General features: G+C 63.3%; 52 protein-coding genes and 1 tRNA gene (1 of these 53 only partly in view). 21 read left to right on the top strand and 32 right to left on the bottom strand.

From position 1 onward, the window contains the following. The 3 genes in view from AAF563_10845 to AAF563_10835 are tightly spaced (at most 31 nt apart) and all read right to left on the bottom strand, a layout consistent with a single transcriptional unit that may run on beyond the window. Positions 1–626, bottom strand: partial view of a glycosyltransferase gene (locus tag AAF563_10845; GenBank protein MEM7121765.1) — the 5' portion only. It extends 397 nt beyond the left edge of the window; the window shows 626 of its 1023 coding nt (coding positions 1–626); it begins with the start codon at positions 624–626; its stop codon lies off the left edge, out of view. Then, positions 626–1381 carry a glycosyltransferase family 2 protein gene (locus AAF563_10840; GenBank protein MEM7121764.1) on the bottom strand — a complete coding sequence of 252 codons (756 nt, stop codon included), beginning with the start codon at positions 1379–1381 and terminating at the stop codon, positions 626–628. The genes AAF563_10845 and AAF563_10840 overlap by 1 nt, the downstream gene beginning before the upstream one ends. A gap of 31 nt (positions 1382–1412) precedes the next feature. Continuing rightward, a complete protein-coding gene (locus AAF563_10835) occupies positions 1413–2438 on the bottom strand; it encodes a glycosyltransferase (protein MEM7121763.1) in 1026 nt (341 codons plus the stop codon). A 110-nt stretch (positions 2439–2548) separates the two neighbouring features. Here AAF563_10835 and AAF563_10830 point away from each other — a divergent pair, with 110 nt between their 5' ends. Beyond that, positions 2549–3442, top strand: coding sequence for a folate-binding protein (locus tag AAF563_10830; protein ID MEM7121762.1), 894 nt, complete (start codon positions 2549–2551; stop codon positions 3440–3442). 137 nt (positions 3443–3579) lie between these two features. Here AAF563_10830 and ppdK read toward each other — a convergent pair whose 3' ends face one another. From ppdK to AAF563_10800, 6 genes are all read right to left on the bottom strand, one after another. Beyond that, positions 3580–6231: a pyruvate, phosphate dikinase gene (gene ppdK, locus AAF563_10825; GenBank protein ID MEM7121761.1), complete on the bottom strand. Its 2652-nt coding sequence runs from the start codon at positions 6229–6231 to the stop codon at positions 3580–3582. Between the two features lie 4 nt (positions 6232–6235). Continuing rightward, positions 6236–8317, bottom strand: coding sequence for a glycine--tRNA ligase subunit beta (glyS, locus tag AAF563_10820; GenBank protein ID MEM7121760.1), 2082 nt, complete (start codon positions 8315–8317; stop codon positions 6236–6238). Continuing rightward, a complete protein-coding gene (locus tag AAF563_10815) occupies positions 8310–9203 on the bottom strand; it encodes a glycine--tRNA ligase subunit alpha (GenBank protein MEM7121759.1) in 894 nt (297 codons plus the stop codon). The genes glyS and AAF563_10815 overlap by 8 nt, the downstream gene beginning before the upstream one ends. 97 nt (positions 9204–9300) lie before the next feature. Further along, entirely contained in the window at positions 9301–9594 is a 294-nt protein-coding gene (locus tag AAF563_10810; protein MEM7121758.1) for a hypothetical protein, read from the bottom strand. A 73-nt stretch (positions 9595–9667) separates the two neighbouring features. Then, on the bottom strand, positions 9668–11206 hold the full coding sequence (locus AAF563_10805) for a caspase family protein (protein ID MEM7121757.1): 1539 nt from the start codon (positions 11204–11206) through the stop codon (positions 9668–9670). Next, positions 11203–11571, bottom strand: coding sequence for a hypothetical protein (locus AAF563_10800; protein MEM7121756.1), 369 nt, complete (start codon positions 11569–11571; stop codon positions 11203–11205). The genes AAF563_10805 and AAF563_10800 overlap by 4 nt, the downstream gene beginning before the upstream one ends. 195 nt (positions 11572–11766) lie before the next feature. On the opposite strand from AAF563_10800, the gene AAF563_10795 reads away from it, so the two are divergent. Further along, positions 11767–12237: a GNAT family N-acetyltransferase gene (locus tag AAF563_10795; protein MEM7121755.1), complete on the top strand. Its 471-nt coding sequence runs from the start codon at positions 11767–11769 to the stop codon at positions 12235–12237. Between the two features lie 2 nt (positions 12238–12239). Here the strand turns inward: AAF563_10795 and AAF563_10790 are convergent, their stop codons facing one another. Together AAF563_10790 and AAF563_10785 are read right to left on the bottom strand one after the other, a co-directional pair. Then, positions 12240–13004: an SDR family oxidoreductase gene (locus AAF563_10790; protein ID MEM7121754.1), complete on the bottom strand. Its 765-nt coding sequence runs from the start codon at positions 13002–13004 to the stop codon at positions 12240–12242. Positions 13005–13221: 217 nt separating this feature from the next. After that, positions 13222–14307 carry a prolyl oligopeptidase family serine peptidase gene (locus tag AAF563_10785; GenBank protein MEM7121753.1) on the bottom strand — a complete coding sequence of 362 codons (1086 nt, stop codon included), beginning with the start codon at positions 14305–14307 and terminating at the stop codon, positions 13222–13224. 97 nt (positions 14308–14404) lie between these two features. Here AAF563_10785 and AAF563_10780 point away from each other — a divergent pair, with 97 nt between their 5' ends. The 3 genes from AAF563_10780 (at position 14405) to gltS (ending at position 18260) form a co-directional block, all read left to right on the top strand. After that, positions 14405–15562 carry an extracellular solute-binding protein gene (locus AAF563_10780; protein ID MEM7121752.1) on the top strand — a complete coding sequence of 386 codons (1158 nt, stop codon included), beginning with the start codon at positions 14405–14407 and terminating at the stop codon, positions 15560–15562. A 188-nt stretch (positions 15563–15750) separates the two neighbouring features. Next, positions 15751–16920 carry an extracellular solute-binding protein gene (locus AAF563_10775; protein ID MEM7121751.1) on the top strand — a complete coding sequence of 390 codons (1170 nt, stop codon included), beginning with the start codon at positions 15751–15753 and terminating at the stop codon, positions 16918–16920. 131 nt (positions 16921–17051) lie between these two features. Beyond that, positions 17052–18260 carry a sodium/glutamate symporter gene (gltS, locus tag AAF563_10770; protein ID MEM7121750.1) on the top strand — a complete coding sequence of 403 codons (1209 nt, stop codon included), beginning with the start codon at positions 17052–17054 and terminating at the stop codon, positions 18258–18260. A 58-nt stretch (positions 18261–18318) separates the two neighbouring features. Here the strand turns inward: gltS and AAF563_10765 are convergent, their stop codons facing one another. The 4 genes from AAF563_10765 to AAF563_10750 form a co-directional block, all read right to left on the bottom strand. Continuing rightward, the gene (locus tag AAF563_10765) at positions 18319–19443 is read right to left on the bottom strand and encodes a mandelate racemase/muconate lactonizing enzyme family protein (protein ID MEM7121749.1); all 1125 of its coding nucleotides are present in this window, start codon (positions 19441–19443) and stop codon (positions 18319–18321) included. After that, positions 19427–20506: a Zn-dependent alcohol dehydrogenase gene (locus AAF563_10760; GenBank protein MEM7121748.1), complete on the bottom strand. Its 1080-nt coding sequence runs from the start codon at positions 20504–20506 to the stop codon at positions 19427–19429. The genes AAF563_10765 and AAF563_10760 overlap by 17 nt, the downstream gene beginning before the upstream one ends. 87 nt (positions 20507–20593) lie before the next feature. Further along, a complete protein-coding gene (locus tag AAF563_10755; protein ID MEM7121747.1) occupies positions 20594–22375 on the bottom strand; it encodes an adenylate/guanylate cyclase domain-containing protein in 1782 nt (593 codons plus the stop codon). A gap of 170 nt (positions 22376–22545) precedes the next feature. Next, positions 22546–23136 carry a TetR family transcriptional regulator gene (locus AAF563_10750; GenBank protein ID MEM7121746.1) on the bottom strand — a complete coding sequence of 197 codons (591 nt, stop codon included), beginning with the start codon at positions 23134–23136 and terminating at the stop codon, positions 22546–22548. Positions 23137–23257: 121 nt separating this feature from the next. On the opposite strand from AAF563_10750, the gene AAF563_10745 reads away from it, so the two are divergent. Continuing rightward, positions 23258–24259 carry an arginase family protein gene (locus tag AAF563_10745; GenBank protein MEM7121745.1) on the top strand — a complete coding sequence of 334 codons (1002 nt, stop codon included), beginning with the start codon at positions 23258–23260 and terminating at the stop codon, positions 24257–24259. A gap of 23 nt (positions 24260–24282) precedes the next feature. Here AAF563_10745 and sucD read toward each other — a convergent pair whose 3' ends face one another. The 6 genes from sucD to AAF563_10715 form a co-directional block, all read right to left on the bottom strand. Beyond that, positions 24283–25176 carry a succinate--CoA ligase subunit alpha gene (gene sucD / locus AAF563_10740; protein MEM7121744.1) on the bottom strand — a complete coding sequence of 298 codons (894 nt, stop codon included), beginning with the start codon at positions 25174–25176 and terminating at the stop codon, positions 24283–24285. 4 nt (positions 25177–25180) lie between these two features. After that, entirely contained in the window at positions 25181–26359 is a 1179-nt protein-coding gene (locus tag AAF563_10735) for a malate--CoA ligase subunit beta (protein MEM7121743.1), read from the bottom strand. Positions 26360–26411: 52 nt separating this feature from the next. Next, positions 26412–27602: an aminotransferase class V-fold PLP-dependent enzyme gene (locus AAF563_10730; GenBank protein ID MEM7121742.1), complete on the bottom strand. Its 1191-nt coding sequence runs from the start codon at positions 27600–27602 to the stop codon at positions 26412–26414. Between the two features lie 319 nt (positions 27603–27921). Next, positions 27922–28767, bottom strand: a complete 846-nt coding sequence (locus AAF563_10725; GenBank protein MEM7121741.1) for a S49 family peptidase — start codon at positions 28765–28767, stop codon at positions 27922–27924. 100 nt (positions 28768–28867) lie between these two features. Beyond that, complete coding sequence (locus tag AAF563_10720; protein MEM7121740.1) at positions 28868–29623, bottom strand: methyltransferase; 756 nt, start codon at positions 29621–29623, stop codon at positions 28868–28870. Beyond that, on the bottom strand, positions 29616–29843 hold the full coding sequence (locus AAF563_10715; GenBank protein MEM7121739.1) for a DUF2007 domain-containing protein: 228 nt from the start codon (positions 29841–29843) through the stop codon (positions 29616–29618). The genes AAF563_10720 and AAF563_10715 overlap by 8 nt, the downstream gene beginning before the upstream one ends. A gap of 158 nt (positions 29844–30001) precedes the next feature. Between AAF563_10715 and AAF563_10710 the strand changes: the two genes are divergently transcribed. Beyond that, positions 30002–31024 carry a polyprenyl synthetase family protein gene (locus AAF563_10710; protein MEM7121738.1) on the top strand — a complete coding sequence of 341 codons (1023 nt, stop codon included), beginning with the start codon at positions 30002–30004 and terminating at the stop codon, positions 31022–31024. A gap of 81 nt (positions 31025–31105) precedes the next feature. After that, positions 31106–31182: transfer RNA gene (locus tag AAF563_10705), tRNA-Pro, on the top strand. Between the two features lie 40 nt (positions 31183–31222). On the opposite strand, the gene AAF563_10700 is transcribed toward AAF563_10705, so the two are convergent. After that, on the bottom strand, positions 31223–32902 hold the full coding sequence (locus AAF563_10700; protein ID MEM7121737.1) for a hypothetical protein: 1680 nt from the start codon (positions 32900–32902) through the stop codon (positions 31223–31225). Further along, the gene (locus AAF563_10695; protein ID MEM7121736.1) at positions 32899–34203 is read right to left on the bottom strand and encodes a LamG-like jellyroll fold domain-containing protein; all 1305 of its coding nucleotides are present in this window, start codon (positions 34201–34203) and stop codon (positions 32899–32901) included. Before AAF563_10695 ends, AAF563_10700 begins: the two co-directional genes overlap by 4 nt. A 269-nt stretch (positions 34204–34472) precedes the next feature. Between AAF563_10695 and AAF563_10690 the strand changes: the two genes are divergently transcribed. Beyond that, positions 34473–34754, top strand: coding sequence for a hypothetical protein (locus AAF563_10690; GenBank protein ID MEM7121735.1), 282 nt, complete (start codon positions 34473–34475; stop codon positions 34752–34754). Here the strand turns inward: AAF563_10690 and AAF563_10685 are convergent. Beyond that, on the bottom strand, positions 34712–36019 hold the full coding sequence (locus AAF563_10685; GenBank protein ID MEM7121734.1) for an isoprenylcysteine carboxylmethyltransferase family protein: 1308 nt from the start codon (positions 36017–36019) through the stop codon (positions 34712–34714). The two genes, AAF563_10690 and AAF563_10685, sit on opposite strands and share 43 nt — an antisense overlap. A 715-nt stretch (positions 36020–36734) precedes the next feature. On the opposite strand from AAF563_10685, the gene AAF563_10680 reads away from it, so the two are divergent. Continuing rightward, a complete protein-coding gene (locus tag AAF563_10680) occupies positions 36735–37655 on the top strand; it encodes a LysR family transcriptional regulator (protein ID MEM7121733.1) in 921 nt (306 codons plus the stop codon). 11 nt (positions 37656–37666) lie between these two features. On the opposite strand, the gene AAF563_10675 is transcribed toward AAF563_10680, so the two are convergent. Continuing rightward, positions 37667–39115, bottom strand: coding sequence for an amidohydrolase family protein (locus tag AAF563_10675; GenBank protein ID MEM7121732.1), 1449 nt, complete (start codon positions 39113–39115; stop codon positions 37667–37669). A 178-nt stretch (positions 39116–39293) separates the two neighbouring features. Here AAF563_10675 and AAF563_10670 point away from each other — a divergent pair, with 178 nt between their 5' ends. Both AAF563_10670 and AAF563_10665 read left to right on the top strand, forming a co-directional pair. Next, positions 39294–40430, top strand: a complete 1137-nt coding sequence (locus AAF563_10670) for an extracellular solute-binding protein (protein ID MEM7121731.1) — start codon at positions 39294–39296, stop codon at positions 40428–40430. Positions 40431–40449: 19 nt separating this feature from the next. Beyond that, positions 40450–40842, top strand: a complete 393-nt coding sequence (locus tag AAF563_10665; GenBank protein MEM7121730.1) for a GFA family protein — start codon at positions 40450–40452, stop codon at positions 40840–40842. A gap of 182 nt (positions 40843–41024) precedes the next feature. On the opposite strand, the gene AAF563_10660 is transcribed toward AAF563_10665, so the two are convergent. Further along, positions 41025–42149, bottom strand: coding sequence for an extracellular solute-binding protein (locus AAF563_10660; protein MEM7121729.1), 1125 nt, complete (start codon positions 42147–42149; stop codon positions 41025–41027). 126 nt (positions 42150–42275) lie between these two features. Here AAF563_10660 and AAF563_10655 point away from each other — a divergent pair, with 126 nt between their 5' ends. From AAF563_10655 to AAF563_10640, 4 genes are all read left to right on the top strand, one after another. Continuing rightward, entirely contained in the window at positions 42276–43094 is an 819-nt protein-coding gene (locus AAF563_10655) for a helix-turn-helix transcriptional regulator (GenBank protein MEM7121728.1), read from the top strand. 86 nt (positions 43095–43180) lie between these two features. Further along, positions 43181–44494, top strand: coding sequence for an aspartate aminotransferase family protein (locus AAF563_10650; GenBank protein MEM7121727.1), 1314 nt, complete (start codon positions 43181–43183; stop codon positions 44492–44494). Positions 44495–44753: 259 nt separating this feature from the next. Further along, positions 44754–45698, top strand: a complete 945-nt coding sequence (locus AAF563_10645; GenBank protein ID MEM7121726.1) for a DUF3179 domain-containing protein — start codon at positions 44754–44756, stop codon at positions 45696–45698. A gap of 93 nt (positions 45699–45791) precedes the next feature. Then, positions 45792–46658 carry a phytanoyl-CoA dioxygenase family protein gene (locus AAF563_10640; protein ID MEM7121725.1) on the top strand — a complete coding sequence of 289 codons (867 nt, stop codon included), beginning with the start codon at positions 45792–45794 and terminating at the stop codon, positions 46656–46658. Positions 46659–46679: 21 nt separating this feature from the next. On the opposite strand, the gene AAF563_10635 is transcribed toward AAF563_10640, so the two are convergent. Further along, positions 46680–47609, bottom strand: coding sequence for a helix-turn-helix domain-containing protein (locus AAF563_10635; GenBank protein MEM7121724.1), 930 nt, complete (start codon positions 47607–47609; stop codon positions 46680–46682). 101 nt (positions 47610–47710) lie between these two features. Between AAF563_10635 and AAF563_10630 the strand changes: the two genes are divergently transcribed. Together AAF563_10630 and AAF563_10625 are read left to right on the top strand one after the other, a co-directional pair. Further along, positions 47711–48916, top strand: a complete 1206-nt coding sequence (locus AAF563_10630) for a TauD/TfdA family dioxygenase (GenBank protein ID MEM7121723.1) — start codon at positions 47711–47713, stop codon at positions 48914–48916. Further along, complete coding sequence (locus AAF563_10625; GenBank protein MEM7121722.1) at positions 48913–49680, top strand: class II aldolase/adducin family protein; 768 nt, start codon at positions 48913–48915, stop codon at positions 49678–49680. The genes AAF563_10630 and AAF563_10625 overlap by 4 nt, the downstream gene beginning before the upstream one ends. An 18-nt stretch (positions 49681–49698) precedes the next feature. Here AAF563_10625 and AAF563_10620 read toward each other — a convergent pair whose 3' ends face one another. Then, positions 49699–50463, bottom strand: a complete 765-nt coding sequence (locus tag AAF563_10620) for a TIGR01458 family HAD-type hydrolase (protein MEM7121721.1) — start codon at positions 50461–50463, stop codon at positions 49699–49701. Positions 50464–50472: 9 nt separating this feature from the next. Continuing rightward, complete coding sequence (locus tag AAF563_10615; GenBank protein ID MEM7121720.1) at positions 50473–51612, bottom strand: FIST C-terminal domain-containing protein; 1140 nt, start codon at positions 51610–51612, stop codon at positions 50473–50475. A 134-nt stretch (positions 51613–51746) separates the two neighbouring features. On the opposite strand from AAF563_10615, the gene AAF563_10610 reads away from it, so the two are divergent. The 3 genes from AAF563_10610 to AAF563_10600 all read left to right on the top strand — a co-directional run bounded on the left by AAF563_10610 (position 51747) and on the right by AAF563_10600 (position 55306). Next, on the top strand, positions 51747–52367 hold the full coding sequence (locus AAF563_10610) for a hypothetical protein (GenBank protein ID MEM7121719.1): 621 nt from the start codon (positions 51747–51749) through the stop codon (positions 52365–52367). Then, positions 52364–54031 carry an adenylate/guanylate cyclase domain-containing protein gene (locus AAF563_10605; GenBank protein MEM7121718.1) on the top strand — a complete coding sequence of 556 codons (1668 nt, stop codon included), beginning with the start codon at positions 52364–52366 and terminating at the stop codon, positions 54029–54031. Before AAF563_10610 ends, AAF563_10605 begins: the two co-directional genes overlap by 4 nt. 84 nt (positions 54032–54115) lie before the next feature. After that, a complete protein-coding gene (locus tag AAF563_10600; GenBank protein MEM7121717.1) occupies positions 54116–55306 on the top strand; it encodes an SPOR domain-containing protein in 1191 nt (396 codons plus the stop codon). 25 nt (positions 55307–55331) lie between these two features. Here the strand turns inward: AAF563_10600 and AAF563_10595 are convergent, their stop codons facing one another. From AAF563_10595 to AAF563_10585, 3 genes are all read right to left on the bottom strand, one after another. After that, entirely contained in the window at positions 55332–55718 is a 387-nt protein-coding gene (locus tag AAF563_10595) for a c-type cytochrome (GenBank protein MEM7121716.1), read from the bottom strand. A gap of 86 nt (positions 55719–55804) precedes the next feature. Further along, on the bottom strand, positions 55805–56293 hold the full coding sequence (locus tag AAF563_10590) for a rhodanese-like domain-containing protein (GenBank protein MEM7121715.1): 489 nt from the start codon (positions 56291–56293) through the stop codon (positions 55805–55807). 111 nt (positions 56294–56404) lie between these two features. Continuing rightward, positions 56405–57234: hypothetical protein (locus tag AAF563_10585; protein ID MEM7121714.1), on the bottom strand; the 830-nt coding region annotated here is incomplete at its 5' end.

The raw sequence follows: 57234 nt of genomic DNA, 5'->3' as shown, positions 1-57234 counted from the left end.
AGACGAGTCTGAAGCGGACCACTGCCGGCCAGCCAAAGCATGGCATCCGGCACCTCGGCCATGGCTTCAATCAGCACGTCGAATGCCTTGTTAGGGTGCAGCCGGCCCATGGCGAGCACGACTTTCATGTCGTCGGGGGTGCGCATCGACTCCTTGTCGATGGGAGGCTGCTCGTCGGCATCGACGAAGTTGGGCAGATAGTGGGTGCGCTCGGCGGGCCAGCCCTGACCGATCAGGTAATCGCAGATGCCTCGCGTGTTGCCGATCAGATGGTCGCAGCGCCGGTAGTACTTGAGATCATAGAAGCCGCCGAGCCGCGCCAGATGCACATAGGACCCGCGCGGGCACAGCGTGGTCGCCCGATTCATCCAGGTCAGCACGGCATCGGGCGCAAACTCTTTGACCGCGCGGCCATAGGCGAAACGCGTCGAGAGGTCGAACGGCCCGCCGAAACGCAGGCCCACGGTTTCGACCCCGGCGAGGTTCAGGGTTTCCTGACGCACGTCGTGGCGGCGGATGATCGCGCGCTGCTCAAGGCCGGCATCGGCCAGGCCGGGCACCAGGCGCATGAAGAATGCCTCGGCGCCGCCGACCTCCGCACCCGCCATCGCCTGCACAAGACGCATCAATCGCGCTCCAACCGCGCCTTCAAGTGCGAGATCAGCGGATAGAGCCCGGCGAACGTGGCGTTCAGGAAACCGTAGCCGCCCTCCCGGTATCCCTGGCGCGCGATGTAGCATTTGAAGAAACGCGAGTAGAAACGACGGACGTTGCCGGCAAGCGTGCCGATGTCGCCGCTCGCTCTCAGGTCTTGCGCGCGGGCGGTGGTGTAGCGGTCGAGCCGCTGGATCATGTCGGAGATGTTGCGGTCGACATAATGATCCATGCGCTCTTTCAGCCAGCGCTTCTCCCCCGTCAGAACAAGCGAGGGATGTATGCGGTCGTCGCCCCAACGTTTGGCGCCCGGCGAAAACAGACGCACCGCCGCGCTGACGCCCCACGATCCGCCCCAGCCATAACGCACGCGCCGCTCGCCGATATAATTGTCGAACGGCACGAGGAAATGGGCGGGCGCGGTGGCAGTCTGGATGACCGACGTGATCTCCTGGGCAAGCGCCGACGTCACGCGTTCGTCCGCATCGACTTCCAGGATCCAGTCACCGGCCGCGGCGTCCAGGCCGGTGTTGCGGCGCGGCCCTTCGATCTCCCACGCGCCTTCGATCACGTGATCGGTGTGGCGCCGTGCGATCGACGCCGAATCATCGGTGCTGCGATCCAGCACGACGACGATCTCGTCACAGAAGTCGAGGCAGGCAAGGCAGGCCTCAAGTTGGGCCTCTTCGTTGCGCGCCACCACAACGGCGCTCAGGCGAACGCTCACCGGATGAACGCTGCTGCGGCTGGTTGGCGCATCACGCCGCCATCGCCTCGATCTCGGCGGCGGCATCGTCCCAGGTGCGGCCGCGTTGCATCTGAATGGCGTCCTTGCTGCGCCCGCGATAGACGATGTCTTCCTTCAGGCACAGCACAGCGCAATTGACGAAGGCCTCATCGTCAGGTGTCAGAAAACCGCTGCGCCCATCGGTGATGCGTTCCTGGGCAGCACCCAGCCGGCGCGCAACACCGGGCAGGCCGGCGGCCTGGGATTCCGCAAGCGTCGAGGCGTAGACCTCGCGTTCCGCACCGGGATAGAGATGCACGCGGGCGCGGCGATAGACTTCCGCCATGTCGTGGTCGGCAAGCGGGCGCATCACCTTGACGCCCTGATCCGCGGCCGCCAGCGCCTGATCCAGCAGCGGCCGCAGAGACGGGTCCATGGTGCGATCCTGGCTGCCGGCATAGAGCGAACCGGAATAGATGTGCAGCTCCGAACCCTTGATCAACGGCTCTATCTTCGCGGTCCAGCGGTCGATCAGCCAGTCAAGGTCCATGCGCGGATGGGTCGTGACAATCGCGCGTGACGGCCAGTATCCGGCCGGCGCCTCGGATTCGAGGTAGGCCGGCGCCACGCCCGGCAGCACGACCTTGGCGCGCTCGTCCGGACCGTCCCAGGTCGCGCGATGGGTTGCGCCCATGAACAGTAATGGGGTCGCCGGGTGCCGCTCCATGGCCGCAGCCGCGTCGGCGCGCTTCAGGATGCTGGCGGGTGTCACCAACCACAGCATGCGGTGGCGCGCCGCGACCGTATCCAGAAGTTCGGCGTGGCGCAGTGCGATCAGCAGGTCGGCGGTCTCCGGCAGACCGTCATCGATCGGCCGCCAGGCGACGTCCGCACAGGTTATGGCCTGCTCGCACCGGTTATAGACGGTGACCGCGTGCCCCCTGCGCGCCAGCGCCTCGGCCAGATAGACCAGCCCCTTCTCCGGCCCGCCCAGCGGATCGTTGCGCGGGGTATAGCCGTCAAAGGCAAAGGAATCGTCGATAAGAACCACATCCATGGCGCGGTTTATAGGGTTTGCTGGCGCCTAAGTCCAAGGCCGACAAAACGTTGACTTGTCACGGCCGCCCTGGCCGACCACCTTATGGGTCGACACGGAGAGGGATGTCGATGACCGCTATCAAGACGATTGCACTGCCCGGGCGCGGCGTGCTGGGCGTGACCGGTCCGGAGGCCACCGCCTTCCTGCAGGGACTGATCACCAACGACATCGAGCTGGTGAACCCGGCGCGCGCCATCTATGCGGCGCTGCTGACACCCCAGGGCAAGTTCCTGTTCGATTTCCTGATCGCCGACGACGGCGACGGCGGCTATCTGCTGGAGACCGACAAAGAGCGCCTGGCCGATCTCGCCAAGCGCCTGACCTTCTACAAGCTCCGCAGCAAGGTCGAGATTTCCGACTTGAGCGACGCCTTGAGCGTTTCCGCCCTGACCGGCGACGGCGCGGCGGCGCGCGCCAAGCTGAATGCCGGTGCCGGCAATGCCTGGCGCTGGGGCACCTCGATGATCTATGTCGACCCGCGCCTTGCCGCGCTGGGTGTGCGCATGATCCATCCGGCGGGTGAAACGCCGGCCATCGTTGGCGACGCCGCCGGCACGGTCGATGACTACGAAGCGCTGCGCCTGGAGCTCGGCGTACCGGAAGCCGGGCGCGACGTGCTGATCGACAAGTCGTTCATCCTGGAAAGCAATTTCGAAGAGCTGAACGCCGTCGATTTCAGCAAGGGTTGTTACGTCGGCCAGGAGTTGACCGCACGCACCAAACACCGGGGCAAGATCCGCAAGCGCCTGTTCCGCATCGATGTCGACGGCGACCTGCCGCCCGCCGGCACGCCAATCATGGCCGGCAAGGCGGAGATCGGCGAAGTTCGATCAGGCAATGGCCGTACCGGCATCGCACTCATCCGCACCGACCGCCTGGACGAAGCCCGCGACAAGGGTGACGACTTGATCGCCGACGGCGTGCCGCTGACACCGGTCAAACCGGACTGGGTGAGTTTTTAGCCCATACGCACCACCACCCCCCTCACCCTTCCCTTTCCCCCAAAGGGGCGAGGGAACGTGGCAGTGACCCTTTTCCCCCCGCCCGCTTGCGGGAGAGGGAGGGACCCGACGCGACGCATTGGGAGGGTAAGGGTCCTTCAGCCCGCCTTCACCGCTGCCTGCGCCGCTGCCAGACGCGCGATGGGCACGCGGAAGGGCGAGCAGGAGACGTAGTCGAGGCCGATCTCCTGACAGAAGGTGATCGAGGCGGGGTCGCCGCCGTGTTCGCCGCAGATGCCGAGCTTCAGATCGGCCCGCGAGGCGCGGCCGCGTTCGGTCGCGATTTCGACCAGCTCGCCGACGCCCTCGCGGTCGATGCTGACAAAGGGATCGATCTCGAAGATCCCCTCGTGCTGATAACGATCCAGGAAGCGGCCTGAATCGTCGCGGCTGATGCCAAACGTCGTCTGGGTGAGATCGTTGGTGCCGAAGCTGAAGAACTCGGCGGTCTCGGCGATCTCGCTGGCACGCAGCGCCGCGCGCGGCAGTTCGATCATGGTGCCGGTGACGTAGCGTGGATCACCGCCGGTCTCCTGGCGCACCGCCTCGGCCACGTCATCGATACGCTGCTTCAGGATATCCAGTTCCTGGCGGGTCGCGACCAGCGGTATCATGATCTCCAGCAGCACCGCTTTGCCCGCTTGTTTCTCCGCCTCGACCGCAGCCTCGAAGATGGCGCGCGCCTGCATCTCATAGATCTCCGGATAGGAGATGCCGAGGCGGCAGCCGCGATGGCCGAGCATGGGATTGAGTTCACGCAACGAACCCGCGCGAATGCGCACGTGCTCGACATCAGCGTCCATATGACTGGCCAGTTCCTCAAGCTCCTGCTGGCTGGTCGGCAGGAATTCGTGGAGCGGCGGATCGAGCAGACGGATCGTGATCGGCAGGCCGGCCATGATGTGGAACAGTTCGACGAAATCGGCGCGCTGCATCGGCAAAATGCGGTCGAGCGGCGCGCGCCGACCGGCCTCGTCCTCGGCCATGATCATCTCGCGCATGGCGATGATGCGGTCGCTGTCGAAGAACATGTGCTCGGTGCGGCAGAGACCAATGCCCTCGGCGCCGAACTCGCGCGCCTTCTTGGCGTCATCCGGTGTCTCGGCATTGGCGCGCACCTTCAGCGAGCGCAGTTCGTCGGCCCAGGTCATCAGCGTCGCGAACTCCGGCGACAGTTCCGGCTCGATGGTCGGGATCTCGCCCTGGATGACCTCGCCGGTCGAGCCGTCGATGGTGATGGTGTCGCCGCGTTTGACCGTGACGTCGCCGATGCTGAACTGGCCGCCGTCGACATCGACACGGATATGACCGGCGCCGGTCACGCAAGGACGTCCCATGCCCCGGGCGACCAAGGCCGCGTGGCTGGTCTGGCCGCCGTGCTTGGTCAGGATACCGCGCGCGGCGTGCATGCCGTGAATGTCCTCAGGACTGGTTTCCGGCCTGACCAGGATGACCGCCTTGCCGTCGCCGCTCATGGCCTGGGCCTCGTCCGCGGTAAAGACGGCGATGCCGGAGGCGGCGCCGGGGGAGCCCGGCAGTCCCCTAGCGATCACCTTGCGCGGCGCGCGCGGATCGGGGACCGGATGCAGCAGGCGGTCAAGGTCCTTCGGGTCGATCCGCATCAAGGCACCGGCCTTGTCGATCAAGCCTTCGGCGACCATGTCGGTGGCGATCCTCAGCGCCGCCTGGATGCCGCGTTTGCCGCCCCGCGTCTGCAGCATCCACAGCTTGTCTTTTTCGATCGTGAACTCGACGTCCTGCATGTCGCGATAGTGACGTTCCAGCAGATCCTGGATGCGCATGAGTTCGTCGAAAGCCTTGGGCATCAGTTCCTGCATCGACGTGCCGTCGGGCTCGTTCAGCCTGCCGATGGGATGCGGCGTTCTGAGGCCGGCGACCACGTCCTCGCCCTGCGCGTTGACCAGGAACTCGCCGAACACCGCCTTGGCGCCGGTATCCGGGTTGCGTGTGAAGGCGACGCCGGTAGCGCAATCCTCGCCCATGTTACCGAACACCATCGCCTGCACATTGACGGCGGTACCCAGGTCTTCGGCAATATCGTGGATTGCGCGGTAGTCGATGGCGCGCTGGTTCATCCAGCTGTCGAACACCGCGTGGATCGCGCCCCAAAGCTGCTCGCCAGGGGCTTGCGGGAAATCCCTGCCCAGCGTTTCCTTGACCAGCGTGCGGTAACGCCCGACGAGATCCTTCAGCGCCTCGGCCGGAAGTGCGGCGTCCTCGAACACCCCCTCCTCGTCCTTGACGTCATCGAGGATCTCCTCGAAATCGCCGTGGGACATGCCCAGGACGACGTTGCCATACATCTGGATGAAACGGCGGTAGCTGTCATAGGCGAACCGCGCGTCACCGCTTTCGGCCGCCAGGCCTTCGACCGTGTCGTCGTTAAGGCCCAGGTTCAGCACCGTATCCATCATACCGGGCATGGAGACCGGCGCGCCTGAACGCACGGAGACCAGCAGCGGTTTTGCCGCATCGCCCAGCTTGCGGCCGACCTGGCTCTCGACAACGGCCAGGGCGGCGGCGACTTCGGCCTCGACGCCGTCGGGCAGGCTGCGCTCTTTCTCGAAGAACGCGATGCTGGCTTCGGTGGTGATGGTGAAGCCGGGCGGCACCGGCAAACCCAGGCTGGCCATCTCCGCCAGGTTGGCGCCCTTGCCGCCCAGCAGGTTCTTCATGCTGGCATCACCGTCAGCCTTGCCGTCTCCGAAGCCGTAAACCCACGCGGTCATGCCGTTAACCTTCGATCCTGGAGAAGTCGGCCACGCGGTCCAGCGCATGGCGGATACCCGATAGCAGACGCAGGCGGTTTTCGCGCAAGCCCGCGTCGTCGCAGTTGACGGTCACCTCGTCAAAAAACGCATCGACCGGCGCGCGAAGACCGGAGAGCGCCGCCATGGCATCGGCGAAACGTTCCTCGCCGAGCGCGGCCTCGGCGTGGTTCGCTGCCTCGGCTAGCCCGGCAACGACGGCCATCTCTTCGTCGGCCTGAAGCGCACCGGCGTCGACATCGCCATCATAAACGACCCCGTCTTTCTTTTCCTCGATCTTCACGATGTTGCCGGCGCGGCGATAGGCGGTCAGCAGGTTGGCGCCGTCCTCGCTCGACAAGAACGCGCTCAGCGCCTCGACCTTGGCCAGCAGGCGCACCAGGTCATCCTCGCCGCTTTCGGCGAAGACCGCGTCGATCAGGTCGTGACGCACGCCCTCGCCGCGCAGATGCACCTTCAGTCGGTCGGCGATAAAAGTGAGCAGCTCGGCGACGACGTCGTCCTTCGAGCGTTTGTCGTCGTTGGCCATCGGCCAGGGATAGGCGTCGCCCGCAGCATGAAAAGCCGCGGCAAGCGGCAGGCGCAGGTTGTTCTCGACGATCAGGCGGATGATGCCGAGCGCGCCGCGGCGAAGCGCATATGGGTCCTTCGAGCCCGTCGGCTTTTCGTTCATGGCGAAGAAACCGACAAGCGTATCGATCTTGTCCGCCAACGCGACGGCGACACTTTCCGGCGCGCTGGGGCAGGCATCGCCGGGCCCCTGAGGCGCGTAGTGTTCGGCGATGGCGGTGGCGACGGCGCCATCTTCACCATCATGGCGAGCATAGTACGAGCCCATCAAGCCCTGCAGATCCGGGAACTCGCCGACCATCTCGGTGGTCAGGTCAACCTTGGCGAGGTTGGCGGCGCGTGCTGCCTTTTCGGCATCGCAGCCGGGAATCGATTCGGCCAGTCGGCGCGCGAGCTTGATAAGGCGCGTTGTCTTATCGGCGACGGTGCCGAGCTTGGCGTGAAACACGACGGCACTCAGATCGTCAATGCGATCGGCAAGTGACCGCTTGCGGTCCTGATCCCAGAAGTGCCGGGCATCGGCCAGGCGCGCGTTCAACACGCGCTCGTTGCCGCCGGTGATCGTCTTGCCTTCATCGAGGCCCGGGGCATTGGCGGCGAAGATGAAACGCGGCGCCAGCTTGCCGTCCTTGTCGCGCACCGGCAGGTAGCGCTGGTGTGAGGTCATGGAACTGACCAGCACCTCTGGCGGTACCTCCATGAAGGCGTCGGTGAACGAACCCATCAACACGACCGGCCACTCAACCAACCCGGCGATCTCGTCGAACAAACCCTTCGGCGCATCAACAGCGAGCCCGGCATCCGTCGCCAGGCGCGCCGCGCCCTCTTCGATCAAGCCGCGCCGCTCGCCGCCGTCCAGCACGACCTTGGCGTCGCGCAGCTTCTTTTCGTAATCCGCAAACCCCGTCACCGATATCGCGCCGGGCGCCAGGAAACGATGACCCTCGGTTTCGTTGCCGGAGGTGACAGGGCCATAGGCGAAGGGCACGACCACGCCATCGAACAGCGCGGTGATGCGGTGCATGGGCCTGACCCAGCGTTCGTCGTGATCGCCCCAGCGCATGGACTTGGGCCACGGCAGCGCGACCATGGCGGCGGGCAGGATTTCAGCCAGCACCTCGCCGGTCACGCGGCCCACGCGCTCGATCACGGCGAACCAGCAGGGACCCTTGTCGGTATCGCGTTCGACCAGGTCGCCGACGGCGAGGCCGGCGGAACGGGCAAAACCCTCGACCGCCTTGTCCGGCGCGCCCACTTTCGGGCCCTTGCGCTCCTCCTTCAGATCCGGCTGGTTCTGGGCCAAACCGTCGATCACCAGGGTCAGGCGGCGCGGCGTCGCGAAGTGACGGGCGGGCTCGTGCTCCAGCCGCGCCTCGCCGAGCGCCTTCGTCACAAGCTCCGCCAGATCAGCCGCGGCGCGCTGCTGCATGCGCGCGGGGATCTCCTCGGAGAAGATTTCGAACAGCAGCTCAGCCATCGGCGGCCTCGTCCAGATGGCCACGGCTGGTCAGCCATTCGGTGGCGCAGGCGCGGCTCAGCGCCCGCACCCGGCCGATATAGGCCGCGCGTTCGGTGACCGAGATGACACCGCGCGCGTCCAGCAGGTTGAAGGTGTGACTCGCCTTGATGCACTGGTCATAGGCGGGCAGCGGCAGGTGCGCTTCGACCAGCGCGTGACATGCCTTCTCCGCGTCTTCGAAGTGGCGGGTTAGGGTCTCGGTATCCGCATGCTCGAAGTTGAAGGCGGAGAACTCGCGCTCGGCCTGCAGATAGACGTCGCCATAGCTGACGCCAGCGCCGTTCCAGTCGAGGTCGTAGACGTTGTCGACGCCCTGCAGATACATGGCGAGCCGCTCCAGGCCATAGGTCGCCTCACCCGGCACCGGGCGGCAGTCATAGCCGCCAACCTGTTGGAAATAGGTAAACTGGGTGACCTCCATGCCGTCACACCACACTTCCCAGCCAAGCCCCCAGGCACCCAGCGTCGGGCTTTCCCAGTCGTCCTCGACAAAGCGGATGTCATGCGCCAGGGGATCGATGCCGATCGCCTTCAGGCTGTCCAGATAGATATCCTGGAAGTTGTCCGGCGACGGCTTCATCAGGACCTGGAACTGGTAATAGTGCTGCAGCCGGTTCGGGTTCTCACCATAACGCCCGTCGGTCGGCCGCCTGGACGGCTGGACGTAGGCGACGTTCCAGGGTTCCGGCCCCAGGCTGCGCAGGGTCGTCGCCCAGTGGAAGGTGCCGGCGCCGACCTCCATGTCATAGGGCTGCAGGATGACGCAGCCCTGCCCAGCCCAGAACTCCTGGAGCCGCAGAATGAGCTGTTGGAACGGGAGGGCGGACCCGTTGGGCGCGGTCATCTCGAACCGTCTCCGTGAATGTCGTGGGGCATGTCCGCGTGCGGTTCGCCCGGCCGGCTGAAATCGCGGCGCAACTTAGGAGTCAGGGGGGATCGGGTCAAGCGGTGGGCGGATAGGGGCAGTCAGCCTTGCCGCATCCCTTGGCGCCTGCCGCCGGCACGTAATCGCCGCACTGGCGGCACGCCGCCATCTCGACCTGACCTGCCGTCCTCCCGGCACCGCCTTGCGGCTGCCCACGACCTCTGAACCGGTCGCGCCAGGACACGCGCGCCCGTCTGCTCTGCCGCTCCTCGGCCTTGCGTTTCTTGTCCATGTTGCTGACCAGCCGGAAGCCGATCCACAACGCGGCAATGATAATCGCGAAGACAACGATCTTCTGGATCGAGAACATGGCAGGCACTTAAGGGGCGCGTCGGCGGTGGTCAAGGACTGAAGCGCTCGCCGCACGGTTCCGCTGCAGCGGTTCAGGCCATCGCCTTGGGCCGTATTTTGGTCCACCAGTAGCAGAGGTAAGCGCCGCTTGCCGCCGCCACCAGTCCAAAGCCGATCAAATAGTGAGGGACCTCTCCACCGGCCGCGGCGGTCACCCAGATCAGACCCGCGACTTGCGCCGACCACCCAAGCCAGTGAATAGCGAGACTGGCAATCGATTGCTTGAAGCGACGCCAGATCCACAGACCAATCCCAAGCGCTATGCCGACGATCGAAAACAGACCGATAGCCAACGGATCATCGGGGCCATCAAGGGCAAGCATGATCACCATCATCAACAACAGGGTCATCCCAGCCCAGATCCCGAGCGCCATGACGAGTTCACGTGTCGCCTGATTGCGTGGGGTCGCAGGGTGCGATGCCGTTGCGGCAGCCTGAACCGGGCTCTCTTGCTCTGACTCTGCCGCCATCGGGGGCGTCGGCCACAACTCCTGCTTGGTTCGCGTCTCCGTCGTGTCGGTTCGGGGTTTCGGGACCTCGGGTTTGGACGCTTCTGACTGCGCGGCGGTTGACGGTGCCTCAGTCTGCGGCTCGGCGGGCGCTGCCGGCGGCGCCTGCTTCACCTTCAGCCACTGGTCGATGAACTCGCCGGTGCTGATGTCCTTGTCCAGCAGGTCGTCCAGAAGGTCGCTGTAGTCCCGCGCCTCGCCGTTCAGTTCCTGACGGCCGAGAGACGTTACCTCAAGCGCCTTGGCGAGGATGCTGTCGGGCATCAGGCCCTTGCTGGCGAGTTCGAACAGCCGTTCGCGAACCTGGGCCCGCCTCTCTTCCCAGGGCGCGGTGCCGCTCTTGGCAATGATGAGCTCGCCGCGCACGTTCAGATCCCATTTCATCGGTTCCTGATGGCTCTCGTTCAACACCTGATCGTGCACGTAGGTGTAGAGCTCGTTCATGGTGACATAGCCGTCGCCGTCCTGGTCGGCAGCGCCGCCCCTGATGCCCTCGATCAGATGTTTGGTGAAGATGCCGTAGGTGTCTTCTTCCTTCTCCTTGGCGACCTGGATGGCGGTCGAGGCGGTCATGATGAAGGTGCCGCGACCGTGCGCTGCGAGATTGAGCTGATCGTCGATGCCGCTTCTGAAGAACGCTTCGCCGACCGCGCCGCTGTAACAACAATCCAGGATCAGGGCCGTCTTGGTTGATGGCGACACGTCGATGAAGTTGCGGATGCTCTGGACCGGCACCGAGGTCGACTCCAGGTCGGCGATCTCGGTATCGGTCGTGGCCAGATGCAGCCGGCCGGCGCCATCCAGCTTGCCGTGTCCGGAGAAGTAGATGAGAACCAGGTCTTCCTTGCCGACCTTCTTCAGGGTCTGATTGATACGACGCAGAACCTCGTAGTGCGGCCTGTCCTTCAAGACCTGGACATCGGTAAACCCGCCAAACGCATCAGACGACAGAACCTCGTTCAGGCCATCGACATCGTTTGCCGGGCAAGCCAGGTCCAGCAACGTGTCATCGTGGGGAAAGACGCTGCTGCCGACCAGGACGGCATAGCGTTGGCCGGTCATGGTTTGTCGAAGAACGCCCGCGCGAACTCGACCGTCTTGTCCATTTGATCGGTGCTCATGTTGGTCTGGTCGATGACCAGCTCCTCACCGTCGGCCCGCTTGAACGTCATGGTCAGTGACTTGTTGCGCTCGACATAGGACTTGATGACCTGAAACATCGCCACCGCCGCGCCGCTGGTCATGAAGGTCAGCAACAGGGTGTGGAGGATAGCCGGGTCGCCCTTGGAACCCGGCTCGGGCTGCGCCTCGGGGATCGCCGCGCCGACATCGGTTTCGCGGTTGATCGTCGTCGACAGCTCCCGCGTCAGGCTCTGGAGGTCGTCCTCTGCCAGACTGTCACAGGAAATTGCTACCGTTGCGTCCATGGCCACCCCCTACCCCGGGTTTTCGGCCGCGCTCACGCCTCAGATCCAGACCAACACGCCAAGCTCGCTCGGTCTTCAGCGCCACAGTATACGCCAACTCGCCGATCGAGGCATCATGGCGCCTCACGATGCCGGCCCGCCGCTGATCCGCAAGACCAGAGGCGCCTTTCAACACCGTTATGAAGGGATGGAACAATGCAGGACGACCGCCGCGTCATTGCCATCGCAGACGACCGCGAAGCCATTGGCCGGCGCATCCTGGCCGACCTGCCGGATTGGTTCGGCATTCCCGAGGCGACCGAGAACTACATCAAGGCCGCTGGGCGATTGCCGATGCTGGGTTGGCGCGACGGCAACGGCGACGTCGCCGGGTTTGTCTCGCTCGACCGGACCAGCGAAGCGACGGTGGACATGCATGTGATCGGTGTCCTGGCGAGCCATCACCGGCAGGGCGTGGGCAGCGCCCTGGTCGATGCCGCCGCCGACTGGGCGCGCGGCCAAGGCGCCTCGCTGCTCGCCGTTAAGACGCTGGGCGCCAGCTATGACGACCCGTTCTACGAGCGCACCAGGCTGTTCTATCAAGCCATGGGTTTCCTGCCGGTCGAGGAGTTCAAGACGCTGTGGGGCCCCGATAACCCGTGCCTGCTGATGATCAAGCCGCTCTAACCTTAGGTTCGCGTAATCGAGACACCGCCATCGACCGGGATTGACGCGCCGGTGACAAAGCTCGATGCGTCGGAGGCCAAGTGCAGCACCGTCTGCGCGATCTCCTCGGGTGCTGCCGTGCGTTTGAGCGCGTGCAGGTTCTCCACGAAAGCCCGGACCTCCGGCGTGTTGGCGACCGAGCGGCCCATCGGCGTATCGGTACCGCCGGGCAGGACCGCGTTGACCCGGATCCCCTGGCCGCCGTGTTCGGCTGCCAGCACCTTGGTCAACCCGACAAGCCCCGCCTTGCTGGCCGCGTATGCCGCCATCCCCGGCATGCCGACGGTGTGTCCGACAAAGGTCGAATTGAAGATCAGCGATCCGCTGCCGCGTTCGATCATCGCCGGAATCTGATGCTTGGCGCCCAAAAAGGCGCCGGTCAGATTGGTGTCCAACGTATCGCGCCAGCCGGACAGCGACAGGTCCGCCACATCGCCCATCTCGCCAAGGGTCCCCGCGTTGTTGAAGGCGATATCCAGGCCCCCGAACCGGTCGATCGCCACCGCCACCAAAGCCTTGGCAAGCGCCTCGTCCGTAATGTCGCCGGCGAGCGCCACGGCCTCTCCGCCATCTGCCTCGATCTGCTTGACCAGACTGTCCAGCGCGTCCTGGCGCCGACCGGTCACGACGACCTGCGCGCCCTCGCGGGCAAACAGCCAGGCCGACGCCCAGCCGATGCCAGAACTGGCGCCCGTAACAATCGCCACCTTGCCGTCAAGGACACCCATGCCACCTACCTCCTGATGCTGCTGGAAATGCGAAACTGCGTTGCCGGCAACAGATGAAGAGGCGGCGGAACCATCGCCACCCGGATCTTGCTGAGCGCGAGGTCAATTGGATGAAGATAAGAGACTAAATTAAACTAAAACATTACGTTAGACACATAATCTAATGTTGTTTCTAGGATGCTTTTCGTGTGTCCTGGATGAGTTGATACCGTGGAGCCTAGAGCCATCGCTCCAGAAAACGCCGGACATCGGGCCCCCAGATATGCGGCCCGTTGCGCTCGAAGACATGGCCCTCGTCCTGGGTCAGGCCCCAGGCCGGGAACACCTTCTCTTCGGTTGTGATACCGGCGGCCCGGGCGGCGGCGGCCAGTTCAACCGTGGGGCGCGTCGAATAGTCGGTCGCCGCCTGGATGAAGAAGATCGGACAGGCGACTTTTTCGACCGCCGCCAGCATGGTTTGGCGCAGGCCCGGCGTGTGCTCCCAGTTGATCGCCGCGCCGGCGAACTCGACCGCGCAGCGAAACCGGTTGGTTTTTGCGGCCGCCAACAGCGTCGTCGTGCCGCCGAAGCTGCTCCCCATCACGCCAATATGATCGCTGCGTGTGATGTCGAGGCTGCAGACGTGATCGAGGGCGGCGAGCACGTCGTCGCTTTCACGATCAAGGCGCGGCGCCAGCTGCGCGTCGTATTCGGGGGTTGCGAATTCGGCCGTTACCTCCTCAAGCCACCCCGGACCCGGTGAATTGCCGTAGCCCGCGCGGTGCGGCAGGAAGGAAGCGATCCCCCACTGCATCAAGAGCGCCGCCGTGCCGGGCCGGCAGATATCGTCGGTCCCCTGATGGATCTGGCTGCCGTGGTTGGTGATCACACAGGGGAACGGGCCCGGCCCCGGCGGACGATAGAAATAGCCTTTCAACAGCAGGCCGCGGCTCGAAAAACTGTGTTCTTCCGGGACGATAGGCCAATCACTCAGAGCCGTCGGTTGCATGGCAGACGGCGTCACCGGCTCGTCGTCATCGCGTTCGAACAGCCGTTCGAACCGGTCGACCAGCCCGGCCATTCGTTGACGGACAGCGGCGAACTCGGGACTGGCGTCCCGCCGGTCGAGATCATCCTGGTGTGTCGCCTGGTCGGGAAATGCACACCACCAGGCAACGTCGGGGCCATCGCCACCATCGCGAAGCTGGATCACGCCCGGCGCCAAGCCCATCGCGACGCGCACGCGGCTCGCCTCGCGACGGGTCGCCAAGACCTCACCGACCAAGCCGGATTTTGCGTAGTAGTGTGTTCGCTCAACAATCATAAGGTGAGTCGACCTCTACAGCGTACAGCGTTACGATCCCGCAGGGACTCGGGTTACAACAAACGACCCCCAATCGTCAGCAAAGGAGAGCCATCCTATGGGATACGTCAACGACATGCTCGAAAAGCGCCGCGAGTTTCTCGCGGGCAAAATAGACCGGCGTCAGTTTAACCAAGCCCTGGCCGCCGTTGGTCTGACGACCACGGCCTTCCCCATGCACGCGGCGATGGCGCAAAGCGGCGATCACCCGACGGTCTTCACCTGGTCGGGCTACGAGGAAGAGGCCTTTGTCGCGAGCTATGTCAACCTGCACGGCACGGCACCCGACTTCTCGTTCTTCGCCGACGAAGAAGAGGCTTACGCCAAACTGCGCTCGGGCTTTCCAGCCGATGTGATCATGCCGTGCACCTATAAGGTTCCGCCATGGTACCGGGCCGGCTTGCTCGCGCCGATCGATACGTCAAGGCTGACACACTGGAACGACATTGTGCCGAGCCTGAAGAACATCCCAGGGACCGTGTTCGACGATCAGCACTACTTCGTGCCACAGGACTTCGGTTTCACCGCCATCACGTTCCGTCATGACCTTGCACCGGAGTATCTGGAGCCAGAGAACGCAAGCTGGGGGTTCCTGTGGGACGCCAACTATTCCGGTCGTCTGTCGATGATCGACAGCCTGATTGACGGCGTCGCGGTCGCATCAATCTATGGCGGGTTCAACCCGTTTGACATGAACGAGCTTGAGATTGAAGAGACCAAGAAGCTCCTCCAGGAACAGTTGCCGCTGCTGCGCTACTACGCGGGCGGTATGTCAGATGTTGAGCAGTCCTTGGCGGCGGGCGAGCTGGTTGCGTCGGCAACGTGGAATGGCTCGCGGATCCGCCTGCTCGAGCAAGGCGTACCCGTGACGTTCATGAAGCCTGACCAGCCGGCGCTGAACGGCAACCCACAGGGTCCGATGACCTGGGTCTGTGGCATCTGTCTGTCGGCAACGATGGATCCGTCGCTCGAGCAGCAAGCTTATGACGTCATGGACGCCTACATGTCGCCGGAAGCCGGCTTCTACGAAGTCACCGAGTGGGCCGCCGGCCACGCCAACAACAACGTCTACGAGATGATCGACGAAGAACTGCTGCTTGGTTATGGCCTGGCCAAGAACCCGGATGAGGTGCTGTCGAAGGGCATCTTCCAAGAAGAGATGAAGCAGGAAGCCCGGCTTCAGGAAATGTTCGAAGAGGTCAAGGCCGGCATGTAACCATACGCCGCATTGTCCACACGGGGCGCCGGGGCCTGAGGTCCCGGCGCCTTTCTTTTGCCACCCTCGTGCGTCTTCTTTATGGCTACTTGTTGACCTTGATCTCCCCAGGCGCAATGATCCGGCCTGAGGGGATCGGTTTGCACTAACGAATCCAGCGCGAAACTGCGCTAAAGGGAGACGAATTAATGAAAAATCTTGATGTCAACCGCATCTGTGACGGCATTCGCGAAGGCAAGATGTCGCGTCGCGAAATCCACACAGTGCTTGGTGCCGTTGGCTTCGGCCTGGCTGTTGTGCCGCTCACCAAGGGTGCACAGGCCGAAGAGATTGCCGCCGCAAGTTGTGGTGACGGTCATCCGATGACCTTTACTTGGTCCGGTTACGACGAAGTCCATTTCCACCAACAGTACATCGACAGCCACGGCTGCGCTTCGAATTTCACCTTTTGGGGTGATGAGGAAGAGGCTTTCGCCAAGATGCGCGCGGGCTTCGAGCCTGACGTCATGGCGCCGTGCACCTATGAGCTGAATCGCTGGTTCAATGCCGGCCTCTTGGCACCGATCAACACGGACATGCTGTCGAACTGGGATCAGATCATCCCGGCACTGAAGGAAGTGGATGGTTCGATCCAGGGCGGCAACCGCGTGTTCGTGCCGATGGATTGGGGCCAAACCTCTGTCACGTTCCGCACCGATCTGGCACCGGAGTATGTCGACGTCGAGAACCACACCTGGGGCATCCTGTGGGATCCCAAGTATGCCGGTCGCCTGTCGATGATCGACAGCTTGATCGACGGTGTCGCCGTTGCATCGATCTATGCCGGCCTCGAGGACCCGTACGACCTCTCGGACCCCGCCGACATGGAAACGACGGCCAATCTGTTGCGCGAACAGCTTCCGTTGTTGCGCTACTATTCCAACACCATGTCGGACGTCGAGCAGTCGCTGGCCTCCGGCGAGCTGGTTGCCGCGGCAACGTGGAACAGTTCGATCGTCGCGCTGCGCGGCCAGGGCCTGCCGGTCATGTTCATGCAGCCGAAGGAAGGCGCCATGACGTGGGTCTGCGGTCTGGTCCGCCACCCGTCCAACGACGGCAGAGGCGAGGAGCAGGTCGAGAAGGCACATCAGATTCTCGACTCCTATCTCAGTGCCGATGCCGGTGCGTGGGAGATCATCAACTACGGTTACGGTCACGCCAACCTCGGCGCCTACGACATGGTGAGCGAGGAAGAGCTAGCCGAGCGTGGTCTGTCGAAGAATCCGAGCGACCTCTTGGAAACCGGTATCTTCCAGGTCGAGATGACGCCTCAGCAGGACATCCAAACCATGTTCGAGGAAGTCAAAGCCGGCATGTAAGCCGACTCGGTTTTCTCAATGCTGTTCACGGGCCGGGGTGGCGACACCCCGGCCCTTTTGTTTTGCGCTGGGTGCTGTAAGACACGGGGCTTGAGAACCTTGCTGATTGTCGTCGTGAAAAGGGGGCCGCGGTGGCTGACGCCCAAACATTGCACGTTGACGACTTCGTCGCGCTGACCATCGGTATCATCGTCTACTTCGTCGGCGTGCTGCTGACCCGGCGCATCGCGTTCCTGCGCAGCTTCAACATCCCCGAGCCGGTCACCGGTGGTCTGATTGCCGCCTGCGTGACCTATGCGGTCTTCGCGATCTTCGATCTGTCGATCGAGTTCAGCCTGTCGAACCGTGACGAACTGCTTGTCTACTTCTTCACGGCGATCGGGTTGAACGCGCGGTTCTCCGATCTCCTGCGCGGTGGGCGCGCGCTCGCCATTCTGCTGGTTCTAACGATCGGTTACATCGTCATCCAGAATCTTGTCGGCCTCGCCGGTGTGACGATCTTCAGTTTGCCGGAACCGATCGCGGTGCTCGCCGGATCGGCATCGCTGATCGGCGGTCACGGCACGGCGATCGCCTGGGCACCGGACATTGCCGAGCGCTACGGCATCGACAACGCGATGGAGATTGGCATCGCTTGCGCCACCTTCGGTCTGATCCTGGCGAGCCTGATCGGCGGCCCCCTGGCCAAGATCCTGATCGACCGCAACAACCTGAAGGCCGACCCGGACGCCGCCAACATTGTCGGCATCGCCTATGACACCGATGGCGGACGGACGATCAATCACATCTCCATCATGGCCGCGTTGCTGGCGCTGAACGTCGCCATCATTATCGGTTATCTGATCAACGCCGAGCTGGAAGAGCGCGGCTTCAAGCTGCCGCTCTTCGTGACCTGCCTGCTGGTCGCGATCTTGATGTCCAACACGGTGACCTACCTGCTGCCGAAGATGCCGTGGCCGGCGCGGACACGAGCACTCGCCCTGATCTCCGACTATTCGCTGAACATCTTTCTGGCGATGTCGCTCATGAGCATGCAGCTTTGGACCCTCGCCGGTCTGGCTGGTCCCTTGCTCGGCATCATGGTTCTGCAGGCCGTGGTGGTCATGCTGTTCGTGCTGTTTGTCTTGTTCCGCTGCATGGGCAGCAACTATGAAGCCGCTGTGCTGGGTGCGGGCTTCGGCGGCTTTGCCCTGGGCGCGACGCCGACAGCGGTGGCCAACATGACGGCGGTGACGAAGGAAAACGGCCCCGCGCCCAACGCCTTCATTATCCTGCCCTTGGTCGCCGCCTTCTTTGTCGACTTGGCGAATGCCGTCATCATTCGCAGTTTCTTGAGCTAGAGCGGATTCACCCGTCCCGTCGGAATCGCGAAGCGACCCTGTCAAAACAGGATCTGACCTAGGCGGCCTCGCTCACCTGGTAAGCCGCCCTATCGAGCCAGTCGGGACTGATCGTGACACCCCAGCCAGGGCCGTCCGGGATTTGCACCTTGCCGTCCTCGGCGACAAGCGCCGGGCGAAAGAGATCAGTTTGCCAGGGGTAGTATTCCTCGTCCGGCTCGATCGAAAACTCGACGTAAGGGCCGGCGTTGGCGATGGCACCCATCATGTGCAGCGAGAATACCGTGACCATAGAGAGATTGGCCGAGTGCGGCGTGCACGGCAGACCGGCCGCCTCTGCCATGCGTGCGACCTCTAGGGTCCGGGTCAAGCCGCCGATGTAGCAGACATCCGGCTGCACCACGTCGACGACACCGCTGTCAATCATGTAGCGCCATACCGGCAGGTAGTTGTCCTGCTCGCCGCCGGTGACGTCCAGATCAAGCGTCTCCTTCACCTCGCGCGTCCAGTCGATCTCCCAGTACGGACACGGCTCCTCAAAGTGAACCACACCGTTGTCCTGCAACATGTGACCGACCTCGATCGCCTTGTTGGGCGAGTAACAGCTGTTGCCGTCGACCAGCAGGCGCATGTCGTCGCCCAACGCCTCGCGCACGGCCGGCACGACCGCCTCGGTCCGACCCGGCCACTCATCGTGATCACGACCGCATTCGCGCCCGACCCGGAACTTTACGGCCGTGTAGCCGTGGGTATCACATAGGCGCTTGAGCCGGTCTGCCTCGTCCTCAGGCGTAATGTCGCGTCGCATGCTGGAGCCGTAGACGGGAAACGGCCTGGGCGTGCCGCCCAACAGTTCGCACACGCTCTTGCCCTGACGTTTGCCGCGTAGATCCCATAAGGCCGTATCCAGCCCGCCCAATGCACGGCAGATGTAGGAGCCCGGATACTTGTGCTCGCGCTCTGGGATCAGCTGGCTCAGGCCCTCGATGTCTTCGGCATCATGACCCAGTGCATGGGGCGCCACCTGGCGGTGCATCACCAGCGCGGCGATATCCGAATGGTAGGTTGAGATCTGGCCCCAGCCCTCGGCGCCATCATCGGCAGTGACGCGGACAAAGCTGACGAACTCGGTCGAGAATGTCTCGACCTTGGCGATGGCCGGCGCGTCAGAAGATGATGACATTGCGCAGCGCCTCGCCACGTCTGACCGAGGCGACCGCCTCATTGATCTGATCGAGGGGATAGCGTCCCGAAATCAGCTCATCGAGCTTGAGCTGGCCTTTCCGGTAAAGCGCGACCAGCTTGGGAATATCCACGGCCAGGCGGGTCGAGCCCATCTTGCTGCCCAGGATCGTTTGGGAATTGTTGGCGATATCGCCGACTTCGATTTCCGCCATCTCGCCGTTGGCAGGCATGCCGACGATGACCAGCGTGCCGCCCTTGCGCATCAGGCCGACGGCCTGCTCCGCTGCCTTCGTCGACCCGACGGTGACGAAGACATAGTCGGCACCGCGGCCTTCCGTCAGTTGTTTGACGGCGCCGACGACATCGTTGCTCTTGGCGTTGATGCCGTGGGTCGCGCCGAACGTCTTCGCAGCGTCGATCTTCGCATCGTCGAGGTCCATGGCGATAACCGGATAGGCGCCTGAGATGGCCGCCCCCTGTACGCTGTTCAGACCGACGCCGCCGGTACCAATCACGACAACGCTGGCGCCCTGCGGCACATTCGCCGTGTTGACGACCGCGCCAAGCCCGGTGATGACACCGCACGACAGCAACGACGCGCTATCAAGCGGTACGTCGTCGGGGATTGACGCGACCTGCGAGCGATCGACAACGACCTCCTCGGCGAATGCGCCGGTGCGCAGGCCCTGCGCCAGCGGCTGGTTGTCGCCATCGGTCAGGGGGCCGTGTCGGTCCAACGGGAACTCGGTGTCGCAGATATGCCGGTCGCCCTGGGCGCAGTGATAGCAATGGCCGCAAGAGCGGATCAGTGTCACCAGCACACGGTCGCCCGGCTTCAGGTCATCGACGCCCGTCCCGATGGTCTCGACAATGCCGGACGCCTCATGGCCATAGACCGCGGGCAGCGCCCCGCCCCAACCGCCATCCATGAAAATGATGTCGCTGTGGCAGATCGCGCAAGCGGCAAGCTTGACGTGGACCTCACCCGGCCCCGGCGGTTCAAGCGTGACCTCTTCAATGACAAGGGGCGCACCAAACTCACGACAGACTGCGGCCTTCATGGCGACTCTCCGGGCAGAAAACGGCGGCACAATCTAGCGGTTTCGTCGCCTGACGCATCACCAAACTGCATGCCCGGCCGCATAAAATCAGGTGTCCAACCGGTAGACCTCGATACTGGCCGTACGGCCCTTCACTTCGTGGTGGCCAATGGGATGAGCGGCGGCCGAACCGTCCAGAGCGCGCCAGGTTGCATCGCTGATCAAAACGACGGTATCGCTGTCACGTTCGCCATCGAAGAGCTTGCCCAGTTGCTCCAGCCGATGGCAGGTGTTCACGGTGTCGCCGACGATAGTGTAGTTGACCCGGTCGGGTGCACCGATATTGCCGACAACAACCGAGCCGGTGTGCAGGCCGATGCGCAGGTGAACGGCCTGCTCGCCCCGGGCCTCGCGATCGATGTTCAAACGGCCGATCGCCTCGGCGATGGCCGTGGCCGCACGGCAAGCCCGCATGGCGTGGTCGGGCTGGTGCTCGGGCGCACCCCAAAAGGCCATGACGGCATCGCCGATGTACTTGTCGACCGTGCCGCCTTCAGCCTCGACGCAAGTCGTGATGAGGGCGAAGTGTTCGTTCAAGAATGTTGCAGTTTCGGCCGCCGGCAGGCTCTCGGCGAAGGGCGTGAACCCGACAATGTCCGTGAACATCACGGTGACGTCGCGCTCTTCGGATACGAAGTCGCGGTCCTCAATCATCAGGCGGTGCACCAGTTTGCGCGGCACATAGTTCTCAAACCAACGCAAGCCGGTCAGCATCAAGTTGAACGCGCCGTTGGCTTCATCCAACTCGCGCATACGGCTTCGCGCGAGCGGGTCCACCTTGTCGAACTCAAGCGCGCCGATGTGCTGCGCCGAGATAGCGAGGCGATGGACGGGGTCGGCAATGCGATGTCCAATGTAGAATGCGGCCGCCACGCCCAGGGCCAAAACAAGCAGGCCCGCGATGATAGCCATGTTCAATCGCTCGAACTCGTCCTCGAAATCACTGCCGCGGTAGTAGCTGCCCAAAAGCCACGAAATCGACCCAAACGTATCGATGCGGTGATAGACGTAGAACCACTCCTCGCCGTCAATCTCAATCATGTGCGACAGGACGCCCGTACCCGAAATGTCCTCGGCCGGAAGGGTCGGCTCGCCCCAGATAACGGCAAGTATGGGATCATCGACCTCATCGATCAGGGGCACCGGCTTATCCGGCGACAGGCCTCGCTCGATCGCGGCGACATCATCGGCTAGCGACGGGTGCGCCACGACCATGTTGTCGCCCTGGAGAATGAAAACGCGGTGCCCGAAGTCGTCTTCCAGTTCCGCGGACAGACGGGAGAGTTTCTGAATCGAGACGCCAACACCCAGTACGCCGATGACCTCACCATTGACGATGACGGGCCGGCGGATGGTTTGAACCGCGATCTCCAAGCCCGGCGACCAGACGACATTGCCCCAGCCGCCACCTTGCATGCTGTCGATGTCGTCGGTCAGCGCGTCGATATCCGGCCCGCCGACATACTCATCACTGATCCAGTAGGCGCCCCCGCCGACACGTCCGACACCCCGAAGCCTGCCGCCGGTATCGACAAAGATGATGCCGTCGACCTGGGGTGTCGCGGCCAGCGCACCGGTCAGAACGTTTTCCATCTGCTGATCGTCATTGGGGTCAAGGCGCCCCGCCACAATCAGATCGTTGATAAAGTCGAGCTGATCTTCGGCCGGGATCAGATGCTCTTCAAGCCGCGCCTCGACCGTGTCGATTGCGAAGACGGCCTGGTCCTGGAGTAGATCAATGGTCGACTGGATCCCGCTCCAAATACTGATCACCAGAACGCTGGCGGCCGCCAGCAGCACAAGCGTGCCCAGGCAGAGCCCCAGCAGCATCGCAATGGGAATGCGCCAAGGCTTGCGCCTGTGCCCGGGCGCCGACCCAGCGTCAATCCGATCTGAAGATGTGCTTGCCGCCATAGACCCTTCGTTTGCGCCGCCCCGGCGCAAACGTCAAGTCCGGCGCGGGACCCCGGCGCGCCACGTGCACGGAACCGACCATCCGGTCAACGCATTTCGATGCCCTTGATCGCGATATCAATCAGCTCAAGCCGCCGTCCAGGTGGGAATCGTCGCGGCCGTGCGATGACGCACGAGTAGATGCCATCAGCGGCCGCGACAAGGCTGTCTGTGGCATCACGCAAGCTCAGGCCCAGTACCAGTGAACCGTCTGCAGCCGCGCTTTCAATCCGGGCTTGCACGATCCTCTCAAAGCGCCGGTACATCCGCCGCGACCGCTCACCCATGGCGCCGCTCTTCGGCGCCGCGGCCAACCGCAGGAAAAACACGCTGCCCGACACCGCATCGGCGAAAAGACACAAGCGCTGAAGTGTGCGGCGCAAGGCATCACGCCCGTCAACGGCATCCACGGCAACCGCCGACAGATCGTCGAACAGCCGGCAGTCCTGGAGGTCCAGCGCATGGGCGATAAGCGCCTCACGGTCGCCGAAGTAGTGGGTCAGAAGTCCGGTCGTCGAACCCAGCTCGGCGGCGATCTTGCGCATCGTCACCTGCTCCAGCCCATCACGCGCCATGACCGTGAGCACAGCCTCGGCAATCTGCGCTTTTTGCGCTTCATGATCGACATACCTGGGCATGGCACTTCGTAACAAAACAGTTGTTGCGTAACAAGCGTTTTGTTACGAATCAGCGTCACCCTAGCCAGTGGCTGAGCGGCGTGTCGTACGACGTCGCGCGTCATCGAAGAGGAACCGAAGCATGACCGACTTTGATATTGCGAAGGCAAAAAAGGAGATGGAGGCCTGGTACTGGTGGGGCATCCAGACATTCTTCAAATGCCCGTGGAACGAAGACCCCAATGACTGCGACATCGCTTTGATCGGCGTCCCGCACAGTTCCGGCAATGGCTCGACCGAGCGCGACCAGCACCTGGGCCCGCGCGCCGTGCGCAACGTCTCTGGTTGGCACCGGCGTGGCCATCAGGCCTTCGGCATGGTGCCGTGGGAGGTCTGCCGCGTCCACGATCTGGGCGACGTGCCGCTGCCCCAGGCCATGGTCAACGACATCAGCGTCGAACACATCGAGGCCTATTACAAGACCGTCGACGAAGCGGGCGCCCGCCCCGTCTCGATCGGCGGCGACCACGCGATCACCGGACCGATCCTGAAGGCCCTTGCCGGCGCCAACGCCAAGACGACCGGTGGCCAAAAAGCCGCTCTGCTACACTTTGACGCCCACCGCGACGACTACATGCATATCCCGCACTGGCTCGGCAACATCCGCTCGGCGGCCCACTGGGCGGCCTACACGGTTGTCGAGGAGCATGTCGATCCGTCGAAGAGCATTCAGGTCGGCATGCGCGGCAACCCGATCAAACCGCGTCCGGACATCTATGAGAGCAAACTCGGCTATCAGCTGTTACCGGCCGAGGACTTTCATAAGATCGGTGTTGAGGAGACGATCAAGATCATTCGCGAGCGGGTCGGGGACGCGCCGCTCTACATCACCTTCGACCTGGACGTGCTGGACGCCACGGAAGCACCGGGCGTCGCCAACCTGGAGCCGGTCCATCGCGGCATGCGCGGCTGGCAGATCGTCGAGATATTCCATGGGCTGCGCGGCATGAACATCATCGGCGCCGACATTGTCTGCCTGATCCCGTCGAAGGACACCGCGGCCAAGATCACGTCGATGACGGCGATGGTCCTGATGTTCGAGATGATCGCGCTGATCGCCGACCGCATCCAGACGACGCGGTAGGCGATTCAGCAAAAGGGGTCTGGTTACGCCGCTTTCTCGGCCAACACCTTGGCAACGGTCGAGCCGAGCTCGGCCGGGCTTGGCGCAACGGCGATACCGGCCTCCTTCAGGATCTCAACCTTTTCGGCAGCACTTTCGCCAAACGCCGAGATGATCGCGCCGGCATGGCCCATCTTGCGGCCCTTGGGCGCGGTCAGGCCGGCGACATAGGCGACCACCGGCTTCGACATGTTCTCCTTGGCGAACTGGGCGGCCTCGGCTTCCTGGGGACCGCCGATCTCGCCGATCATCATGACCGCCGTCGTCTCCGGGTCCTGCTCGAACAGCTCCAGGATGTCGCGGAACGAGCTGCCGTTGATCGGATCGCCGCCGATGCCGACGCTGGTCGTGATGCCGATACCGAGCTCCTGCATCTGGGACGCCGCTTCATAGCCCAGCGTGCCCGACCGGCCGACGATGCCGATATTGCCCTGGGCATAGATGTGGCCGGGCATGATGCCCATCATCGCCTTGCCGGGACTGATGACACCCGCACAGTTGGGTCCGATCAGGCGCATGCGCTTTTCGTAGCGGTAGCGGCGCATGTAGCGCTTCACATGCATCATGTCCTGGGCCGGGATGCCGTCGGTGATCGAGACGCAGAAGCTGATCCCGGCGTCGGCGGCCTCCATGATCGAATCGGCGGCAAACGGCGGCGGCACCAGAACCAGGCTCGCCTGGGCGCCGGTCTCGCGCACCGCGTCCTTGACCGTGTTGAAGACCGGCTTGCCCAGATGGGTCGTGCCGCCCTTGCCCGGGGTCACGCCACCGACCACGTTGGTGCCGTAGTCGATGGCTTCCTGGGCGTGGAAGGTACCGGTCTTGCCGGTGAAACCCTGGACGATAACCGGTGTTGTTTCGTCGAGAAGAATGCTCATCTGATCACCCCTTCCCTGTCGCTTGCCGCCACGCGGCGACCGCCTTATCGGCGGCATCGGCCAGCGTATCGGCGGTGATGATGTCCAGACCGCTGTCATCCAGGATCTTGCGGCCCTGCTCCACGTTCGTGCCCGCCAGGCGCACAACCAGCGGCACGTCGATCTTGGTCGTCGTCACCGCCTGCACGACGCCTTCGGCGACCCAGTCGCACCGGTTGATGCCGGCGAAGATGTTGACCAGGATCGCCTCGACCCCATCGTCGGAGAGCACCAGATTGAACGCCTTGGTGACCCGCTCCGGCGACGCACCGCCGCCGATATCCAGGAAGTTCGCGGGCTCGCCGCCGGCATGCTTGATCATGTCCATGGTCGCCATGGCAAGACCGGCACCGTTGATGATGCAGCCGATATTGCCATCCAGGCCGACATAGCTGAGACCGCGGTCGGCGGCATCGCGCTCGCGAATGTCCTCCTGCGACTTGTCACGCAGTTCCGACACGTTGGGACGGCGGAACAGCGCGTTGTCGTCGAACGTCATCTTGGCGTCGAGTGCCAGCAGATGGCCGTCGACAGTGACGACCAGCGGGTTGATCTCCACCATGGTCGCGTCGAGGTCGGTGAAGGCGCGGTAGCAGCCCTGCAGGATCTGTGTCATCTGCGCGACCTGTGCTGTGTCAAGGCCCAGACCGAACGCCATTTCGCGCGCCTGGAAGGCTTCCATGCCGATCGCCGGATCGACGCTTGCGCGGATGATCGACTCTGGCTTTTCCTCGGCGATCTCCTCGATCTCCATGCCACCGGCGGCCGAGGCCACGACCATGATGCGCTCGGACTTGCGGTCGAGCACGAGACCCAAATAGATCTCGCGGTCGAACGGCGTCGCCTCCTCGACATAAAGCCGGTGGATCAGCTTGCCGCGCGGACCGGTCTGGATCGTCTCCAGCCGCTTGCCGAGCAGCGCGTCGGCGGCGTCCCACACCTCGTGCTGGTCGCCGCACATCAGAACGCCGCCGGCCTTGCCGCGCGCGCCACTGTGGATCTGGGCCTTGACGACCCAGCGCTCGCCGCCAAGTTCCTGCGAACGATAGGCTGCCTGTTCAGGGCTATAGGCGAGCCCGCCTCGCGGCACGGGCACACCGAAGTCGGCCAAGAGTTCCTTGGCCTGGTACTCGTGAATGTCCATCTGTCCCCTCCCCGGACCCGCCTCATGGGCGGGCGATGTTTAACCGGGCTTTCTACTCGGCAGCCTGCGCAAGCGCCTCGCTACCTTCCCGGTACCACGATTGGGCGGCGGCGACACCCGATCCCAATTCTACGGCGATACCCGCATCGCGCATCGCCATTTCAGCACCGGCAAGCGCACTGATCAGCATCAGTTCGGTGACGCTGCCCAGGTGGCCGATGCGAAACACCTTGCCCGAAAGCTGCGCCAGGCCAGTGCCCAACGACAGACCGTAACGGTGGTAGGCGCCTGAGATGACCGCCGTCGCATCCGCGCCATCGGGCACGCGGATGGCGCTGACCGTGTCGGAGCGCCACTGCGGTCCGGCCGAAACCAGTTCCATATCCCACGCGGCAACCGCGCGGCGCACACCTTCGGCCATGCGATAGTGGCGGGCAAAGACGTTGTCGAGCCCTTCCTCCAGCAGCAGGTCAAGCGAGGCGCGCAGACCGCGCATCAAGCCGACGGCCGGCGTATAGGGGAAGAAGCCGCTGCGGTTGAGCTTCAGCATGTCTTGGAAATCGAAATAGCAACGCGGAAGCTTCGCCGACTTGGTGGCTTCCAGACCGCGCTGGCTGACGGCGATCAGCGCCAGACCGGGCGGCAGCATGAAGCCCTTCTGCGAACCGCTGACCGCGCAGTCGACGCCCCATTCGTCCATGCGGAAATCGATGCTGGCGATCGAGCTGACGCCGTCGACGAACAGCAGGGCCGGATGGCCGGTGTCGTCCAGCACGCGGCGCACGCCGGCAATATCGCTGGTGACACCGGTCGCCGTCTCGTTGTGGCAGGCGAGCACCGCTTTGATCTCGTGCCCCTTGTCGGCGGCCAGGATCTCCGCGAACTGATCAAGCGGCACGCCTTCGCCCCACGGCACGTCGGCAAGGACGACCTCGAGCCCCAGACGCTCGCACATCTCCGCCCACAGCATCGAGAACTGACCGAAGCGGCTGGTCAGCACCTTGTCGCCGGGCGACAGCATGTTGGTCAGAGCGGCTTCCCAGCCGCCGGTGCCGGATGCCGGAAAGATCAACGCTTCGCCGGTCTCTGTCTTGAAGACCCGCTTCAGGTCGGCGAACAGCGGCAGCGTGAAGTCGGGGAAGTCGGGCGCCCGCTGGTCCTCCATCGGGACATCCAGCGCGCGGCGCACGGCTTCGGGAAGATTGGTCGGGCCCGGAATGAAAATCGGGTTCTGGGTCGGCATGGCCAGCACTCCCATTGCGAGTCGTCAAGAGAATCGCCCTATAACGACGCGCGAGCCTTCCTACTAGGCAAACCAATTTACAAGTAGGAAACAGTCAAGAACGGGCGTCTTTTCGTACAAAACAGGCCAGTTTCATGACGATCTGGGCCGAAAACCGCACTTCCTGGATGACGAGATCAATCGCCTAGACCAAAAAAACGAATCGGATTCGTTTTGGAACCAATTTAGACCGAACGTTAGGACGGTCATTGGCGTCACGGTCGTTTTGCCTTGTTCCGGAAGCTGGACGAACGATCGGGATGATCGCAGATGGTCGACGTCAGAGCCCGTAGCGGTTCCACGCCAGACGCTGTTCGGTCTCGTCGGCAAGCGCCTCGGCGAAGCCCTCGCCGACCTTGCCCGCGCCAAGCCCCAGCCGGGAAAGCAGCGGTCGGGAGACGTGCACAGCCTTGAACTTCACCTTGTCGCCGAATTTCTCGCGCATGACGGTGCGCACGTCACCGATGCCGTCGACCAGGCCGAGGTCGAGGCTTCGTTGGCCGGACCAAAACGCGCCGCTGAAGAGTTCGTCGTCGTCACCCTTCAGGCGGCCGCCGCGACGGTTGCGTACGTGTTGTTTGAAGATCTCGTGCAGTTCGTCCTGCAGATCGCGCAACCGCGTCACGTCGTCCGGGTCTTCGGGACGAAACGGATCAAGCATGCTCTTGCGCGTGCCGGCCGTGTGCAGCCGGCGCTCGACGCCGAGCTTGGCTATGGCATCGACAAATCCGAAACCGGAATAGATGACACCGATCGAACCGACAATGGAACTTGGCTGGGCATAGATCTCATCGCCCGCGCAGGCGAGCCAGTAGCCGCCCGATGCCGCAACGTCCTCGCAAAAGGCGTAGACCGGCAGTTTCTTTTCGTCCGCCAGCGCGCGGATGCGGTCATGCACCAGGGCCGATTGCGTCGGCGAGCCGCCCGGCGAGTTGATGACGAGGGCGACCGCCTTGGCGCGCGCTACGCCGAACGCCTGCTCGATTGCGCTCGCATGGCTTTCAATGGAGATTCCCTTGCCCCTGCGCCCGCGCGGCGCGATGACGCCGTCCAACCGCAGCACGGCGATCTGCGGGCGCCGGCGCAGAAACTTGGGGAGCGGGATAAGCGAAAACAGCTTCTTCATACCAAAACCGGCCTCTCAGTTTCGATCCTAAGAGATGGGATCGCGCCCCGGCGACTCAAGGCCCGGCGACTCAACGCCATGCGACACCAGTCGATGCGAATCAGGGCCAGGCAAGCGCCTTGCCATCACGCAGGACGGTTTCCGCGACTTTGGAGAAGCCACCGCCGCGATCATGCATGACGAGCCCCGGCAGCAGACGAAGCGGTGCGTTGACGCCCTTGCGCGCGCGCACCAGAACCCGGCGCGCCGGCTTGTCGTCTTCAGCGTTTGACCAAAGCGGAAAGATCGCGATGTCACCGGCCGGCCCCGACAACACGTCAAGCAGGTCGTCCAGGCGGTCGGCGCGATGCACGACGGTCAGCGTCCCACGCGGTCGCAGCCGGTCGAGCGCGAAACCCAGCCAGGTCGCCAGGTCAACGCTTTCGACGGTCGCCCGGTCACGCGCCGTATCGTCCTTGCGACGGGCCCGCCCGATTGGCAGATAGGGCGGGTTCGTCATGACGTGATCGAACGGCCCGTCGAGCGCCGGCGATGTCGTGAAGGGCAACGTGTCGGCCACGATATCGACGCGCACTTCGACCTCGTTCAACGCGGCGTTGGTGGCGGCGAGCGCCGCCAGCGCCTTGTCGGCTTCCAGGCCCGTCACGCGGCAGCCTTCGACCCGCGCGGTCAGACAGAACGTCGCCGCGCCGGTACCGCAGCCCATGTCCAGAATATGATCGACCGGCCCGGCGCGCACGGCCGCGGCCAACAAGACCGCATCGGACGTCGCGCGCAGGCCGCCAGCGGGTTGGCGCAAGACAACCCGGCCATCCAGCAGCGTATCGCGCGTCGCCTCGGTCACCGCTTCAGCCACCCGGTCTATCGGGCACGTCCAGGCCCGCGTCGCGCAGGATCGCGCGGGCCTCGTCAAGATCCTCGTCAAGCACGACCAAACGCCGCTGAATGGCCAGAACACTGCCCTCCAGGCTGCTTGTATGGGCATCGAACACGTCAAACGCGATCTCCGCCTCCTTCAAAAGCGCGCTGGCGAAGGAGATCTGGACGGGGTCGTTGGTGCGTAACAGTTCTTTCAAGGGTGTCGGTCTCTCAAACCAGTGAAACGGTTCTGCTTGGGCCGCGCTTGAAGGGAGTGCTAAAGTGGTAGATGAGGCAGCCGCTTTTGGATGCTGTCGATTGGGGGCCGCCGGGTCAAGCCGGCGGTCTTATGCGTGATTCAACGGGAGACCACGGTTTGAGCCTTGCCGTCAACGTCGCCGGGCAGAACGCCAGCGCCGCTCGACAGTCCTATGAACTGTTGCGCGAGCTGGTCGCCGACGACTTGAACCTGGTCAATCAGGTGATCGTCGAGCACATGCAAAGCCCGGTCACCTTGATCCCGCAATTGGCCGGCCACCTGGTCGCGTCGGGCGGCAAACGCCTGCGTCCGATCCTGACGCTGACCACGGCGCGCATGTGTGGTTATGGCGGACGCCGCCATATCGACCTCGCGGCTTGTGTCGAGTTCATCCATACCGCGACCTTGTTGCATGACGATGTTGTCGACGACAGCGCGCTTCGCCGCGGCAGCGCGACGGCGAATGCGGTGTGGGGCAACAAGCCGAGCGTGCTTGTCGGCGACTTCCTGTTCTCCCGCGCCTTCCAGTTGATGGTCGCCGACGGGTCACTGGAGGTCTTGAAGATCCTCTCCGATGCGTCGGCCGTGATCGCCGAGGGCGAGGTCAACCAGCTGATGACCGCCAACAACATCGCGACCGACGAGGCCGCTTACATGGACGTCATCGGCGCGAAGACCGCCGCGCTGTTCGCCGCGGCCAGCGAGATCGGCGCCGTGGTCGCCGACGAACCGGACGCCAACCAGGCTGCACTCAGAACCTACGGCATGTCGCTCGGCATCGCCTTCCAGCTTGTCGACGACGTGCTCGACTATTCCGCACGCGAGGCGGATCTGGGCAAGACGGTGGGCGACGACTTCCGCGACGGCAAGATCACGCTCCCCGTCGTCTACGCCATCGCCCGCGGTAACGAAGCCGAACGCGCGTTCTGGAAACGCACCCTGGAAGACGAAGAACAGCAGGACGGCGACCTCGACCAGGCGATGATGCTGATGCAACGCCACAACGCCTTAGCCGACGCCATGGCGCGCGCCAGGGAACACGGCGCCCGCGCCACCGAAGCCCTCGCCGGCTTCCCCCAGAACCCCTACCGCGACGCGCTTCTCGAACTCGTCGCGTTCTGCGTCGACCGCGAGTTCTAGGCCCTCCGGCATTCGCCGGAGCCACCCTTTTCACACCTGTTGCGGGCCAAAGGCCTTGGCGCTATAAGCCCGGCTCTGGTTCGGAGTGTAGCTCAGCCTGGTAGAGCACCGTCTTCGGGAGGCGGGGGCCGGAGGTTCGAATCCTCCCACTCCGACCACTATCGTTCCCCGCCCCTCATCATCGCCGATTGACCACCCTCATTCGATCAGGGGGACAAGGCCCTCGACCATCTTTTCGCGGAAGTTGGGGTAGAAGACGCCACGGCGCGCATCGAACGGGTCATCGGTGCAGTCGACGCCCCAGCGGCCTTCGAAGCCGTTGGTCAAAGGATCAAGAGCGTAAGGCCACCAGGCTTGGTCGGCTTGCAGTATGTCGGCCAACTCGGCGGCATCACGGTCCGCGTCGGGGACGTCCTGCCGCCAGAACCGCACATTGTCGCTCGCGGGCATCACCCCGTCCGGCGCGATCACGACCGTACCCTCATCGTCGGGGCCGAGCGGCACGCTGTCGCTCGCATCGTGCCCGGGTAGGTCCGTCGATGCGCCGGACCCGGGAATGACCTCGGATTCGTCGCTGCCGGCTTCCAAGGCTGTACTCAAGGCAGCAGCCAGAGGGCCTAAAGTGAGCCATTTCATGATCGACGTTAGCGACGCCCATTTCCGTAGGTCGCCGTCATCTTGCGGCGGCGCGTCGTCGGGTGACACCGTCGGCAGCGGAAAGCCGGCGGCGCCGACATTGAGTGGCCAGACACCGTCGTCCCCCGCTGAGTCATAAAAGTTGTGGGTGCCGCCGGCGACATAGACCACGGGGTGCTTGCCGATCGCTTCAAAGCTCATGCTCGAACGCATGAACTGGCGCGTGCGCGTGGTCTGGCCGTTGCCCAGTTCGACTTCAAATCGCAGGCTGCGCAGCCGGCGGCCAAAACCGACGACAAAAGGTTCCGGCAAGGCGGCATCGTCCCCGGGCAAGATCACTTGGCCCACGGCGTCCGAACCTTGGGTTGGAATCACCACGCAGACGCACTGCATATCGCCGGCATAAGATTTCGTGTCCAAACCAAATCGCGCACGCTCAGTTCCCGGGGGCACTTCATCTGTACCCTCGGTGTCGAAGATTTGGTGGTCAAACGTGAAAAACTCCTCAAGGATTTCCCTGACCGAGGCTTCCGGCTTCTCGCGCGCCAATGCCAGCGCCAAAGCGGCCAACTCGGCAGTGCTGAGTCTCTCCTCGTGTGTCGGAAAGAGATAGTGATAGAAGAGAAAGATGGGATTTTCGCCGAGCTCTTCGAGATTGCCGGCAAACAACCGGTCCGGCTGCAATCGAGGCGCACTATGCAGCTCAGCGTACTCAACGACGTCGACCGAGTAGCGATGCAGTATCGGGCGCTTCTCCGCCGGTGTCGGCACATCGCCATCTGGGCGAAAACCAAAATTGCGCCAAAGTTCAGGCACGTTGGCTGAGACCGTGGGCGTCGCTGCGCTTACGATGCCTGCCTGCAGGTCGGCGCCAGCGAGTTGCGCACCCTCCGGGTCATGCCATGCGCCCGTCGACAAAAAGAAGAACTTGCTTGCAACAGGGAATGTGGCGTCACCGACGGTGATGAGAAAGTTGTCGGCAAAGTCGGGCGGAGTGAGGGCGATATCTCCGGCCTCGCGCTCCGGCGAACGGGGAAAGCCGGCAGTCTTGGAGTTGCCCCAACGAAGCCGGACATCTTCCGCTTCCTCGGCGCTGCCCAGGCCGATGGACGACCATAGGCCCGACTCCTCGAGAAAGCTTTGAAACACGACGGGAACGTTCTCCGCATCCCGGCTATGCAACAGCAGAACCGGCTCATAGGCCAGCATGAGCCGCCTCTTATCTTCAAGCGATATGGTCATACCGGATCAACCCTCTTTTCATCGTACGACGCGCCAACTTCCTTCTGGTCGCCGCAAAGGAAGCCATCCATCGCGTCGACGTGCGCCTGCGTCGCCATCTTCGAGAACTGCCGGATGATGTCGGATTGCCGAAGTTGGGCGGCATCGTCACACAACCCAATCTCGCGAAGCGGCATTAGACATTTGGCGACCCGGCACTGGTACTCCAGGAACGCATCGCCGAAGTTGCGCATGAGCCATTGGATGAAGTCCTCCATGAAGTCGTCCATCTCAGTCGATCCAGGATCGCCCGCGCACCAGATTTCGGAATAGCGTGCGAACCCCTCTTCGGCGATCCGGTGTTTATCGTCGCCGCTCGTGCGGATCGCCTTCAGAAGACCCTCCTCGGCCGCGTTCAGGCAGGTCAGGACCTCAGTGATGGTGTTGCGCGTTTCCTCGTCGCCAATGGCCTCAATCAGCTTGGCATAGAGCGCAACGGCGTACGCGCGTTCGTCGCCGTCCTTGAAGCCGCATAGGAAGGCGCGGAAACGGAAGCTGTGGTCGTACTTCCATATCTCAATCTTACGGACGCGACCCGCGAGCGTATAGGCGTCAGAGTTGGGCCACGCGCCGATCACAATGGGCGCGCCTTGCACCGAACGCACCAGCGCCTCTTCATCGGTGCGTTCGCCAACCAAGGTTCCGTCGATGTACAGACGAAAACCCTTCGCGTCGCGGATGAAACTAACCGATACCCACTGGCCGACAGGAACAAGCCGGCGCACGCCATCCGGTGCATGACCGGTATCGCTGTTAACGCCAACCCAATCGAGTTTTTTGCCGGCGGGAATGATTGGGCCGTCGCCCGAATCGGGGTCATCGGGATCGACGCCCAGATTGGCAGTCATGCTGTTCGTCCCGGCTATGCCGCCGGCCGGTGGCGATGGATCAGCCGGTTGGGTCCCGAGCGTATCGATAAAACTGTCGTCGTCGGTCAGGCCGTAGATCGTGGCCGACAACACACCGCTTGCGCGGACATAAAGTGAGAACGATAGCAGTCCCTCGACAACGTTGTGGCGCTTACCGTGGGTATCGATCCAAATTTCCGCGTCAATTTGGATGAAAGTGAGGTTCTGCCAGATCGTGGAGAACGGAATCGACACCCGGCTGCTGGAGCCGTTGAACTGATAGTAGCCGCCGGTTGAGGTTGGTCCATCGAGAACATGGACGACGTTCTGGTCGACCGAGTTGGCGTTGTTTTCGGAGAGGTCGCGGAGCGGCAAGAGGCTGCTGAATTCATGCCGCAGAATGAGCTCTAGCATCGGCTTTGTGTCTCGCTCAAGTCGCTATGACGAAGACTTGTCATGGCGCGCAGCGCTCACCGAAATACTCGCACATCACCCCGATACTGTCACTTGAGGCGTGCCGTTTTGCCTGGCCTTGTGCACGTCATTTGCATCGCCAATGACAGAAGGCGACGCATTCGGCACGGGATGAATGTTCGATCTCACTGCACGGCCGTGAAGGCTGCGCGCTTTCCACGAACCGCTATACGGTGCTTATGTCGCCGGCACATCGGGGAAGTTGCCGAATGGTGCACCGGTTCATGCGTCACATTGGATTTCTGATCCTAATCCTGATCATGGGGACGGCCTGGGGCGCCGAGTTCTCGATGCTGAAACGCGCGCTCGGCGGCGGCGTGCTCGTCTCGTTTTGCAGCTTCGTCTCGCTGTTCGCCGAGAACCATGGGGTCATGGTGTGGATCGCCGTTGTGGTCTTGATCCTGGTGCTGGTGGTGGTCGCCACATCACGCGTGGCGATGGACCTGACCTATCGCGCCGATGCCGCCTCTGTCCCTTTCGGCGCGCGGTAGGCAAGCGCCGGCACCAGCCGGCCGAGCCAGCGGAAGATGCCGTGGCGTTCGACCCATTGGGCATAGGCGACGTAGACGGGGTCTTCGGAGAGATGGATCTCCTCGGTGCGCGCGCGCGCGTAGTAGATCGCGTTGACGGCGAGCAGAAGCAGGCAGTTGCGCAGCGCGTCGTCCCAGCTGGTCAGCGAGATGAATGGCACGCTTAGGAGCCACCAGTAGATATTCTTCGCGATATAGGACGGGTGCTTGGTCCAGCGGTAGGGGCCGTTGGTCAGGATGCCGCGGTGGGTCAGGTTCGAAAAGCGCAGGCCGAAAGTCATGTTGGCCCAGACCCACGCGATGTTGGTCAACACCATCAGCACGCTCCACCCGATGACCAGGACGCTGTCGTCCTTCAGCCAGTCCCACCAGCCGAAACCGTCGTTGTAGCTGAGATACTGGTTGGCGATGACCGACCAGAACGGCTGATAGCAGACCAAGGCGACGAGCCAACCGATGACCAGCGGGTTGACCGAGCGGATGTGGTTGTCGAGCAGACGCAGCGTCAGCACATAGCCGATCGCGACGAACGCGAGGTCGGCGAAGAGCGCGACCTTGAAGAACCAGGTGACGGCCCAGAACGCGTTCTCGAACCCGCCGCCGACCGGGTTCGACATGACCCAGGCGATAACGTCATAAAAGGCCGAGACCATCAGCGGCAGGAAGAACGCGCGGATGACCCAGCCGAGCACGAAGGTCTTGAGCGCCTGGCCGTCTCGGCGCCGCCAACGGCCGAGACAGAGCTGACCCCACTGCCAGGCGCCGTCCTCGGGTTCCGTCATGCGCCGGTCAATCCAGATGACATAGGGCACGGTGAGGACAACGACCAGCGGCAGGCTCCAGGTCGCGAGCGTGATGAAGGGCGCGTAGAAGTCGCGGCCATAGATCGGCATCGCCCAATAAAAAACCGCCAAGAGCGCGACCATGACGGCGAGCCCGAGCAGCTTTGTCGCGACGCGGGCGACGTTCGGCGGGCCCGATGGCACATCCGGGCCGTTCAGCCCACTGGTGGGGCGCCGGTGAACCTTGAGGACGAGGAGATCACCGAGCGCCATCGGCAGCGCGACCAGCACCAGCGCGACAGCGGTCGCCCAGATCGTCGCAACCTCCAGCCACGTCATCACCACCAGCCCCGCCGCCACGGCGCCGAGGCCCGCCAGGCAAACCCATCCGTTGGTGACCGAGGCCGGCAGTCCCGCCCTCACTGTGCCGTGCGCGTTTTCCATGGCAAGCGCACTATCGGCAAATGACCTTGGCGTCAAAACGCGACGCGGGCCGTTAACGAAGGCTCGCGCCCCATTCTTAACGGTGCGGGCGCCCGTCCCAGCCAATCGACGACAGCCGCACACAAGATCAGAGAAGTATTCTACCACTTTCGGGGTAGTAAACGCTGTTTACCCTCAATGGTGGTAGGGCTCGTTCACGCGGGCTCTCAACGCAGAATCACCCATGCGAACAGTCAGAACGCTTGGCATCCAGGCTTTTGAAGCGTTGGACCGCCAACCCGTCGATCGCCACCGAAGGTCTGGCAAGCGTGGGCGAATGACGGCGCTCCAAACCTCAGGCCGAAGAATTGACGCGATTTGGTGGCAGCATACGGGCGTGGCGGAGGCAGTTTCGCGCATCGCGACGCGATACGCCCCGGCGATACAATCGTGAACATGGTTCACGATGAAACGTGACGGCAATCACCATCAAAAGTGGTAGTCAATAAGTGGATAATATGTAACTAATTTGTAGGGGAAGTTACCGAAACGTCGAGCGCATGACGGTAGAAGGTAGTACCTCATTCGTGGAAACAAATTGCACAGTTCTTAACGCATCATTCCCTAAACGACTTCCGCTGACTGCCGGGCCCGGGATTTATCGACGGGCAAGCGGAACACACTTGATGGGTTCATCCGCGACGGCGGCCGCCGTTTTGGCCGACAAGGAGGCGTCATGTTGACCGACGACGCCCCGACGCGCCCCCAGATGCGCGCGGCGCTGGACATCACCATCCTGCGCACGCTGGTCATGATCGTCGACAGCGGCGGGTTTACCCGCGCCGCCGAACGCCTGGGCATCACCCAGTCGGCGGTCAGCCTGCAGATCAAGCGGCTTGAGGAAGCCACCGGCCAGAGCATGTTCGTGCGCGAGGGCCGCCAGGTTCACCTGACATCCGACGGCGAGATGCTGCTGGACTACGCGCGCGAGATCGTGCGGCTGGAGGAAGAGGCGCGCCTGCGTCTGGTCGAGCCCGGCGAGCGCCGCAGCGTCAGTCTGTGGGCGACCGAGGACATCGCGACCGCCTATCTGAACAACCTGCAGGCCGCGAGCCAACGGATCGCGCTCAACGTGCGCTCCGACAACCCGGCCAGCGTCGTCAACCAGATGGCGCAAGGCGCATTCGATTTGGCCCTGGTCCGGCGCGAGCCCGGCGCGACGCGCGGCGGCGCCTGGCGCCACGACCTCGCCTGGATCGAGCCGTTGGCCTGGATCGGCCCGGTCGGCACCAAGACCGAGGAGTTTTCCGGCCGCGTGCCGCTGATCCTGCCGTCGCCGCCCAGTATCGCGCGCCAGCGCATGCTGGACCTGGTCGAGCGCGAGCGCCCGGCCTGGCGCATCGTCCTGTCGACCACTAGTCTTTCGATGCGCCTGGAAGCGGTGCGCCGGGGTCTTGGCGTCAGCATCGCGCCGCGCCACACGGTGCCCGCCGACCTGACCGTGCTGGAAGACATGCCGCCGATCACCGTGCCGGCGTTGCTCGCCATGGCGCGCTCGCGCAACTCGATCAGCAGCGAGGCCCGCCGTATCGAGGAAATGATCGTCGCCCTGCTCGACCAGCGCCTGATGCGCGACCGCCGGCTTAAGGAAAGCTAGGAAGTTATCCGCTAGTCACCCATCGGGATGGCAGGCGGCGCGATATCCATCGCGCTGCCGCCGCTCCAATGGCGTTCAGCGATCCCGGCCTCGCTGCGGACTTGCGCGGCTTCGAGACCCGCTAGCGCGGCGTCATAATCCAGTCCCAGCACCCTGCCTTCGTCCACCACCTTCTTGCCGTCGACATAGACCGCCTTGATCGGGCGCTCGAGCCCATGGAACAACAGACAGCGCAAGGGATCGCGCGCCGGCCGCATGGACGGATGAGAAAGATCAACGGTGACAAGGTCGGCGCGGGCCCCCGGTGCCAACCGGCCGATATCGTCGCGGCCAAGCGCGGCAGCACCGCCGACTGTCGCCGCCTCAAACACATCAGCGGTCACCGTGGCGTCCAGGTTGTCGTCGGCGGCCTTGGCCAGCACGCAGGCCCAACGCATCTCGTCCAGCATGTTGTGGGGCGTCGTGTCGGTGCCGATCGCCATGTTGAGACCGGCGCGCCGGTAAGCACCGAAGCTTTCCAGGATCGCGCCATAGCGCGCGAAGGGCGTTGGGCAATGGGCGACACTGACACCGCGTGACGCCATCAAATCCAGGTCGTCACGCGTGTGCCAGCGCACCCAGCTGTGGGTGTCGATATAGATCGCGTGGGCCAGGATGGTGCGCGGCCTCATCAGATCGAGATCGGCCAGGAAGCGCACCGGCGATACACCGTGGCGGCGGCGGATTTCCTGCACCTCTTGCACGCTCTCGGAGACATGCATATGGAAACGCCAGTCGCGCGCCTCGCACAGGTCCATGGTGTCGCGCAGCAATGCGGGCGAACAGGTATCGCTGGTCGCCGGTGACGGCATGCCGCCCAGCCGGCCGCATGGATGCGCCTCGGCCGCTTCGACAACCGCGACGGCCGCGGCCATGTCGGCGGCGCCGTCGTCCGCCTGCCAGTCATAGATGACCTCCCGGCCATTCTCAGAATGCCATCCGGCCGAGCCGAACATGGGCGCGGCATACGCGCGCGCGCCGCTGGCGGCCATCAGTTCGACCCAGCCGTCGAACGGATGGCTCAGATCGACGAAGGTGGTGACGCCCGACAACAGCATCTCGGCATAGGCGACAGCGGCGGAGTGCGGCTCGCCATCCACGTCGGTGGTGAAGACGGCCTTTGCGTCATAGAGCCCGCTCCACCAGAGTTCGGGATTGCCGAGTTCCTCGACGATGCCCTTGTAGAGCGGCTGGGATGTCGGGTGGCTATGGATGTCGACCAGGCCCGGCATCACAAAAAGCCCGCGACCATCGACCTGGTGCGCGGCGTCACCGTCATAGCGCCCGCCGACATGGATTAGTTCACCGTCGCCAAACGCGACGTCGCCGTTGCGCAAGTAGATATGACGCTGCTGTTCGCCGTCCCACGCCGCGATCCAAGCCGCGTTCTTGATGACCGTGACCTCTTTCGTCTCATCCATGACAGCGCCGCCCTCCCGCTTGTGGTCTATCGGAAAAGGCTAGAGCGGATCTGGCTTTGGAAACAGCGTCTAAACCCCGTCCTGGGGAAATGCTTTGGTGCCACGCGCCGGGCGGCATAGGATCGTCCGACCGACGACTGACGACCGACAAGCGACTGGACCGGGTTCACCGACAGGCATGACGACCACGAGGCAGCTCTCCCGCACCATCGACCGCATCGCGGGCGGGAACGCCGTCGGTCGCCGCGACGTCATGCAGGCAATGGCTGTGCTTGGGCTGGGCGTTGCCGCTATGCCGCTGGCACCGCGCACCGCGGGCGCGCAGGATCTGATCGCTTACTTCACCTGGTCCGGTTACGAAGTGCGCGAACTCCACCCCGGCTTCATCGAGACCTATGGCGAAGACACTGTCGCCGCGACGTTCTTCGGCAGCGAGGAGGAAGCGCTCTTGAAGATGCAGCGCGACTACCGTGCCGATGTCGCCCATCCGTGCAGCTATTCCCTGCCGCATTGGATCGACGCCGGCGTCGCCGGTCCGATCGATGTCACCCGGCTGAGCAACTGGCCGGACCTGTTTCCCCAGCTTCGCGAATTGCCGGACACCATACGCGACGGCGAGCATTATCTCGTTCCGTTCGACTGGGGCACATCGTCGGTGCTCTACCGGTCCGACCTGGTCGACCCCAAGTACATCGACGATCCCAGCTGGGGCATTCTGTTTGACGAGGCCTATGCCGGGCGCCTGGCGATGTACGACACGGCGGTCATGGTCGATATCGCGATGCTGGTGAACGGCCACGACGATCTCTCGGCCTTCACCGACGCGCAGTTGGACGAGGTCCGTCCATTGCTTGAGAAAGGCAACAGCCTTTTCCGCTTCTATTGGACCGATCCGACAGAGGTCACACGCGACCTTGCCACCGGTGATCTGGTCGCGGCCTATGCCTGGAACGGCATGACCAAGCCGCTCGTCGAACAGGGCGTGCCCGTCACCTACATGAACCCAAAGGAAGGCCAGTTTGCCTGGGTCTGCGGCCTGACCATCGATCCGCGCAGCCAGGCCGATCCGGCCATGGTCTATGACTTCATCGACGCCATGATCTCACCGGAAGCCGGCGTCTACGAGATCGAGGTCTACGATTACGGCCACGCCAACATGAAAGCGTTCGAGTTGGCGTCGACCGAGGCCCTGACGCGCCTTGGCATCACCGATCCCGGCGCGGTCTTCGAGCGTGGACACGTCATCCCGGCCCTGCCCGCGGATCTCGAAGCCAAGATCAACGCGCTCGCCGACGAGGTCAAAGGCGGGCTCTGACTCTCTGAGAGGGCACACGATGCTGAAGGGAACGTGCCTTTGCGGTGCGGTAAGGCTTGAGGTGGCGGGCGAGCTGGAACACCCGGCCGAGGCCTGCCATTGCTCGCAGTGCCGCAAGCAATCAGGCCACTTTCTCGCGGCCGTCAACGTCCGGCGCACGGCGCTGACAGTTCATGGCGAAGACAAGGTCACCTGGTATCAGTCGTCAGATCAGGTGAAACGAGGGTTCTGCTCCGTCTGTGGCTCGTCCTTGTTTTGGTATCCCCTGATGGAGGACTACGCCTTCACATCTGTCGCAATGGGTTTGTTCGACTCATCAACCGGTGGCCGTCTCGCCAAACACACGTTTGTCGACGACAAGGGGGACTATTACGACCTCGATGACGGCGTTCCCCAGAGCAAAAGCTACTGAGCGCGGTTCCCGCGTGCCGCGTCTGCACGGCTAGCGTCCCGCACAGTTTGTCTTTCCGGCGATCATCATTGGACTTTTGCGCTGGCCCAGCTATCCGCTCTACTCACGGAAAGTGAGCGTATTCACGCGGTCAGGAGGATCCGCTAACAGGCTCCACCTGACCACGATTGGCTCGAACGTCCTCAGAAACCCGATTGGATTTCGTTCGACAACCTGATCAGTTTTTCTTCAAGCTCCGGTTCGCGGGCTGGAATGAAAACACCCTGGTTGAAGACCTCGTCAGGATCCGCCATGCCGATGCGTGCAAGAGTCTCCGGCGAGACCTTGTCGAAGGCCTTTCGGTTCGCATGGCCGTAGTTATAGACCTCCATTTGGAACACGCCGGCTTCCGGCGAGATCATCGCATCGATGAAGTCATAGACCAGTTGTTCATCGGCTTCGCCGCGCGGATCGATCGCAAGACCGCAGACCCATGTGATCTGGCCTTCTTTCGGGTTCATGTATTCGATCGGAACGCCTTGATCGAGCAGTTCGGCTGGCATGCCGTTCCAGGCGTAGGCGGCAACCAACTCACCTGACGCGAGTCCCTGGGACACTTCCGTCGGATCGTCCCAGTAAAAGCGCCACAGGCTGTGGCCCTTTTCCATGAGCGGACGCACTTCGGCAATCTGTTCGTCGGTGTAGCTCATGTAGTTGTCGTAACCGCTCACCATCATGGCGATGTCGACGATGACAGAGCTGTTGTACATGGCCATGCGTCCGGCATAGGCCTCGTCATAGAGAATGCCCCATGTCGGATCGTCGACATATTTGGGGTCGACCAGGTCGGTGCGGTAGAGAACCGAGGCACTGCCCCAATCGAACGGCACCATGTAGACCTCACCGTCACGCACCGCGTCCGGCGTGTTGCTGAGCCCCTCGAACAGGTCGGGCCAGTTCGACAGGCGGCTGACATCGATGGGTGCGACGACGCCGGCTTCCTTCCAGCGCGGAATCGAATAGCTGCAGGGGTGCGAGACGTCCGCCTTGAATCCGGTCCTCAGCTTGCCAAGCGCATCGTCTTCGTTGCCAAAGAACGTCCCGGCGACAAGACCGTCACCGTGTTTTTCGATGAACTGGGGATGCAGCTCCGGCACCTCGTAGCCGGACCACGTAAAATAGGTGACGCCATCGCTGGCGCGCGCGCCGTTCGGCAGCAGCGGCACCGCCGTCACGCCGATACCGAGCGCGGCCATCGCCCGCATCATCTCACGCCGGTCGATCTTTTGCCCGCTGGCGATACGCTGGGGCATACGGAACAGGTCCATGTGCGTTCTCCTCGTTCCTGAGTGGGGTTGCCGCAATATAGGCAGGGAGAGTGCATACAGAACCGATAACAGGCCCACATAGTTATGCTAGTTGACCGGGAACAGCATAAAGTAGCATAAAACAGGATGGCGATTGATCATCTGCCGGACAACTTGCGCCTGCTCTGCAGCTACGGACGGTCGACGTCCGAGGTGTGCCGGCGCGCCGGCATCAACCGGCAACAATTCAGCAAATACCTGAACGGCCAGGCGCAGCCTTCGCTCTCAACGCTGCGGCGCATCTGCGACTTCTTCGGCGTCGACGACAACGAAATCCTGCTCGACCGGACAGCCTTCAAGGAACTCATTCGGTTACGGCCGCCTCGTCTGGGCAACCACCAGACACCGATCGAACATGCCGTCGAACGGCTGATCCAGCCATCATCCACAAACCTCGGACTGCTTGAAGCTCACGAGGGGTTCTATCATTCCTATGTCTGCAGCGATGCGAGTCGGGGATACATACACCGCTCGCTCAGCCGGATTCACCGGCAGGGGGACGTCTGGATGTGCAGAACCATCGAGCGACACCTTGCCGGCGACTTCATGGTTCCATCGCGACTGAAGTACGACGGAATCATACTGGAATCCCAGAACCGTCTCGTGACCTGCGAGCGCGAACAAGGCAGTGGACGGACCCTTTGGTGTCACATGCTCTATACCTCGGACCATCCCGAACCCACGTTTCTGTCCGGCCTAATCCTCGGCATCTGGCCCGACGGTACGCGCGACATCCACTGCGCCAGAACAGTCTGGCAATATCTGGGAAGGCAACCGGACGTGCGCACCGCCCTGCGCCAGTGCGGGCCACTTGACCCTCGATCAGAAGATCTGCCGGAGTTCGTGCGCCACTGCACGGACAACACGCGCGCAGAGGGTGACTTTGCCTTCTTTGCGCGGTTTTGAAACGCTGCCATTCCGGAACGGCATTGGACATTCGCCCCAAGGCCAGCTATCCGCTCTAGGCCGCACTTCTTCAGGAGCACACACCCATGGCTGACTTACCCTCCGACCTGTTGCCCAAGGTTGCCTGGGGCAAGGGCATTTACATCTACGATACCGACGGCAAGCGCTACCTCGACGGTTCCGGCGGACCGGCGACGTTTTGCCTGGGCCATGGCAACGAAGAGGTGAACGAGGCGATCAAGGACCAGCTCGATCGCATCGCGTTCGGCTATCGTTATCACTTCCGCAGCGATGCGGCGGAGGAGCTGCAGAACATCGTCACCGAACAGGGTGGCGGCAACCTCAAGCACTGCATCTTCACGACCGGCGGTTCGGAATCGACGGAGTCGTGCCTGAAGCTGGCGCTGCAGTATCACGCCGCGCGCGGCGAGATGTCGCGCCGCCGGTTTATCGCGCGCCAGCGCAGCTGGCACGGCAACACGCTGGGTGCGCTCTCGGTCTCCGGGTTTTTGGCGCGCCAGGAACCCTATTTCGGCTCGCTGCTGGAAGCGAGCCACCTGTCGCCGGTCAACACCTACCGACCGCCCGAGGGCGTCGAGCCGGAAGACGTTGCGGAACACTGCGCCAACGAACTGGAAGAAGAGATCCTGCGACTTGGCGCCGACAAGGTCGCGGCATTCATCTTTGAGCCCATCGTCGGCGCCGCCGGCGGCGCCGTGCCGGCGCCCGACGGTTACGCCAAGCGCATCCGCGAGATCTGCGACCGCCATGGTGTCCTCATGATTTCCGACGAAGTCATGTGTGGGGTCGGGCGCTGCGGCACCTGGCGCGCCCTGGAGCATGACGGCGTCGAGCCGGACATCATGGCTATCGCCAAGGGTCTGGGCGGCGGATACCTGCCGCTTGGCGCCGCGGTCTATACCGACAAGGTCGCCGAGCCGATCAACCGGGTCCACGGCATGCCAATCACCGGCCACACCTTCACCGCGCACACGACAGCGTGTGCGGCTGGTGCCGCAGTTCAGAAGATCATGATCCGCGACAACCTGGTTGCGCGCGTGGCCGAAGAAGGTCAATACCTGCGCGATCAGCTGGAAGCGGCCCTGGGGCAGCACCCTCATGTCGGCAACATCCGCGGGCGCGGCTTTTTCCAAGGTGTCGAACTGGTCGAGGATCGCGAGACCAAGGAGCCGTTCGCGCCGGAGCACAAGATGTACTTCCGCATCATGAAGGAATCGGTCGAGGGCGGTCTGATCTGCTATCCGACCGGCGGCAACGTGGACGGCGTCAAAGGCGATCAGATCATTATCGCGCCGGCCTATAACGCGACGCGCGACGAGCTTGACGAACTCGTCGGCCTGTTGGTGCCTGCCATCGATCGCGCCATCGCGTCAGTCTAGCGGGGGTTCATGGTTTAGCTTGCATCGCTGGCACGCACCCCCGCCGCCGGGGCAAAACGCCGAGAGGCGTTTTCGCCGAGGCCACCCATGGCAGTATCCTCGGGATGGCCGAGCGGGGCTGCGGGTCGGCACAGGTAGCGCAACTAAAGCACCTGCTCTCACGAAGCCTTGACTGGACGGTGTTCGGCATAGTTTTCACGCTTGTCCCGTTATGCGGGATTGGTGGCCACGTCGACGTCTGCAGCTTGCCGCGCTGTGTTTGGCCGGTTTGCTTCTGACGAGTACGTCCTACGCGCAGCCGGCAGACTGGCTGTGGGAGTGGACGCAGACGGATTTCGATACGACGTCCATCTCGTTTGACGAAATCCTCTCCGGCGGTCCACCCAAGGATGGCATTCCGTCAATCGACGCCCCTGAGTTCGAACCGGTTACGGCTGCCGACCTACCCGATAACGAGCCGATGCTGACGGTCGAGGTCGATGGCGAGGCGCGTGCCTATCCGCTGCGAATCCTGATGTGGCATGAAATTGTCAACGACGAGATCGCCGGCACGCCGCTCACCATCACATTCTGTCCGCTGTGCAACACCGGCATCGTCTTCCATCGCGACGTTGACGGCCAGGTGCTGGACTTCGGCACCACGGGCAAGCTGCGCAATTCCGACCTCGTCATGTACGACCGACAGACCGAGAGCTGGTGGCAACAGTTCACCGGCGAAGCGATTGTCGGTTCGATGACCGGTACCCGCCTAGTGCCCTATCCGTCACGTCTTGAGTCCTTCGCGCTCTTCAAGGAGCGGTTTCCGTCCGGCCACGTCCTGGTGCCGTCGAACGAGGGGTCACGGCGCTATGGGCAGAACCCCTATGTCGGCTATGACAGCCGCTCGGAACCCTATGGGTTTTTCGACGGCGATCTGCCCGAAGGCATCGCACCCCTGGCGCGCGTGATCAGGGTCGGCGACAAGGCATGGGCGCTCGATCTGCTGCGAGAGCAGAAGCGGCTTGAAGACGGTGATATCGTGATCACGTGGGAACCCGGTCAGGCGTCCGCGCTGGACAGCTCAACGATCGCATCGAGTTTCGACGTCGGGAACGTCGTGGTGCAACGCCGGACGGAGACCGGCATGGTCGATGAGGTCTATACGGTCGACTTCGCCTTTGCCTTTCACGCCTTCTATCCGGATTCCGTGATCACGACGCAGTAGGCGCCAGACGGCAGCACCGAAACAAAGCTCGATTAGCGCGGGTTCGCGACTTAGGCTTCGAAGGTTCGATAGAACTTTGGACCCGAGGCCGCCATGTCCACCAGTCTTGAGCAACCCGTCGTGCATGATCTCGTGGAGTTGCCCGCCTTTCAGCTTGAGAACGGCTTGCCTGTCGAAGCGGCCATCGAAGCCTACGAACGCGATGGCGTGGTCTGCCTGCGGGATGCCTTCGATGCCGATTGGATCGCGACGCTGGCGGAGGGTATGGAGATCGCGATTGCGGAAGCCCATCGCGAGAGCAAATTCCACATCGCCGAACCCGGCGAGCCCGGTTTCTTTTTCTATGACACCTTCATGTGGAAACGCATCGACAACTTCCGCCGCTTCGCGATGGAGTCGCCGGCCGCCGACCTGGCGCGCACGATCATGCGTTCCAAGTCACTGATCTACTATTTCGACTTCATGCTGGTGAAGGAGCCGGGGACCAGCCGCAAGACGCCATGGCACTATGACGAGGCTTATTGGCCGATCAGCGGCAACCAAATTTGCAATCTCTGGACTGCGCTTGACCACATTCCCATGGAAACAGGCTTGCGCTTCGTCAGGGGCTCGCACCGTTGGTTCGGGGACTATCGCGCCGTTCACTTCGACCCCAATGACGGCTATGCCGATTTGCCGAACAGTCCGGAACCGCCGGACTGGGATCTGGTGCCGGGCGAGCACGAAATCGTCTATGCCCCGCTTGAACCGGGCGACTGTCTGATCTTTCACAACCGCTGCCACCACAGCGCGCCCGGTAACTCGCTGAAGTCGACACGCCGCCGCGCGCTCGCGACGCACTGGATCGGCGACGACATCACCTATAACGACAAACCCCAGGAGACCGATCCACCCTATCGCGGCGAAGGCTTGGTTCATGGCGGCTCCATGGAGTGCAAGAGCTTCCCGAGGGTGCGCTAAGCCGGCGACGGCGCGTGGCTGTCAGGGTTGCCGGTCTTGCGACGCGGCCTTGCCGAATGTCCTTTTATAGGCCCGCGCGAAACTCTCCGGGTTCTCGAAACCGCAAAGTCCGGCGATCTCGCTTACCCTAAGGCTTGAGTTCCTCAAGAGATTGCGCGCCTCGGTCAGCCGGAGGTGGCGGTAATAGGCTGCCGGTGTCTGCTTCAGATACTGTTTGAACAGTCGGCCGAGGGTCCAGTCGGGCACACCGATGCGCTCGGCGATGGCGGCGACCGGCAGCGGCTGGTCGAGGGTGGCGATCATCAGGTCAACCGCCTTCGCCAGGTTACGGTCGAGGCGCTTGAGCGAGGTGTCGGTCAGGAGTTTCTGCTGCGGACCGCTGAATGCCGTCGGCCGGTAGGTGAGGATCTCGGCGACACGAGCGGCGAGGTCGCGGCCGCTGAACCGTTCGATCAGGCCAAGCGTCATGTCGATGGTCGCGACGCCGCCAGCGCTCGAACAGCGATTGCTGGAGACATCAAACAGTCGGTCGACGAACATCTCGTCGCGAAACCTCTCGCGGTAACCGCGCAGGGCCTCGAAGTGGACAGCCGCCGGCACCTTGGTCAGAAGACCGGCCTCGGCGAAGATCATGGCGCCGGTATCGACGCAGCCCATCATGGCGCCGGCACGGGCGCGAGCCTTCAGCCAACGCAACAGCGGTTTCACGAGCGCCGTCTCCGGCTGATAAGACGAGAGCAGCAGGACGATGTCGACGCGGCGATCGTCCGGCGGCACCGTGTCGACGGCAAAGCCACTGGAACTCGTGACCCGCCCACCCTCTACCGAGATACAGCGCCAACGCCAGCGCTGTCCGGCGTCCTCCCGGTTAGCGACGCGCAGCGGCTCAGTCACCAGGGTAAGCGACAGGATCGGGAATCGGTCCGTAAGAACGATGTCGACATCGGGCATGCGGGCGCCCCAGCGTTGCAAGAAAACGTTAAGTGAATGCCAATTTTGGTCAAGTGAATTCCAGCGAGTCCGCCTAACATTGCGATGATGCAGGAGGCGATATGGACGACCTGCCCTGGACACCCGATCTCGATCACTGGCCGGTGGACCACACGGTGGACGACCTGACGCACACGACAGACGCGCTATGCGTGACGTGGTCGGACGGTCTCACCAGCGAGCACCACGTGCTGCTGCTGCGCGAAAACAGTCCCGATGCCACGACGATCCATCCGACGGTACGTGAGATGTGCGTGGCGCCGACCGACATCGACGCCGATATCGTCATTGTATCCACGTCGCACGATGACAACGGCGCGGTGTCGGTTTCTTTCAGCGACGGCATGACCAGTGCCTACCATCCCGGCTGGTTGCGCGGCACGGCCTGGCTCAGCAATGCGGAACGACCGGCGACGATGCTGTGGCATGGCGACAGCCTCGATGCGCCGCCGAGTTTCGACGGGCCGATGGCTCTGGAGGAGCCGCGTGTCTTTCTCGACTGGCTCGAGGCGCTGCGGGACTACGGCATCACCCGGCTGCGCGGTCTGCCGCAAAAAGACGGGCTGTTGGAAGCGATCGTCACGCGGATCGGGCCGGTGCGCGAAAGCAATTTCGGGCGCCAGTACGACCTGGCAATCAAGGACGAGCCTGACAGCCAGGCCTATACATCAGACAGCCTTCTGCAGCACATCGATCTACCAACCCGCGAAACGCCGCACGGTCTCCAGTTTCTCTATACGCGCGAAAACACCGCGACCGGTGGCGACGGCATTTATGTGGACGGTTACCGCGTGGCCGAAGACATGCGCCATGAGGCACCTGAACACTTTCATTCGCTGATCACCGACCACTGGGAATACAACAACCGCGCCAGCGTCAGCGACTATCGGGCATCCGGCCCGGTGGTCGAGACCGACGCCGAGGGGCATATCACCAGCATCCGATACAACACCTTTCTGCGTGCGCCGCTGAGGGCGCCGCTTGAGATCCAGGCGCGTGCCTACCGTGCGTACCGAGCTTTCTGCGAGCGCGCCCAAAACGCCCGCTATCAGATGCGCATTCGCTACGAACCGGGCGATCTCGTCGCCTTCGACAACCGCCGCACCCTGCACGGGCGATCGGGTTTCGACACAAAGGGCGGTGCGCGCTTCATCGAGGGTATTTATGCGGACCGGGACGATCTGCACTCACGTATTCGAACGCTCCGTCGAACGCTGAGGCTTCAGACCGACAGCGAACGGGCATCTAACATGGGAGAGCCTGCATGACCGTGACACCCTTAAGGACGTCGCCGACCGATTGCTCCGAGGCCGAATGGCGGGCCCGTGTCGATCTGGCGGCGCTGTTCCGGATCATCGCGCACTACGGCATGTCGGATCTGGCGAACGGCGCCATTAGCGCAAGGGTTCCCGATCAGCCTGACCACTATCTCGTTCATCCCTATGGCATGTTCTGGGAAGAAGCGCGGGCATCCGCCCTGGTAAAGATCGATGCCGCCGGCCAGCCGGTTGATCGCGACGCGCCGTGGTTGAACGACGGCGTCCAGAACCTCTGCCAGTGGATCTTCGGGTCGCGGCCGGAGGTGAACGTCTTCGTGCACGGTCACGAGGAAGAGGTCATGGCGGTCGGTTCTACCATGGAGGGAATCCTGCCGCTTAGCCAGCCCGCCGTTTATCTGGGCGACATCACTGGCTACATCCAGTACGAGTTCGACGAAGACGAGACGTTCGGCGACCACTTCGTTGAGCGGCTCGGCGACAACCAAATCCTGATCAGCCGCAATCACGGTTACTATGCGTTGGGCGATACTGCGGCGGCGGCGTTCTTCAGAGCCTACTTCCTGCGCCAGACCTGTTCGACGCAGATCAAAACGCTTGCCATGGATCGCGAATTGAATCTGATCGACCCGCAAAAGGTCGCCCGCTTCCGCGATCAGATGGCCGCGTCGGATCACTACAACTACAACGGCGCGACGGAATGGCCCGGCCTGATCCGCCTGCTGGACAAACGCGACCCCGACTACGCAACGTGACGATGGCCGCTTGCGGACTCAGATGCCCAGCAACCCCGGCAGATCGGCGATGGAGGTCACGCGGTGCGACGGCTGGACCGCGGACTTGGTGTCGCCCTTGGTAAACTTGCCGGTCATGACCTGGACGGTCATCAGCCCAGCCTCGGCACCGCCGCCGATGTCACTGTCGATATCGTCGCCGACCATCAGCGTGGCGGATGGGTCGGCGTTCATGTCGCGTATGGCCATTTCGAAGAAAGCCGGTGATGGTTTGCCGACGACAGTGGCTTCTTCGCGTGTCGCATACTCGAGCGCCGCTACGAACGGGCCGAGATCGAGACCGAGGTCCTCGCCCCGGCGACAATACCGGTTCTTGTGCAGCGCGATCAGCTGAGCGCCCGCGCGCAGCATGGCGAAGAGCTCGTTCAGGCGCTGCCAGGTGAAGTCCTGTTCCAGGTCCCCAAGGATGATGGCCTCGACATCGCTGTCACACAGGGTGAACCCTTCAAGATCATCCGCGAGCGACGGATCGGCGGCCAGATGCGCGCGTGTTAGCTGTCGATCCTGCAGCACGCCACGCGCGGCCATGACGGGCGTGAAGAGCTGGCTGTTCTCCAGGACAAAACCCATGTCGCGCATACGCTCGGCGATGGCATGGGCCGGTCGCGTTGTCGTGTTGGTCAGGAAGCGCAGGGACAAGCCGGCGGCGGCCATGTGCTCGACCGCTTCACGCGCGCCGGGGAACGGCGTTCCGGCCTCGTAGAGAACGCCCTGCAGATCGAGAAGTACCGCCCGGACATCCATCGCGACGCACTACCCGTCGGCTGTCTCGAACAGGGTGAGAACCCCGGTATAGGCATAGAGACGATCGAACGAAATCTCACCATTGCCGAAGAAGCCGACCAACGGCACGTCGCCCAAGGCCTCGCGCACGATGTCCATCTCGCTTTGGGCGCCGTCAAACATGTTGGGGCCGCGCGCCAGGCAGCTGAAATAGAGACCGCCGGCCACATTGCCCGCGCGTTTGCGCGCATCGTTGACCATGCGTTTGAGATCCGCCTCGGCCGCAGCACGGTCGCGGCGACAGAACATCAGGGCATCGCCCATGCCGACCCGCTCGCCGATCACCACGGCGCCGGTGTTGGGCTCGATACCGACCAGATTGCGCACCAGGTAGTCGCCGGTATCAGAACCGGAAACCGGCAAGCCGACGTGCAGCGAGCCGGAAAGCTGCCGTGGATCGGAGATACCCTCGATCGCCAACTCCTCGACGAACACATCCATCGCCGGGCGGTCGTTGAGACGATGGACGACGTTTTCGTCGACTTTGGTCACCTGGTGAATGCCGCCCAACGGCACACAACCCTGCGTCAGGCCGGTGGTAACGCGCACGGCGCTGTCGAACAAGACGCCGGAGATCTCGCGTTCGATTGGCCGGCCCGCCACCTGCATGGTGACGCCACGCGATGAACTGAGCCCGCCGACCAGGTAGCCGTCGGTATCGCGCGCCAGCTTGGTGATTGCCTCGACCAAATTCGGCATGCGTGGGTCGCCGTGGACGACGGCGAAGCTGCCCTGCCCCATCGCGCCACCGCGTCGGTCGTCGTAACTGCGGACCGCTTCCTCTGCGCTGGTGAACAGGTTCAGCGCATCGTCGGGGAACCGGCCGGTCATCGCCGCGACCGCCGGCCGGTCAAAGTACTCCTTGCCGGTCGCGCAGATGCCGATGCCGACGGTGCCGCACCAGCTCGTGACGCCGGTCGCGGCAGCCAGGAACCCGGCGACCTCGCCCAGCGCGTCAGCGAAATGATCGGTGACGTAGACGAACCCGAGCGTATCGTCATCGCGATCGCCCAAGACTTCTGCAACGGATCGGGCAGCCTGCTGCCACGTCTCCGCGCTGGCATGTGCAACGTGGAATTGTCCCGCCATAAGGTCGGATGTCTCGTTCATACAACCACCATAGGCGCGCCAACTGACGGGTCAACAGGATCACGCTGATCGCCTATAATGTGATGATGATAGGTCGCCCTTCTTTTCGGCCGTGATCTCTTGGTCAACGGCACCATCGCTGTGACGGTGTCACGGTGACGAGACGAACCGGCCAGCTTTTGGGCATTGCGCTTCTATGCCTTGCCGCAGCCTCGCCGGGGGCAGCCGAATCAATCACGGTCAAGGGCCTCACCTTTACCGACGAGCTCGGCGGATTTCGATTGCTCGCGGCATGGGGCAGCGGCTCGCTCGAAGATCCGATAACGGTGGTTGAGGAAGTGACCAGCACCAAAGGCGCTGTGCTGATGATCCGCGGCGTTGGGCCCAGCATCGGCAACGCGATCCCCACCAACCATCCGGCGGGCTTCGCGCTGCGCAAGATCGTCACCAACGCCACCAACCAGACGTGGACATTTTTCGACATCGAGTTGCAGAAACTGCTGGGCACACCAAGCGATATCTATGACGGCCTGTCGTTCGGCCAGGACGCGCAGGCAGGACGCCCCTTCACGTCCAACCGCTTCGCCCAAAGCGTTTCGCAAGACGAGCCGCGCGACCACGTCACGTTCTTTGACGGCGTGGTCGAACCGGGCGAAACCGTCAGCATGGATTTTATCGTGACGGCGACCGGCTATGTCCCTGAGTTGATGCTGTTGCAAAAGCCGAACCGGCCGATCGCGTCAATCGACAGCACGATATCGGGCCGGGGCGGATGATCGCACGCATCAGGCTGGTTTCCGGGCTGGTGCTGATGGTCTTCCTGGCCAGCCATCTGATCAACCACGCGCTCGGTATCCATTCGCTAGCCTGGATGGAGGCTGGGCGGGGCGTCTTCGACTGGGTCTGGCGCAGCCCGCCCGGCACAATCGTGCTTTGCGCGGCTCTGATCCTGCATCTGGGACTGGTTTTTTGGTCGCTCTACCAACGCAGCAGCCTGGCCATGCCCGCGCGCGATTGGGCGCAATTGCTGTTGGGGCTGACCATCCCGCTGCTTGTCGCCGAACACATTGCGGCAACGCGCGGCGGTCACGAACTGTTCGGCGTCAATGACACCTATCCTTATGTTGTCTACGCACTGTGGGTCGACGCACCGTGGAAGGGTGTCTTGCAGTCGGTCCTGATCGTGACCGCCTGGCTGCATGGTTGTTTGGGCGTCCACTTCTGGCTGCGTCTGAAGCCGTGGTATGCGCGCTGGCAGTGGGGCGCGTTCGGCGTCGCGCTGCTGATCCCGATCCTCGCCCTCGCCGGATTTGTCGGCGCCGGCATCGATGTCGCGCGCCTTGCTCAAGACCCCGAATGGCTGCCCGATCTCATCGCGTCGACCGGCGCCGGCAGCGTCTTCAACGAGTTGACCGCCTTGATGAGGCAGGCGCAGCTCTGGACCATCGCCGGCACGGTGGCGCTTGTCGCGCTGATACTGCTGGCGCGTTGGCTGCGCGCCCTCCTCGCCGCGCGTCGCAAGGCGCCACAACTGACCTACCCGGAAGGTCGACTGGTGGACGTCATGCCTGGCGCGACTGTTCTGGAGACAAGCCGCATGGCCGGCATTCCCCACGCCTCGGTCTGCGGCGGACGCGGTCGCTGCTCAACCTGCCGGGTTCGCCTGGGTCACGGGCGCGACGATGTGGAACCGCCCGACGCAAACGAAACCAAGGTTCTGGAGCGTATCGGCAATCCGCCCCATGTTCGCCTTGCCTGCCAGATCCGCCCGACCGCCGATCTCGCGGTCACGCCCCTGCTGCCGGCGCATGCCGGTCCAGCTGACGCGGTGACGAGGCCGCGCCCGGCCGGCGCCGGGCGGGAGCAGGAGATCGCCGTGCTGTTCGCCGACCTGCGCGGTTTCACCACCCTGTCGGAAGCCAAGCTTCCCTATGACACCGTGTTTGTCCTGAACCGGTACTTCGAAGCCATGGGTCACGCCATCGAGGGAGCCGGCGGTCAGATCGACAAGTTCATTGGTGACGGCGTCATGGCCCTGTTCGGCGTCGATAGCGCGGTCGACGATGGCTGCCGCCAGGCGCTCGACGCGACGACCGCGATGGGCCAGGCTCTCGATGCACTCAATCGCTCGCTCGCCAGGGAGATCGACCAGCCGTTGCGACTCGGGATCGGCCTCCATGCCGGACCGGCCGTGATCGGCGAGATGGGCTATGGCGAAACCATGAACATGACCGCGATCGGCGATGTCGTGAACACGGCGAGCCGTCTGGAGGGGGCGACCAAAGACCTCAGCTGCGATCTCGTTGTCTCTGAACGCGTGGTGGAGCTGGCGGGCCTCGCGGCGATGCCCGGGTTGCCTCATGAACTGGCGGTTCGCGGCAAGCGGGAAACCCTCAGGGTACGCGCCATCAGCAACCTTGCCGGCGCACCAAAGTTATAAACAGCCTGCCGAAGTCCCGTTGGCCCGGGGCCATCCCTGGGGTAGTTTAGCGCCTGGGGTGACACACAGGTGGGTATGAGATCGGTGCAGAAACGATCCGGTATTTTGGTGTCCGTGGTGCTGGCCGGCGTGCTCGCGCTGTCGACGGCCCATGCGGATTTCGAGGCCGGGATGCGGGCCTATGACGCCGGCGACTACGCGGCCGCGATCGCGGAATGGCAGCCGCTGGCCGAGCAAGGCAATCTGGAAGCCCAGTTCGGCATGGGCATCATTTATGAGAACGGGCGCGGCATTGGCCGCGACTATACCGAGGCCGCCAAATGGTACGCGGCCGCCGCCGAGGGCGGCCACCCCGGCGCCCAGTTCAACCTGGGCAACATCTATCAACAGGGCCTGGGCGTTCCCAAGGACGCCTCGCGCGCGGTCTACTGGTGGACGCTGTCGGCGGCCCAGGGACTTTCGGACGCCCAGCTCAACCTGGGTATTGCCTATCATCGCGGCGACGGCGTCGCACGCGATCAGGATCTGGCGTTCTCGTGGTTCCAGCGCGCTGCCGAGGCGGGCAACCCGATGGGCCAGTTTTCCGCCGGCTATGCCTATGAGACCGGCCTGGGAACCGACGTCGACCTGAACGAAGCCCGCCGGCTCTACGCGGCTGCGGCCGAGGCGGGCATTCAGCAGGCCGCAAATCGGCTCGCCGAACTCGGACCGCCCGATGAGACCGCCGCGGCCGATCTGGTGCCGGAAACGGTGGAGACGACGGAGACGACAGACACGACGGAAACCGCCGAGATCATCCTGGAAGACGCGCCGAGCGAAGACATCATCGAGACCGAGACGGCAGAGGTGACGGTGGTTGAGACCGCCGAATCCGTGCCGGAGCCGAGCTTTGGCGACGGCGGTACAGAAGTGACGAGCGAGAACACAGCCATCGACTACAGCGACGTTGAGACGACCGAGACGACCGAGACCGTCGAAACGGCCGCCGTGGAAACCGAAACGACGACGGCGCCGGCACAGGGCGGCGGCCCCTATATCCAGATTGCCGCCTATCTGAGCGAGGACCGCGCCGAAGCGGCCTGGCAGGACATGACCGGCCGGTTCCCGGATCTGCTGGGCGGCCTGCCCCACCGTGTCCTGATGGTTGATCTCGGCGGTGAGACGGGCACGGTCTACCGCCTGCAGGCCGGACCGATGCCGGCTCAGTCCGAGGCGCAGGCCATCTGCAACGAACTCAAGGCCAGGAGCGCCGACTGTTTCCTGGTCGGTCCTTAGGGCGGAGCAGGATCTGCTCTAGGCCTTACTCGGGTTCCGCTCTGTTCGCCTTCAGATAGGCGATGACGTTGGCGATGTCGTCGTCCCGGGTCAGGCGAAAGGTCATTCTGACGCCGGAGATGAACCTGGACGGGCCGGCCAAAAACTCAGCCAGCGTCTCGTCGTCCCAGATGACACCGGACTGCTCCAACTTGCCCGAATGGAGAGACCCCGGTTGATTCGTACCCGCCGGACTTCCGTAAACACCGAATAGATTGGGGCCTTGTTTCGGCGCACCGTCCAGTTCGATCGTGTGGCAGACCTTGCAGCGATTGAACACCCTTTCACCCTGGGCCGCGTCGCCTTCTGCCCAGGCCGACTGCGCGGCGAGCCCAAGCGCCAAAGCGGATCCTAAAGCGGTGCCAAGCTTCATCGAAATTCGCCGTTGGGAAAGAACTCAAAGACCGGTGACGTTAGTGCGATCTTTCGCCTACATGACATATACGATGTGCCGTACGTTTACGACCCCGAGCAGTCGCCACAATCTTCCACGGGCAATCCCCTGGCAACCCAGCCGGGACCATCGCCGCTGCCGGCCATGCCCTCGCCGATGTCGTAGATCTGTTCAAACCCTTCGCTTTCGAGCAGCACATGCGCGATAGCGGATCGTACGCCGGCAGCACAAATCAAGGCGATGGGATGCGATCGATCACCGCCTGTCAGGGCCGTCACCTCATCGACAAAGTCAAGGTTGGGCAACCCATAGGACAGAAACAGGCTGGATCGCCCGGCACCTTCGGGAATACCGGTATCGCGCCATTCTGATTGCGTTCGGATGTCGATGATCAACAGCTCGCCATCGCCATACCGCTGCCAGGCATCCGGTGCAGATAGCAGACCGTCTTCGTCCGCATAAGCCGTCACCGCGTGCAACAGCACCAGCGCAAAAACAAGGGATGGGCCGCGAACGGCCCATCCCCAGATCTTTCGGACGATGTTCTCTGTCATCGGCAGATGATCAGCTTCGATCCTCCTCGGGAATGAGGAGCAGCGAACTCACCTCTGCACCAGTGTGACAGTCGATGCAGAGCGCCATCGTCTTGAGACAATCGCCGTTGGTCACGCGACGACCTTGCCATTCGGCGTAACCAAGGTGTAGCGCCAGTGATCGGTGTCGGCGTCAACACCCGGTTCCGTCTTTTCCATCACGAACGACGGTCCAGGCATGACAGTACCGTTTGCGGTCACCGCGAAGCTGCCCTCAGTCAGCACGGCGCCGGCCGCTACAGCGTTCGGCAAGGCCCCGGGATTGTCGAGGCTAGCACCGCAACAGCCACCACACGCGCCACAGGCGTCACAAGCCGCACAGCAGGCTGAGCATGCGTCACACGCCGCACAACAACCAGCAGCCATGCCCGTGGGCAGAGCTTCGGGGTTGTCGAGGCTTGCGCCACAGCACCCACCGCAACCGCCGCAGGCATCACATGCCGCGCAACAGGCCGAGCACGCGTCACACGCCGCACAGCAACCAGCCGCCATGCCGGTCGGCACGGCTTCCGGGTTACCGAGGCTGGCGCCGCATGGCGCGTCGGATTCCTCCGCGGCATCGCCATGTGCGTCGCACCACGGCTGATCATCCTGCTTGGCACGCAACGCAAACATCATGCTGGCGTCGGGATTGTCGAGGCTGGCGCCACAGCATCCGCCACAAGCACCGCAGGCATCACAGGCCGCGCAGCATGCCGAGCACGCATCGCAGGCTGCACAGCAACCGGCAGCCATGCCCGTGGGCAAGGCTTCCGGATTGTCGAGGCTTGCGCCGCAACATCCGCCACAGCCACCGCACGCGTCACACGCGGCACAGCACGCCGAGCACGCATCGCAGGCCGCACAGCAACCAGCGGCCATGCCCGTGGGCAAGGCTTCCGGATTACCGAGGCTTGCGCCGC

Source organism: Pseudomonadota bacterium (assembly GCA_039028155.1).
GTDB lineage: Bacteria > Pseudomonadota > Alphaproteobacteria > SP197 > SP197 > JANQGO01.
The sequence above is the reverse complement of the archived record's forward strand: the minus strand, read 5'-3'. Positions and strand labels throughout refer to the sequence as shown.

Bases quoted from the DNA above. Each gene is read 5' to 3' on its own strand.
- AAF563_10835 (MEM7121763.1), bottom strand. From the start codon at position 2,438: ATGGATGTGGTTCTTATCGACGATTCCTTTGCCTTTGACGGCTATACC.
- AAF563_10750 (MEM7121746.1), bottom strand. From the start codon at position 23,136: ATGCCCAGGTATGTCGATCATGAAGCGCAAAAAGCGCAGATTGCCGAG.
- AAF563_10795 (MEM7121755.1), top strand. From the start codon at position 11,767: ATGCAGGACGACCGCCGCGTCATTGCCATCGCAGACGACCGCGAAGCC.
- AAF563_10615 (MEM7121720.1), bottom strand. From the start codon at position 51,612: ATGAACGAGACATCCGACCTTATGGCGGGACAATTCCACGTTGCACAT.
- AAF563_10690 (MEM7121735.1), top strand. From the start codon at position 34,473: ATGGTGCACCGGTTCATGCGTCACATTGGATTTCTGATCCTAATCCTG.
- AAF563_10620 (MEM7121721.1), bottom strand. From the start codon at position 50,463: ATGGATGTCCGGGCGGTACTTCTCGATCTGCAGGGCGTTCTCTACGAG.
- AAF563_10735 (MEM7121743.1), bottom strand. From the start codon at position 26,359: ATGGACATTCACGAGTACCAGGCCAAGGAACTCTTGGCCGACTTCGGT.
- AAF563_10630 (MEM7121723.1), top strand. From the start codon at position 47,711: ATGGACGACCTGCCCTGGACACCCGATCTCGATCACTGGCCGGTGGAC.
- AAF563_10725 (MEM7121741.1), bottom strand. From the start codon at position 28,767: ATGAAGAAGCTGTTTTCGCTTATCCCGCTCCCCAAGTTTCTGCGCCGG.
- AAF563_10670 (MEM7121731.1), top strand. From the start codon at position 39,294: ATGACGACCACGAGGCAGCTCTCCCGCACCATCGACCGCATCGCGGGC.
- AAF563_10655 (MEM7121728.1), top strand. From the start codon at position 42,276: ATGGCGATTGATCATCTGCCGGACAACTTGCGCCTGCTCTGCAGCTAC.
- AAF563_10790 (MEM7121754.1), bottom strand. From the start codon at position 13,004: ATGGGTGTCCTTGACGGCAAGGTGGCGATTGTTACGGGCGCCAGTTCT.
- AAF563_10605 (MEM7121718.1), top strand. From the start codon at position 52,364: ATGATCGCACGCATCAGGCTGGTTTCCGGGCTGGTGCTGATGGTCTTC.
- AAF563_10775 (MEM7121751.1), top strand. From the start codon at position 15,751: ATGAAAAATCTTGATGTCAACCGCATCTGTGACGGCATTCGCGAAGGC.
- AAF563_10780 (MEM7121752.1), top strand. From the start codon at position 14,405: ATGGGATACGTCAACGACATGCTCGAAAAGCGCCGCGAGTTTCTCGCG.
- AAF563_10685 (MEM7121734.1), bottom strand. From the start codon at position 36,019: ATGGAAAACGCGCACGGCACAGTGAGGGCGGGACTGCCGGCCTCGGTC.
- AAF563_10625 (MEM7121722.1), top strand. From the start codon at position 48,913: ATGACCGTGACACCCTTAAGGACGTCGCCGACCGATTGCTCCGAGGCC.
- AAF563_10660 (MEM7121729.1), bottom strand. From the start codon at position 42,149: ATGGACCTGTTCCGTATGCCCCAGCGTATCGCCAGCGGGCAAAAGATC.
- AAF563_10755 (MEM7121747.1), bottom strand. From the start codon at position 22,375: ATGCTGCTGGGGCTCTGCCTGGGCACGCTTGTGCTGCTGGCGGCCGCC.
- AAF563_10680 (MEM7121733.1), top strand. From the start codon at position 36,735: ATGTTGACCGACGACGCCCCGACGCGCCCCCAGATGCGCGCGGCGCTG.
- AAF563_10675 (MEM7121732.1), bottom strand. From the start codon at position 39,115: ATGGATGAGACGAAAGAGGTCACGGTCATCAAGAACGCGGCTTGGATC.
- AAF563_10800 (MEM7121756.1), bottom strand. From the start codon at position 11,571: ATGGACGCAACGGTAGCAATTTCCTGTGACAGTCTGGCAGAGGACGAC.
- AAF563_10635 (MEM7121724.1), bottom strand. From the start codon at position 47,609: ATGCCCGATGTCGACATCGTTCTTACGGACCGATTCCCGATCCTGTCG.
- sucD (MEM7121744.1), bottom strand. From the start codon at position 25,176: ATGAGCATTCTTCTCGACGAAACAACACCGGTTATCGTCCAGGGTTTC.
- AAF563_10785 (MEM7121753.1), bottom strand. From the start codon at position 14,307: ATGATTGTTGAGCGAACACACTACTACGCAAAATCCGGCTTGGTCGGT.
- AAF563_10640 (MEM7121725.1), top strand. From the start codon at position 45,792: ATGTCCACCAGTCTTGAGCAACCCGTCGTGCATGATCTCGTGGAGTTG.
- AAF563_10810 (MEM7121758.1), bottom strand. From the start codon at position 9,594: ATGTTCTCGATCCAGAAGATCGTTGTCTTCGCGATTATCATTGCCGCG.
- glyS (MEM7121760.1), bottom strand. From the start codon at position 8,317: ATGGCTGAGCTGCTGTTCGAAATCTTCTCCGAGGAGATCCCCGCGCGC.
- AAF563_10650 (MEM7121727.1), top strand. From the start codon at position 43,181: ATGGCTGACTTACCCTCCGACCTGTTGCCCAAGGTTGCCTGGGGCAAG.
- AAF563_10595 (MEM7121716.1), bottom strand. From the start codon at position 55,718: ATGAAGCTTGGCACCGCTTTAGGATCCGCTTTGGCGCTTGGGCTCGCC.
- AAF563_10760 (MEM7121748.1), bottom strand. From the start codon at position 20,506: ATGAAGGCCGCAGTCTGTCGTGAGTTTGGTGCGCCCCTTGTCATTGAA.
- AAF563_10745 (MEM7121745.1), top strand. From the start codon at position 23,258: ATGACCGACTTTGATATTGCGAAGGCAAAAAAGGAGATGGAGGCCTGG.
- AAF563_10830 (MEM7121762.1), top strand. From the start codon at position 2,549: ATGACCGCTATCAAGACGATTGCACTGCCCGGGCGCGGCGTGCTGGGC.
- AAF563_10765 (MEM7121749.1), bottom strand. From the start codon at position 19,443: ATGTCATCATCTTCTGACGCGCCGGCCATCGCCAAGGTCGAGACATTC.
- AAF563_10695 (MEM7121736.1), bottom strand. From the start codon at position 34,203: ATGCTAGAGCTCATTCTGCGGCATGAATTCAGCAGCCTCTTGCCGCTC.
- AAF563_10730 (MEM7121742.1), bottom strand. From the start codon at position 27,602: ATGCCGACCCAGAACCCGATTTTCATTCCGGGCCCGACCAATCTTCCC.
- ppdK (MEM7121761.1), bottom strand. From the start codon at position 6,231: ATGACCGCGTGGGTTTACGGCTTCGGAGACGGCAAGGCTGACGGTGAT.
- AAF563_10815 (MEM7121759.1), bottom strand. From the start codon at position 9,203: ATGACCGCGCCCAACGGGTCCGCCCTCCCGTTCCAACAGCTCATTCTG.
- AAF563_10590 (MEM7121715.1), bottom strand. From the start codon at position 56,293: ATGACAGAGAACATCGTCCGAAAGATCTGGGGATGGGCCGTTCGCGGC.
- AAF563_10700 (MEM7121737.1), bottom strand. From the start codon at position 32,902: ATGACCATATCGCTTGAAGATAAGAGGCGGCTCATGCTGGCCTATGAG.
- AAF563_10665 (MEM7121730.1), top strand. From the start codon at position 40,450: ATGCTGAAGGGAACGTGCCTTTGCGGTGCGGTAAGGCTTGAGGTGGCG.
- AAF563_10805 (MEM7121757.1), bottom strand. From the start codon at position 11,206: ATGACCGGCCAACGCTATGCCGTCCTGGTCGGCAGCAGCGTCTTTCCC.